This is a genomic window from Oceanibaculum indicum P24 (assembly GCF_000299935.1).
GTDB classification, from domain to species: Bacteria; Pseudomonadota; Alphaproteobacteria; order Oceanibaculales; family Oceanibaculaceae; genus Oceanibaculum; species Oceanibaculum indicum.
The window spans coordinates 169809-226971 of sequence record NZ_AMRL01000003.1 but is presented as its reverse complement, the minus strand read 5'-3'; the positions used below and the strand labels follow the sequence as shown (position 1 = coordinate 226971).

The 57163-nt window shown below is 65.6% G+C and carries 55 protein-coding genes and 2 tRNA genes (2 of these 57 only partly in view); 37 read left to right on the top strand and 20 right to left on the bottom strand.

Features of this window, described 5'->3' with window-relative positions; translation table 11 throughout:
* From P24_RS04475 to P24_RS04465, 3 genes are all read right to left on the bottom strand, one after another.
* A protein-coding gene (locus P24_RS04475; protein ID WP_008943510.1) for a TonB-dependent receptor family protein crosses the window boundary here: on the bottom strand, positions 1-1410 show its 5' portion. It extends 657 nt beyond the left edge of the window; only the first 1410 of its 2067 coding nucleotides appear in the window; it begins with the start codon at positions 1408-1410; its stop codon lies beyond the left edge, outside the window.
* A gap of 4 nt (positions 1411-1414) precedes the next feature.
* Entirely contained in the window at positions 1415-1963 is a 549-nt protein-coding gene (locus P24_RS04470) for a YcnI family protein (RefSeq protein WP_008943509.1), read from the bottom strand.
* Between the two features lie 78 nt (positions 1964-2041).
* Positions 2042-2458, bottom strand: coding sequence for a DUF2946 domain-containing protein (locus P24_RS04465; protein ID WP_156816170.1), 417 nt, complete (start codon positions 2456-2458; stop codon positions 2042-2044).
* A 226-nt stretch (positions 2459-2684) separates the two neighbouring features.
* Between P24_RS04465 and P24_RS04460 the strand changes: the two genes are divergently transcribed.
* The 7 genes from P24_RS04460 to P24_RS04430 all read left to right on the top strand — a co-directional run bounded on the left by P24_RS04460 (position 2685) and on the right by P24_RS04430 (position 10368).
* Positions 2685-4613, top strand: coding sequence for a PAS domain-containing hybrid sensor histidine kinase/response regulator (locus tag P24_RS04460; protein ID WP_008943507.1), 1929 nt, complete (start codon positions 2685-2687; stop codon positions 4611-4613).
* Positions 4613-5671, top strand: a complete 1059-nt coding sequence (locus P24_RS04455; protein WP_008943506.1) for an HD domain-containing phosphohydrolase — start codon at positions 4613-4615, stop codon at positions 5669-5671. The genes P24_RS04460 and P24_RS04455 overlap by 1 nt, the downstream gene beginning before the upstream one ends.
* Positions 5672-5744: 73 nt before the next feature.
* On the top strand, positions 5745-6527 hold the full coding sequence (fabI, locus tag P24_RS04450) for an enoyl-ACP reductase FabI (protein ID WP_008943505.1): 783 nt from the start codon (positions 5745-5747) through the stop codon (positions 6525-6527).
* Positions 6528-6599: 72 nt separating this feature from the next.
* Positions 6600-7514 carry a pirin family protein gene (locus P24_RS04445; RefSeq protein ID WP_008943504.1) on the top strand — a complete coding sequence of 305 codons (915 nt, stop codon included), beginning with the start codon at positions 6600-6602 and terminating at the stop codon, positions 7512-7514.
* A 40-nt stretch (positions 7515-7554) separates the two neighbouring features.
* Entirely contained in the window at positions 7555-8448 is an 894-nt protein-coding gene (locus P24_RS04440; RefSeq protein WP_008943503.1) for a helix-turn-helix transcriptional regulator, read from the top strand.
* 301 nt (positions 8449-8749) lie between these two features.
* Positions 8750-9670: an aldo/keto reductase gene (locus P24_RS04435; RefSeq protein ID WP_008943502.1), complete on the top strand. Its 921-nt coding sequence runs from the start codon at positions 8750-8752 to the stop codon at positions 9668-9670.
* On the top strand, positions 9670-10368 hold the full coding sequence (locus tag P24_RS04430; protein WP_008943501.1) for a DUF6064 family protein: 699 nt from the start codon (positions 9670-9672) through the stop codon (positions 10366-10368). The genes P24_RS04435 and P24_RS04430 overlap by 1 nt, the downstream gene beginning before the upstream one ends.
* Here P24_RS04430 and P24_RS20690 read toward each other — a convergent pair.
* Positions 10358-10702 (bottom strand): TonB-dependent receptor, encoded by a 345-nt coding sequence (locus P24_RS20690; RefSeq protein ID WP_008943500.1) that lies wholly within the window; start codon positions 10700-10702, stop codon positions 10358-10360. The two genes, P24_RS04430 and P24_RS20690, sit on opposite strands and share 11 nt — an antisense overlap.
* Before the next feature lie 54 nt (positions 10703-10756).
* Entirely contained in the window at positions 10757-12403 is a 1647-nt protein-coding gene (locus tag P24_RS04425; protein WP_008943499.1) for a TonB-dependent receptor, read from the bottom strand.
* A gap of 180 nt (positions 12404-12583) precedes the next feature.
* Between P24_RS04425 and P24_RS04420 the strand changes: the two genes are divergently transcribed.
* Positions 12584-13519, top strand: coding sequence for a fumarylacetoacetate hydrolase family protein (locus P24_RS04420; RefSeq protein ID WP_008943498.1), 936 nt, complete (start codon positions 12584-12586; stop codon positions 13517-13519).
* A gap of 253 nt (positions 13520-13772) precedes the next feature.
* On the opposite strand, the gene P24_RS04415 is transcribed toward P24_RS04420, so the two are convergent.
* Both P24_RS04415 and P24_RS20610 read right to left on the bottom strand, forming a co-directional pair.
* Positions 13773-13847: transfer RNA gene (locus tag P24_RS04415), tRNA-Thr, on the bottom strand.
* A 179-nt stretch (positions 13848-14026) separates the two neighbouring features.
* Positions 14027-14158 (bottom strand): hypothetical protein, encoded by a 132-nt coding sequence (locus P24_RS20610; RefSeq protein ID WP_272943346.1) that lies wholly within the window; start codon positions 14156-14158, stop codon positions 14027-14029.
* A gap of 130 nt (positions 14159-14288) precedes the next feature.
* On the opposite strand from P24_RS20610, the gene P24_RS04410 reads away from it, so the two are divergent.
* The 4 genes from P24_RS04410 to P24_RS04395 all read left to right on the top strand — a co-directional run bounded on the left by P24_RS04410 (position 14289) and on the right by P24_RS04395 (position 17541).
* Complete coding sequence (locus P24_RS04410) at positions 14289-14468, top strand: hypothetical protein (protein ID WP_040706506.1); 180 nt, start codon at positions 14289-14291, stop codon at positions 14466-14468.
* A gap of 73 nt (positions 14469-14541) precedes the next feature.
* Complete coding sequence (murA, locus tag P24_RS04405) at positions 14542-15816, top strand: UDP-N-acetylglucosamine 1-carboxyvinyltransferase (RefSeq protein ID WP_008943497.1); 1275 nt, start codon at positions 14542-14544, stop codon at positions 15814-15816.
* Between the two features lie 41 nt (positions 15817-15857).
* Positions 15858-16331 carry a DUF2948 family protein gene (locus P24_RS04400; protein ID WP_008943496.1) on the top strand — a complete coding sequence of 158 codons (474 nt, stop codon included), beginning with the start codon at positions 15858-15860 and terminating at the stop codon, positions 16329-16331.
* Positions 16332-16347: 16 nt separating this feature from the next.
* Positions 16348-17541, top strand: a complete 1194-nt coding sequence (locus P24_RS04395) for an MFS transporter (RefSeq protein ID WP_008943495.1) — start codon at positions 16348-16350, stop codon at positions 17539-17541.
* A gap of 2 nt (positions 17542-17543) precedes the next feature.
* Here P24_RS04395 and P24_RS04390 read toward each other — a convergent pair whose 3' ends face one another.
* Positions 17544-18752, bottom strand: coding sequence for a PAS domain-containing sensor histidine kinase (locus tag P24_RS04390; RefSeq protein ID WP_202802354.1), 1209 nt, complete (start codon positions 18750-18752; stop codon positions 17544-17546).
* Positions 18753-18859: 107 nt separating this feature from the next.
* Entirely contained in the window at positions 18860-20476 is a 1617-nt protein-coding gene (locus tag P24_RS04385) for a gamma-glutamyltransferase family protein (protein WP_008943493.1), read from the bottom strand.
* Positions 20477-20681: 205 nt separating this feature from the next.
* Between P24_RS04385 and hisG the strand changes: the two genes are divergently transcribed.
* From hisG to P24_RS04310, 15 genes are all read left to right on the top strand, one after another.
* Positions 20682-21362, top strand: a complete 681-nt coding sequence (gene hisG, locus P24_RS04380) for an ATP phosphoribosyltransferase (RefSeq protein WP_008943492.1) — start codon at positions 20682-20684, stop codon at positions 21360-21362.
* A complete protein-coding gene (gene hisD / locus P24_RS04375; RefSeq protein WP_008943491.1) occupies positions 21352-22650 on the top strand; it encodes a histidinol dehydrogenase in 1299 nt (432 codons plus the stop codon). The genes hisG and hisD overlap by 11 nt, the downstream gene beginning before the upstream one ends.
* A gap of 5 nt (positions 22651-22655) precedes the next feature.
* A complete protein-coding gene (locus tag P24_RS04370; RefSeq protein WP_008943490.1) occupies positions 22656-23141 on the top strand; it encodes a UPF0262 family protein in 486 nt (161 codons plus the stop codon).
* A gap of 5 nt (positions 23142-23146) precedes the next feature.
* A complete protein-coding gene (locus P24_RS04365; protein WP_040706562.1) occupies positions 23147-23590 on the top strand; it encodes an arsenate reductase ArsC in 444 nt (147 codons plus the stop codon).
* A 125-nt stretch (positions 23591-23715) separates the two neighbouring features.
* Positions 23716-23934, top strand: coding sequence for a translation initiation factor IF-1 (gene infA / locus P24_RS04360; RefSeq protein ID WP_008943488.1), 219 nt, complete (start codon positions 23716-23718; stop codon positions 23932-23934).
* Positions 23935-23981: 47 nt separating this feature from the next.
* A complete protein-coding gene (locus tag P24_RS04355) occupies positions 23982-24602 on the top strand; it encodes a Maf family protein (protein ID WP_008943487.1) in 621 nt (206 codons plus the stop codon).
* Complete coding sequence (locus P24_RS04350) at positions 24584-25792, top strand: ribonuclease E/G (protein WP_008943486.1); 1209 nt, start codon at positions 24584-24586, stop codon at positions 25790-25792. The genes P24_RS04355 and P24_RS04350 overlap by 19 nt, the downstream gene beginning before the upstream one ends.
* Before the next feature lie 66 nt (positions 25793-25858).
* The gene (locus tag P24_RS04345) at positions 25859-26080 is read left to right on the top strand and encodes a DNA gyrase inhibitor YacG (RefSeq protein WP_008943485.1); all 222 of its coding nucleotides are present in this window, start codon (positions 25859-25861) and stop codon (positions 26078-26080) included.
* Between the two features lie 112 nt (positions 26081-26192).
* Positions 26193-26268: transfer RNA gene (locus P24_RS04340), tRNA-Phe, on the top strand.
* Between the two features lie 192 nt (positions 26269-26460).
* Positions 26461-29835, top strand: coding sequence for a type ISP restriction/modification enzyme (locus tag P24_RS04335; RefSeq protein ID WP_008943484.1), 3375 nt, complete (start codon positions 26461-26463; stop codon positions 29833-29835).
* A gap of 55 nt (positions 29836-29890) precedes the next feature.
* Positions 29891-30523 (top strand): trimeric intracellular cation channel family protein, encoded by a 633-nt coding sequence (locus P24_RS04330; RefSeq protein ID WP_008943483.1) that lies wholly within the window; start codon positions 29891-29893, stop codon positions 30521-30523.
* Positions 30524-30595: 72 nt separating this feature from the next.
* Complete coding sequence (locus P24_RS04325; RefSeq protein ID WP_008943482.1) at positions 30596-31339, top strand: SDR family NAD(P)-dependent oxidoreductase; 744 nt, start codon at positions 30596-30598, stop codon at positions 31337-31339.
* A gap of 182 nt (positions 31340-31521) precedes the next feature.
* A complete protein-coding gene (locus P24_RS04320; RefSeq protein WP_008943481.1) occupies positions 31522-33027 on the top strand; it encodes a SulP family inorganic anion transporter in 1506 nt (501 codons plus the stop codon).
* Positions 33028-33040: 13 nt separating this feature from the next.
* A complete protein-coding gene (locus P24_RS04315; protein ID WP_008943480.1) occupies positions 33041-33895 on the top strand; it encodes a universal stress protein in 855 nt (284 codons plus the stop codon).
* Positions 33896-34051: 156 nt separating this feature from the next.
* The gene (locus P24_RS04310; RefSeq protein WP_008943479.1) at positions 34052-35008 is read left to right on the top strand and encodes an MBL fold metallo-hydrolase; all 957 of its coding nucleotides are present in this window, start codon (positions 34052-34054) and stop codon (positions 35006-35008) included.
* 72 nt (positions 35009-35080) lie between these two features.
* On the opposite strand, the gene P24_RS04305 is transcribed toward P24_RS04310, so the two are convergent.
* Positions 35081-37132, bottom strand: a complete 2052-nt coding sequence (locus P24_RS04305) for a PhoX family protein (RefSeq protein WP_008943478.1) — start codon at positions 37130-37132, stop codon at positions 35081-35083.
* 214 nt (positions 37133-37346) lie between these two features.
* On the opposite strand from P24_RS04305, the gene P24_RS04300 reads away from it, so the two are divergent.
* Positions 37347-37940 carry a PAS domain-containing protein gene (locus P24_RS04300; RefSeq protein WP_008943477.1) on the top strand — a complete coding sequence of 198 codons (594 nt, stop codon included), beginning with the start codon at positions 37347-37349 and terminating at the stop codon, positions 37938-37940.
* Between the two features lie 11 nt (positions 37941-37951).
* Positions 37952-38926: an NAD(P)H-dependent flavin oxidoreductase gene (locus P24_RS04295; protein WP_008943476.1), complete on the top strand. Its 975-nt coding sequence runs from the start codon at positions 37952-37954 to the stop codon at positions 38924-38926.
* A gap of 2 nt (positions 38927-38928) precedes the next feature.
* On the opposite strand, the gene P24_RS04290 is transcribed toward P24_RS04295, so the two are convergent.
* From P24_RS04290 to P24_RS04255, 8 genes are all read right to left on the bottom strand, one after another.
* Positions 38929-39099: a Thivi_2564 family membrane protein gene (locus tag P24_RS04290; RefSeq protein WP_237740159.1), complete on the bottom strand. Its 171-nt coding sequence runs from the start codon at positions 39097-39099 to the stop codon at positions 38929-38931.
* A 182-nt stretch (positions 39100-39281) separates the two neighbouring features.
* Positions 39282-39758, bottom strand: a complete 477-nt coding sequence (locus P24_RS04285; protein WP_008943474.1) for a molybdenum cofactor biosynthesis protein MoaE — start codon at positions 39756-39758, stop codon at positions 39282-39284.
* A gap of 4 nt (positions 39759-39762) precedes the next feature.
* On the bottom strand, positions 39763-40014 hold the full coding sequence (gene moaD, locus P24_RS04280; protein ID WP_008943473.1) for a molybdopterin converting factor subunit 1: 252 nt from the start codon (positions 40012-40014) through the stop codon (positions 39763-39765).
* Entirely contained in the window at positions 40011-41282 is a 1272-nt protein-coding gene (locus P24_RS04275) for a molybdopterin molybdotransferase MoeA (RefSeq protein WP_008943472.1), read from the bottom strand. The genes moaD and P24_RS04275 overlap by 4 nt, the downstream gene beginning before the upstream one ends.
* Before the next feature lie 13 nt (positions 41283-41295).
* Positions 41296-41799, bottom strand: coding sequence for a molybdopterin-guanine dinucleotide biosynthesis protein B (mobB, locus tag P24_RS04270; RefSeq protein ID WP_008943471.1), 504 nt, complete (start codon positions 41797-41799; stop codon positions 41296-41298).
* A gap of 25 nt (positions 41800-41824) precedes the next feature.
* A complete protein-coding gene (pgsA, locus tag P24_RS04265; protein ID WP_008943470.1) occupies positions 41825-42469 on the bottom strand; it encodes a CDP-diacylglycerol--glycerol-3-phosphate 3-phosphatidyltransferase in 645 nt (214 codons plus the stop codon).
* Between the two features lie 42 nt (positions 42470-42511).
* Positions 42512-44443: an excinuclease ABC subunit UvrC gene (gene uvrC / locus P24_RS04260; RefSeq protein WP_008943469.1), complete on the bottom strand. Its 1932-nt coding sequence runs from the start codon at positions 44441-44443 to the stop codon at positions 42512-42514.
* Positions 44444-44914: 471 nt separating this feature from the next.
* Positions 44915-45682, bottom strand: coding sequence for an SDR family oxidoreductase (locus P24_RS04255; protein WP_040706500.1), 768 nt, complete (start codon positions 45680-45682; stop codon positions 44915-44917).
* A gap of 139 nt (positions 45683-45821) precedes the next feature.
* Here P24_RS04255 and P24_RS04250 point away from each other — a divergent pair, with 139 nt between their 5' ends.
* Genes P24_RS04250 through P24_RS04235 form a run of 4 tightly spaced genes read left to right on the top strand, consistent with a single transcriptional unit; the run spans position 45822 to position 49849 of the window.
* Positions 45822-47699, top strand: coding sequence for a monovalent cation:proton antiporter-2 (CPA2) family protein (locus P24_RS04250; protein ID WP_008943467.1), 1878 nt, complete (start codon positions 45822-45824; stop codon positions 47697-47699).
* Between the two features lie 13 nt (positions 47700-47712).
* Entirely contained in the window at positions 47713-48600 is an 888-nt protein-coding gene (locus P24_RS04245) for a DMT family transporter (protein WP_008943466.1), read from the top strand.
* A 42-nt stretch (positions 48601-48642) separates the two neighbouring features.
* Positions 48643-49515 carry a S49 family peptidase gene (locus tag P24_RS04240; protein ID WP_008943465.1) on the top strand — a complete coding sequence of 291 codons (873 nt, stop codon included), beginning with the start codon at positions 48643-48645 and terminating at the stop codon, positions 49513-49515.
* A 25-nt stretch (positions 49516-49540) separates the two neighbouring features.
* Positions 49541-49849 (top strand): hypothetical protein, encoded by a 309-nt coding sequence (locus P24_RS04235; RefSeq protein WP_147430960.1) that lies wholly within the window; start codon positions 49541-49543, stop codon positions 49847-49849.
* 9 nt (positions 49850-49858) lie between these two features.
* Here the strand turns inward: P24_RS04235 and P24_RS04230 are convergent, their stop codons facing one another.
* Positions 49859-50260 carry a type II toxin-antitoxin system VapC family toxin gene (locus P24_RS04230; RefSeq protein WP_008943463.1) on the bottom strand — a complete coding sequence of 134 codons (402 nt, stop codon included), beginning with the start codon at positions 50258-50260 and terminating at the stop codon, positions 49859-49861.
* Positions 50260-50523 (bottom strand): type II toxin-antitoxin system Phd/YefM family antitoxin, encoded by a 264-nt coding sequence (locus P24_RS04225; RefSeq protein ID WP_008943462.1) that lies wholly within the window; start codon positions 50521-50523, stop codon positions 50260-50262. Before P24_RS04225 ends, P24_RS04230 begins: the two co-directional genes overlap by 1 nt.
* A gap of 156 nt (positions 50524-50679) precedes the next feature.
* On the opposite strand from P24_RS04225, the gene P24_RS04220 reads away from it, so the two are divergent.
* From P24_RS04220 to P24_RS04205, 4 genes are all read left to right on the top strand, one after another.
* Positions 50680-51600, top strand: a complete 921-nt coding sequence (locus P24_RS04220; protein WP_008943461.1) for a glycine--tRNA ligase subunit alpha — start codon at positions 50680-50682, stop codon at positions 51598-51600.
* 3 nt (positions 51601-51603) lie between these two features.
* A complete protein-coding gene (gene glyS, locus P24_RS04215; protein WP_008943460.1) occupies positions 51604-53673 on the top strand; it encodes a glycine--tRNA ligase subunit beta in 2070 nt (689 codons plus the stop codon).
* Between the two features lie 261 nt (positions 53674-53934).
* Positions 53935-56628, top strand: coding sequence for a pyruvate, phosphate dikinase (ppdK, locus tag P24_RS04210; protein ID WP_008943459.1), 2694 nt, complete (start codon positions 53935-53937; stop codon positions 56626-56628).
* A 221-nt stretch (positions 56629-56849) separates the two neighbouring features.
* On the top strand, positions 56850-57163 hold the 5' portion of the coding sequence (locus P24_RS04205) for a PAS domain-containing protein (protein WP_008943458.1). The gene runs 241 nt beyond the window's last position; 314 of the gene's 555 nt are visible here — the first part of the coding sequence; it begins with the start codon at positions 56850-56852; its stop codon lies beyond the right edge, outside the window.

The following is a 57163-nucleotide window of genomic DNA, read 5'->3' as shown; positions in this document are numbered from 1 at the left end:
GGTCGGGCTGAGGTCGCTCAGCGTCGGGAGTTCCGTGCTGCGCGACAGATTGCCGAAGAGCTGCCAGTTCGGCGCCGCCTGCCACAGCAGGCCGAGGCGCGGGTTGAAGCTGGTGAAGCTCTTGTCGAAGCTGGCATCGCCGTCGGAGAGGAACTTGTCCTCCACCTCGCGGGTGCCGTAGCCGGCCTGTGCCGCCAGGATGACGGCAAGGTCGGAGCGTACCCAGGTGCGGGCCTCGCCATACAGGTCGGCATTCTGCGAGGTGTCCTCGGACTGGTAGCGCAGCGCGCCCTTCTGTCCGGAGACGTTCGTATAACGCAGATTGTCGGTGGTGCCCCGGCCCAGCTGCAGGCCCAGCACATAATCCTGCTTCAGGCCGAAGGCCTGACCCTCGGTCTCGTACTCGCCGAACACGCCGTAATCCAGCACGGTGTTATCGAGTACCTGGAAGATCGGGTGGATCAGCTCGCGGCTGACGAAATAGCCGCCGAAGCTGGCCGTGCCGTCGGCCAGCGCGATGGAGGTGCGGTTGCCAAGGCGGATCGATTCGATGTCCCGCTTGTAGTCCAGCGCCAGATTGCCGGCGGCAGCACGCCGGGGATCGTTCAGCGCCTGGTCTCGCGAGACCGAACCGGCGATCTGCTGGTCGATATCGTTATAGGCGATGAAGAAGCGGGTCTCGGCCCGGTCCGACAGGCGCAGGCCGATATTGCTGTTGAAGCGCAGGTTGTTCTGTTCCGTATGGTCGCGGTAGCCGTCCTGCTGGATGGTGGTGACAGTGGCATAGGCATCCCAGTCCGCGCCATGCTGGCCGCCGGCGATCTGGCCGCGGCGATAGCCGTCGCTGCCGATCTCGGCACGGGTCAGCACACCGTCAAGGTCGCGGCCGGTGGGGGTGTGGACATTGATTGCCCCGCCCAGCGCCGTCGAACCATAGCGCAGCGCGTTGGCCCCCTTGAACACCTCGATATAGTCGATGTTCAGCGGGTCGATCTCCTGGAAGTCGCCGCTGCCATCGGCCAGGCTGACCGGCACGCCGTCCTGCAGCAGCTTCACACCGCGCAGGTGGAAGTTGCGGGCCAGGCCGGAGCCCCGGATCGACAGGCGGGAATCCTCGCCGAACTTGGGCTGGATGAACACACCCGGCACATAGTCCAGCGCGTCCTTCAGCGTGGCGGCGCGGCCGTCCCGGAACTCCTCGGCGGGTACCAGATCGACGCCGCCGGGCACCTGCTCGATCTTCTGCTTCGCCTGTTCCGCCGTCGGCTGCGTCAGGCTCTGGGCCGGTGCGGGAACCTCGATGCGGATCGGCGAGAGGGTCTGGGTCTGGCCCTGGGTCTGGGCGAAGGTTTCCGTCCCAGCGAGCGTCATCACGCCGGCCAGGAGGAGGCTGTGGTAAGTGCGGTTCATGGTCTTACTTTCCTTCCGTCAGGCGCAGCACGGGGGCGGGGCCCATATCCATGCCCGGGCCATGCGAATGGGTGTGGGTGCCCGGTTCGGCGCTCCAGTGCCAGGACTTGCCGCCATCGCATTCCTGCACGGTCACGAAGGGCAGGACGGTGCCGGCTGCACCCGCCGGCAGCTTCAGCGACAGGGCGAATTCGTCGAACTGCCAGTCCGGCAGGCTGTTGCCGCTCCAGATCACCTGGACGATCCGCTCGGACAGCATCTTGCCGTGGCCGGCAGGCACCGGCTCGGCCAGCTTCTCCTTCAGGAACTCGACCTGCCAGCCCGGCTTGGCCTGCGGGCGGGCGGTCAGGATGCCCTCGGGCAGCACGACGATGACCTTGTTGGTCGCCGCACCGTCACAGCCATGGGTGATGCGGACGGTGACCTTCTGGTAGCTGCCGGCGGGGGCCTGCTTCGGCTCCACCACGGCATGAGCGCCGGCGGGGGCGGAAGCCGCCGAAATGCCGGCAGCGGTCGCGGCACACAGGGCCGCGACGCGGAATGCGTTACGCATGAGGATTAACTCCATCGTATGGGATCGACAGCGCGCGGCTTTATCGAAGCCGGCGCCTTGTTGTGGTTTTCAGGTCGATCAGACGATGGCGGGTGGGGCGCGGGCTTCCGGCCAGCGCAGCACAATTCCGGCAGGGCGGCCGGCATCCGGGGCCGGGCGCAGCCGCAGCGCGGTTTCGCTGAGGGCGGGAAGGGTGTTCGGGGCTGGCGGGGGCAGGATCGCGAGCTGCTGCGCGCCGAGGCAGAGCGGGCAATGCAGAACCTGCCCACTGTCGCCGGGGTCAGTCGCATCGCCGGCCCGGATGAGCTTGTAGCCCTCGGCGGTACAGACCATGAAGGTCTGCGCCTTGCCCTCGATCTGGCTGGCTCTGGCCTCAGCGGCATAGAAGAACGGCAGCAGCGACTGGGCGAACAGCGTCACGACCAGCAACGCGGCGGTCAGTAACCGCCACGACTGCTCGGCCCGTGCCGTTCTGTTCTGCAAGCCCTTGGTCAAGACCGTTTTTCCCCGCAAACGCCAGCGCACCTTAGTGAGGGCGGTGTGCTTTGCCAAACGAATTTCCGGCAGGTCAGCGGTAATCGGCTGTGGGCTTAATCGATTTTTAATGCCTGACTTTTAATTTGCATTTTATCAAAGATAGGCAGGCACAACCCCGATGTCATTTCCAGGCGACCATGTTCACCCGCAGGCGCAGCGGCATCCCTCACATCCCTCAGGGGCATTGCAGCAAGGGGGCCAAGGCACGGGCTTTGAGCACACGCTCCGCTTCTACAAGAACATCGTCGATTCGGTGGTCTCTGGGGTCGTGGTCATCGACAGGCAGGGGGAAATTGTCGAGCTGAACCCGGCGATGCAGCGGATTTTCGGCTATGCACAGGAGGAACTGCTCGGCGCGAATATCAGCATCCTGATGCCGGAAACCCATGGCCGGAACCATGACAATTACCTGCGTCGCTATGCCGAAACCGGGAAGAACAGAATCATCGGCCGGTCGCTGGAATTATCCGGAAAGCGCAAGGATGGCACCGTGCTGCCGCTGGAAATCACGGTGACCGAGATCAGGATTGGCGATGATCCGCATTTCGTCGGTGTGCTGCGCGATATAACCGAACGGAAAGAGGTCGAAAGGACGCTGCAGAAAGAGCGCGGCCTGTTACGTCAGGCGCAGGAGATCGCCCGTCTCGGCAATTGGGAGATCGCCGGCACGGACGGCTCGATCCACTGGTCCCCGGTCGTATACGAGATTTTCGGCCAGGACCCTGCTGTCTTCCGGCCCACCATCGCGAATTTCTACGACATGGTGCATCCCGACGATCTGGAGGGGCTGAAGCGTCACATCGCCAAGGCCAGGGAAACCGGCATCTATGACATGGTGCATCGCATCGTGCGGCCCGATGGCGCGGTTCGCCATGTGCACGAACGGGCGCGCTTCGAGCCGGGGCCGGACGGAACCTCAAGGTTTGCGGTCGGTATCGTCCAGGATGTCACGGACATGGTCCAGGCGAAGGAGCAGGCCGAGGCCGCCAGCCGTGCGAAGTCTGACTTCCTGTCCAGCATGAGCCACGAGTTGCGCACCCCCCTTAACGCGATTATGGGGTTCGCCCAGGTTCTGGAGATCGACGAGGGGCTGAGCGAAGACCAGCTGGACAGCGTGCGGACGATCCGGCGTTCCGGCCAGCATCTCTTGCAGCTCATCAATGAAATTCTCGATCTGGCACGGATCGAATCCGGGCGAATCGAGCTCTCCATTGAGGATGTCGGCCTTGCCGAGCTGTTCGCGGAGAGCGGAGGGCTGGTGACGCCGCTGGCGGCAAATCGCGACATCGCCGTGCAGTTCGCACGCAAGCCGTCCGCCATCGCCGTGCGCGGCGACCGCACCCGCCTTAACCAGGTGCTGGTCAATCTGTTGAGCAACGCCGTGAAATATAACCGTCAGTCAGGCAGCATCGTGGTGACGGCGCTGCCGCGCGGCGATGGCATGGTCCGGATTTCCGTGGCGGATACCGGCAACGGCATTCCGTCGGAAAAGCTGGATCAGCTGTTTACCCCCTTCAACCGGCTGGGGGCGGAGAACAGCGAGATCGAAGGCACCGGCATCGGCCTGGTGATTGCCAAGCGACTGATCGAGGGCATGGGCGGGCACATCGGCGTCGATAGCCGGATCGGGGCCGGCACGACCTTCTGGGTCGAATTGCCGATGGCGGAGAAGCCGTTGCAGAAGCCTGTGCCGGTGGCCGGGGAAAAGCAGCGCCATAACAGGGCTTTGTCTGCCGGCACGGTGCTCTATATCGAGGATAACCCCGCCAATCTGAAGCTGGTACGGCAGGCGCTGGCGAAACATCCTCAGGTAACGCTGCTGGAGGCTTATCATGGCGCGCTCGGGCTCGATCTGGCGCAGGTGCATCTGCCCGATGTGATCCTGCTCGACATCAACATGCCCGGCATGAACGGGCTGGAAGTACTGGCGCGGCTGAAGGCCGACCCGGCAACCAGGGAAATTCCCGTCCTCGCCCTGTCTGCGGCGGCGATGGAAAAGGATGTTGAGCGGGGCAAGGGGGCCGGCTTTGAAGAGTATCTGACGAAACCCATCGATATCCGGCTGTTGCTGGAAGCGTTGAATGACCGGCTTGGCCGGAACAGGAGCGTGTGATGATGATACCGGATCTGATGTCGATGCCGATCCTGGCGGTCGATGACGAGCCGACCAACCTGAAGCTTCTGCAGAAGATGCTCGGCATGGAGGGTTACACCAATCTGGTGCTGCTGGATAAACCGTCTGAGGTGGTGGAGGCCTATCGGCAGCACCGTCCCGGCCTGATCCTGCTGGACATCAATATGCCGCAGATGGACGGCTATAAGGTCATGGCGGCGCTGAACGCGCTTGAAGACCCGATGCTGCCGCCGATCATCGTGCTGACGGCGCAATCTTCGCAGGAATTCATGCTGCGTGCCTTCAAGGCTGGTGCCAGGGACTATGTCACCAAGCCGTTCGAGCGGGCGGAACTGATGGCGCGCGTGCGCAACCTGCTGGAAGCGTGCATGGCGCAGCGGATGGCCTTCGAGCATCGCAAGATGCTGCAGGAGATGGTGCGCGAACGCACCGCCAAGCTGCACCGCACCCGCCTGCAGGTGGTCCGCCGGCTGGGCCGTGCTGCGGAATACCGCGACAACGAGACCGGCAACCATATCCTGCGGATGAGCAAGATATCGGCCCTGCTGGCCCAACGCGTCGGCTGGTCGGAGGAGGATTGCGAGCTGATGCTGCATGCCAGCCCGATGCACGATATCGGCAAGATCGGCGTTCCCGATCATATCCTGCTGAAGCCCGGCAAGCTGACGCCCGAGGAATGGGAAGTCATGAAGACCCATGTCGATATCGGCGCCGAGATCCTGGCGGACAGCGATGCCGACCTGCTGGTGCTGGGCCGTTCCATCGCGCTCAGCCATCACGAGAAATGGGATGGCACCGGCTATCCGAACGGCCTTGCCGGCGAGGCTATTCCGATGGAAGGCCGGATCGCGGCGATGGCGGATGTGTTCGACGCGCTGACTTCTGTGCGGCCCTACAAGAAGGCCTGGCCGGTCGAGGACGCGGTGGCCTATGTGAAGGACCAGTCCGGCAGGCAGTTCGATCCGTCGCTGGTACCGGTCTTCGTGGATGCCCTGCCGGAAATCATGCGGATACGCGCTGAACACCCGGAATCCTGATTCTCCGCCTTGCGTCATCATTCGGTCGGATGAGTCTGCTACCCTCCCCTGACGAAACAGGAGGGGCGATCCGATGACGGAACCGAATGGCAAGGGAAGTCTGGCCGGCAAGCGCGGCCTGGTGCTGGGCGTGGCGAATGATAGTTCGATCGCCTATGGCTGTGCTGCCGCCTTCCGGGCGGCCGGCGCCGATCTTGCCCTGACCTATCTCAACGACCGCACGCGCGACTTCACCACCCCGCTGGCCGAGGCGCTGGGGGCGGATATCTACCTGCCCTGTGACGTGCGCGAGGACGGCCAGCTGGACGCGGTGTTCGCGGAGATCGGCCAGCGCTGGGGTAGCCTTGATTTCGTGCTGCATTCCATCGCCTATGCGCCGCGCGAGGATCTGCATGGCCGCGTCACCGACAGCTCACGCGACGGTTTCGCCATGGCGATGGATGTCTCCTGCCATTCCTTCATCCGCTGCGCCCGCCTCGCCGAACCGCTGATGCGTGACGGCGGCACGCTGCTGACCGTCAGCTTCTTCGGGGCCGAGAAGGTGGTCGAGCATTACAACATGATGGGGCCGGTGAAGGCGGCGCTGGAATCCTCCGCGCGCTACATGGCGGCGGAGCTGGGCCGGTCGGGCATCCGCGTGCATGCGCTGTCGCCCGGCCCGCTGCGCACGCGCGCGGCCTCCGGCCTTGACCGTTTCGACGAGCTGCTGGACCGTGCGGCCGCAAAGGCACCGCAGCATGCACTGGTGACCATCGGGGATGTCGGCGCGCTGGCTGCCTTCCTGGTCGGCGACGGTGCGAAGGCGATGACCGGCGGTATTCACTATGTCGATGGCGGCTTCAATATCGTGGGGTGAGGTCTTCTCGCTTGCCGATCCGCCGGTCAGCGAAGATCATCGATACCGGACCGGATAAGGAAGGATAAGCGGATGAGCTGGCAGAACGCACAGGACCCGGTGCTGGGCGACAAGAAATCCTGCGACGCGCTGGAGCTGGTGATCGTGCCGCGCGCCCGCGATCTGGGCGGCTTCGAGGTGCGGCGCGCGCTGCCGCATGGCAAGCGCCAGATGGTCGGGCCCTTCATCTTCTTCGACCAGATGGGGCCGGCACTGTTCAAGGCGGGTACCGGCATCGATGTCCGCCCGCATCCGCATATTGGCCTCGCCACCGTCACCTACCTGTTCGATGGCGCAATCATGCATCGCGACAGCGAGGGCAATACGCTGGAAATCCGCCCCGGTGCCATGAACCTGATGACGGCAGGCAGTGGCATCGCCCATTCCGAGCGCACATCCGATGCGGTGCGCGCCAGCGGCAGCGGCCTGTTCGGCATCCAGAGCTGGATCGCCCTGCCGAAGGGCAGCGAGGAGGTCGCGCCCTCCTTCCAGCATTTTGCCGCTGACAGCCTGCCCCTCGTCAGCGATGGCGGTATTGAGGCGCGGGTGATCGCGGGCAAGGCCTTCGGCGCGGAATCGCCGGTCGGCATGCTGTCCGACTGGTTCTATGCCGAGGTGCAGCTGGCCGCCGGCGCCACCGTGCCGCTGGATGCCGATTATGAGGACCGTGCGATCTATCTGGCCGAGGGCGAGGTGGAGATCGCCGGGGACCGGTTCGCCGCGCCCGCGCTGCTGCTGTTCCGGCCGGGCGACCAGATCGCGGTGCGCGCCGTGCAGGCCAGCCGGCTGATGTTCCTGGGCGGCGCCACCATGGAGGGGCCGCGCCATATCTGGTGGAACTTCGTTTCCTCCAGCAAGGAGCGTATCGAGCAGGCCAAGGAGGACTGGAAGTCCGGCCGCTTCAAGCCGGTGCCGGGCGAGACGGAGTTTATCCCGCTGCCCGGATAGCGCATAAATAGACTTCCTTGCCCGCAACCGCCGGAGCCGCATGAAGATCGTCGAACCGCTCGATTTCCTGACCACCAAGGAGCTGGCCGATATCCTGCGCGTGAAGGAGCGCAAGATTTACGAGATGGCGGCCGCCAACGAGGTGCCCTTCACGCGGGTCACCGGCAAGCTGCTGTTTCCCAAGGCGCTGGTGATTGCCTGGCTGTCCCGCCGGACGGAGTTGGGCGATGATGGGCTGGCGCTGCCGGACCCGCCGGTGGTGGCGCTGGGCAGCCACGACCCGCTGCTGGACTGGGCCTTGCGCGAATCGGGCTCCGGCATGGCCTCCTTCTTCGATGGCAGCCTGGACGGGTTCGATCGCTTTGCCCGGCGCGAGGGCGTGCTGTGCGGCATGCATGTGCCGACACCGGAAGCGGAGGGCTGGAACCGCCACCTGATCGAGGCGCGGATGCCGGCCATGCCGGTGGTTCTGATGGAATGGGCCTGGCGTGAACGCGGGCTGATCGTGCCCGCCGGCAATCCAGGGAAAATCGCCGGCATCGCGGACCTGGCAGGCTGCCGCACCGTGCCACGCCAGCCGGAAGCAGGCACGCAGCTGCTGTTCGAGCGGCTGGCGGCGGAGGCGGGGCTGGCACCCGATGCCTATGAACGGCTGCGCCCGGCGCGCAGCGAACAGGATGTGGCGCTGGCGGTGCTGGAAGGGCAGGCCGATGCCGGCCTCGGCCTGGCATCGGTGGCGGCACAGTACCGGCTGGGCTTCGTGCCGCTGGTGCGCGAGCGTTTCGATCTCGCAGTCTGGCGACGCAGCTGGTTTTCGGAGCCGGTGCAGGCCTTCTTCAGCTTCTGCCGTACGCCGGACTTCGCGGACCGGGCAGCACAGCTTGGCGGCTATGACGTCAGCGGCTTCGGGCGCGTGCACTACAACGGCCCGTAAGGCTCTATCTTCTTGAAAATGCACATAAAAAAACTCGACCGGATGGGTGCATCGCGGTCGAGTCGAGTTGGAATTGGTTCAGCAAAACGACACCAAGCAATATATCGGCACAAAATGGATGTGTGTTTTGTGTCGAAAAACTGCATTGCTTAATGACAAGCGGACATTATGGGATTTTTTGACGCCTATCAACCGTAAATCGATGAGCGACTGTGATGTCTCTCCGGATAGGCCCTTTGCCTGCCCTCTCCTTGCCCCATCTAGGGAATAGGAGGGAGAAGCGATGATGAAAGGAGTGTCCATGACATCCTCCAGACGCAGCATTCTGAAGGGCGCCGCCGCCACGGCTGCGCTGGCCGGGCTTCCCGTGCACGGCCTCATGGCGCAGCAGTCGGGCCCCTTGATGCGGCCGGTGCCATCGAGCGGGGAGCTGATCCCCGCTGTCGGGCTTGGCACCTGGATCACCTTCAATGTCGGCGAGGACCCTGTGCTGCGCGACGAATGTGCGGCAGTGATGGAGGCCTTCTTCAAGGCCGGCGGGCGGGTCATCGATTCCTCGCCGATGTATGGCTCCGCCCAGTCGGTGGTCGGCTATGGTCTGGAAAAGCTGGGAAGGCCGAAGACGCTGTTCTCTGCCGACAAGGTCTGGATATCCGACGGCGCGGAAGGCCGGGCGCAGGTGAACCGCTCCCGCCGGCTTTGGAACGTGCCGCGCTTCGAGCTGATGCAGGTGCATAATCTGCTCAGCTGGGAGGCGCATCTGGAGACGTTGCAGGCGATGAAGGCGGCGAAGGAGATCCGCTATGTCGGCATCACCACCTCGGAGGGCCGCCGGCACGATCTGTTCGAGCGGGTGATGGCGACCCAGCCGCTGGATTTCGTGCAGATCAGCTACAACCCGCTGGACCGTGAGGTCGAGCAGCGCATCCTGCCGCTGGCACGGGAACGCGGCATCGGCGTTATCGTGAACCGGCCGTTCCGGCAGGGCGCGCTGACCCGGCGGCTGGAGCGCGAGAAGCTGCCGGGCTGGGCCGCCGAGGTAGGGGCGGAAACATGGGCGCAGCTGATCCTGAAATTCATCCTGGCGCATCCCGCCGTTACCGTGGCGATCCCGGCGACCACCAAGCCGCACCATGCGCGCGAGAATATGCAGGCGGCCTCCGCCCCCCTGCCGGATGAGAAGTTCCGCGAACGCATCGCCGCCCATATCCGGGATATCTGATGGCCGACTGGTCGAGCTATCGGCTGGAGGATTTCATCCTGTTCGCGCCGCGCGCCTATTGGCGGCTGTTCGAACTGCACAATGCGGCGCTGTGGCCGGCACAGCCGCTGATCCTTCTGCTGGGGTTTGGTATTACGCTGCTGGCCCTGCGCGGATCGCCCCGGGCCGGCCGGCTTGGCCTCGCCTTGCTGGCGGCGGGCTGGGTCGCGGTGGGGCTGTTGTTCTTCTGGCAGCGCTATGCCAGCATCAACTGGGTAGCCCCCTATGTGATGCCGGTGTTTCTGGCGCAAGCAATCCTGTTGTTGCTGGCCGCACGGGCCGCAATCCTTCCAGCCCGGCCTCTACGGCGCTTTCGGGAATGGGGCGGGGTGGCACTCTTCGCCTACGGGTTTTTCCTGCATCCGCTGCTGCCGCTGGTCTTCGGGCGGCCGCTGGCACAGGCGGAGCTTGCCGGCCTCGCGCCTGACCCAACCGCCATCGCCACGCTGGGCCTGCTGTGTCTGCTGCCGCGTGGCCTGCTGTCCGGCCTTTCCTTGGCCGTTCCGGTCCTGTGGTGCCTTGTGAGTGCGGCCACCCTGCATGCGATGGATGAGGGGCAGGCGCTGGCGCCGCTGGCGGCAGCGCTGGTCGGTGCCGCGGTCTGGGCCTTGCCGCCAAGGGGTGACGGCAAGGCTGACACTGGGCCGATCAGAACCTGACGGTTCCGACCACCCGCAATTCGCGGCCGCGCAGGGGGGCTTCGTCTTTCAGCAGGGAGATATGGTTGCGCCCTTCCGAATCGGTGAGGTTGCGGCCCTGCACATGCAGCACGAAATCGTCGTTGCCGGCGATCGGCCGGAAAGCCAGCGAGGCGTTCAGGAAGGCATAGCCGTCCGTCTCGGTTTCGTTGGCGCCGGTGCGGTCCTGCTCGGCAGCGCCCGCCAGCTCCAGCCGGTAATCGACATGGTTGGTATAGGCGTTGATGCCGATGGTGTAGCCCAGCGGCGGGATCAGCGGCAGGTCCTCGCCGGTCTCCCGGTTCTCCGCCCGCACATAGTCGAGCGATCCATCCAGGCTCAGCGCGAGGCCGGGCCGGTCCAGGAAGGTCTAGGCGGCCTCCACCTCGAAGCCGTGGAAATCGGCATCGGTCTGGCGGTAGCGCAACTCCTGCAGCCCGTCGCGCTCGCCGCCGGTGAAGTCGCGGAAGATGTAATCGCGGTAGCGCGTGGCGAACAGATTGACCGCGCCGGTCACCGGGCCCCGCACCTTGCGCAGTGACAGCTCGGCGTGCAGCGCCTCCTCCTTGCCGAGTTCGGTATTGCCGATCTCGTAGGAATCGGTCGCCAGATGCGGCCCGTCGGAGAACAGCTCCTCGGCGTTCGGCGCGCGCTCGGTGCGCGACAGCGAGACGCCGACGGTATAGTCCGTGGACAGCCGGTAGCTGGCGCCAGCGGAAACGCTGACCGCGGTGAAGTCGCGCTCCAGCCCCAGCCCGTCGGCCTCCACCGTCTGGCTTTCCAGCCTTCCGCCGCCGGTAAACTGCCAGGGGCCGGTCTCGTAGCGCTCGACCAGGAACAGCGCGGCATTATCGGTGATCGTCGGCGGCACGAAGGCTTCCTCGCCGACCGCCTGGAAGTCACGGCGGCTGGCCTGCACGCCGAACACGCCCTGCAGGCCGAAGATCGGCTTGTGCGTCAGGTCGAGCCGGCCTTCCCAGCCGCGATTCTCGAAGATCGTGCCAACCTCGTCGCCCTCCAGTTCCAGATGGCGGTAATCGGCGTGACCCAGGCGCAGGCTGGCTTCCTCCAGGAAAGGCAGCGGCTCGTACAGGCCGAAACGCGCATCATAGCGGGTCTGCTGCATGTCGATGCGCACGCCGCCATGCTCGTGATCGTGATCTTCCTCCTCCTCTTCGCCTTCTTCATGTTCATGTTCATGGCCGCCCGGAATGCCATACAGGCTGGAATAGCCGCTGACCGCGAAGCCGGCATAGCCGTGCTCGCCCAGATAGCTGGCGCCGACCGAGCCGCCCGAGCGCTCGACCGCGCTGTTCTCGACCTTGCCCTTCAGCCCTTCCTCGCGTGCTTCTTCGCTGGCGAAGCCGTTCACCCGGTAGTCGCTGGCATCGCTACTGAAGCCTTCCAGATGCAGCACGACATTGTTGCCCGCTGCCAGGCTGGCCGAACCGAAGCCTTCCAGCGCGCTCGATCCGGTGGAGAAGCCGAGGCGCGCCATGCCCTCGACCAGATCCTTCGGTCGGTGCATCGGGATGCGCCCGTCGGTGACGCTGACCACGCCACCGACCGCCGAACTGCCATAGAGCAGGGCGGCCGGGCCGCGCAGCACTTCCACCCGCTCCGCCGAGTCCATCGGGGTGACGACGGCATGGTCCGGGCTGGCGGTGGAAGCGTCGAAGCTGTCCAGCCCGTTCTGCAGCACGCGCACGCGCGCTGCGCCCTGGCCACGGATTACCGGCCGCCCGGCGCCGGGGCCGAAATCGCTGTTGGCGACGCCCGGCGTGCGCGCCAGCGTCTCGCCCAGTGTCGGCGCGCGGCGGCGTTCCAGATCGTCGCCGGCCAGCACGGCGCTGCCTTCCACCAGCTCCTCCTGCGTGCTCTTCAGCGGGGCGATCTCAATCACCACCGGCTGCAGGGTGACGGGCTCTGCCTGCTGGGCGGCGAGGGGTGCGGCGGAAAACGGCACGGCCATCAGCGCCAGCAGGCTGACGCCGGCGCGCAAACTCTGGAAGTTCATTAGAAAATGCCCCTAAAATAATACGTTATAACGTAACATAAAAGAATCACGCGGCGTGATGCAACAGCCATTGCGGGCATCGGGCGGAGGCGTACTATCCCCTTCGGAAACCTTACTCCTGACGCCGCAGGCCAGTCCTGGCCGCGCGGCCTTCCGACAAAAAACCAGACGAGGCATGGGATGAAACTGCTGCATTTCGACGATTTCCGCGTGGGCGTGCTGCGCGGAGACGAGGTGGTCGATGTGACCGAGTTGCTGGCGGATATTCCGCGCACCGGCCCCAATGATGTGATGCGCGGGCTGATCGAGCGGTTCGACAGCTATCGCGGCAAGCTGGAAAAGGCTGCCGCCGAGGGCAAGGGCATTCCGCTGGCCAGCGTGCGTATCCGCCCGCCGCTGCCGCGTCCCGGCGCCATCGTCTGCATGGCGGTGAACTACATGGAGGACGGCACGCTGACCGAAAAGCCAGTCATCAACGCCTTCCAGAAGACGCCCAGCGCCGTCATCGGCCAGGGCGACACGATGGTGCTGCCGGACGTGCCGGCCCATGTGTTCGAGGGCGAGGCGGAGCTGGCGCTGGTCATCGGCAAGCGCGCCAGCAACGTGCCGGCGCAAAAGGCGAAGGACTATATCTTCGGCTACATGAACTTCATCGATGGCTCGGCGCGCGGGCTGCCGGCGCCCAACAACAGCTTCTTCCAGGTGAAGTCACGCGCCACCTTCGCGCCCATCGGCCCGTTCCTGGTGACGGCGGACGAGGTGCCCGACCCGCAGAATCTGCGCGTGCGGCTGTGGGTGAACGGCACGGTGAAGCAGGATTTCAACACCAGCGACATGGCGCATGACATTCCGACCTGCATCGAATGGATGAGCTCCGTGCAGACGCTGGAGCCGGGCGACATCCTGGCCACCGGCACCAACCATCGCGGCCTGTCCTCACTGCAGGATGGCGACAAGGTGGAGCTGGAAGTCGAAGGCATGGGCCGGCTGGCCTTCAAGGTGCAGGACGACCTGAAGCGGACCTGGGGCCGCGATACCCGCCTGGAACACAAGGAGAAGGGTCTGGACGGCCCCTACACGCCGCAGCTCACCGGCAAATATTCCAAGGCGGGGTGAGGCGTAACCACTAAACTGTCATTGCCGGGCTTGACCCGGCAATCCAGGGGCCGCGTTCTGTAACGCTAGAAGCTGAGCACCACCTCTGGACCCCCGGGTCAAGCCCGGGGGTGACGGAAATTTTGGGTGATGGCTGGGTTTTTCCCCAGCTTTCCCCCAGAACCCCCGCATAAATGCGCAGTGTTCTGCATCCATTTGCACAATCCGCCAAATTAGCAGATTTGCCACAAGCCAAGGATTTTCTAAGGAAGAATGGTGCTGCGAGACAGGATTGAACTGTCGACCTCTCCATTACCAATGGAGTGCTCTACCACTGAGCTACCGCAGCATCCGGAGGGCGGCGGCGCTGTGCCGGCTGGCCCTGAAGGGGAGGCATCCCCCCGAAAGCGGGCGGAACATGCCACAGCAGGGCGGGGCATGCAAGCAGGGATGTGAGGGAAATTTACGACGGTCCGTACAGGGCACGGATGGGGCCAGGATACGGTTGCCCAACCCTTTGCGAAGGGCCTAGAACCAGCGCAGATCGGCGTCGAAAGCCTCGTCCAGGTGGCGGTCGACGGCGCGGCAGAACAGCTTGACCGCCGGCGGGACGATCAGGGCGACGGTGACACCGATCATGATGACGGCAATGGCGGCCATGGGTCATTCTCCGGTAAGAATGCGCGGACTATACTGACGGCCTGTGACGCTGGCGTGACGGCCCCGTGACGCGGATATGACCTTTTCCTGTTTGTGTCATGTGCGGTTGGGCGACAATCGAGGGATGCGGATGGACGACAAGAAGCAGAAGCTGGCCCAGGCACTGCGCGACAATCTGATGCGCCGCAAGCAGCAGGCGCGCGCCCGGGCGAAAGGCGATGCTGATATGACAAAGGAAAACACCGATCCGCAATCCGACGGTCGCAAAAAAGCCACGCTGTCCGAAAAATCTGATACCGCGTCGGGTTGAGGCGGGTCAGCGCCTGCGCTAAACACGGCGGCACCGAGTAATCATCCTCCTTCCTCTCATATCGAGAAGCCAGATGGACAGAATCCGTATCCGGGGAGGGCGCCCGCTCCAGGGCCGAATCCAGATCAGCGGCGCGAAGAATGCCGCCCTTCCCCTCATGGCGGCGTCGCTGCTGACCGACAAGACGCTGAGCCTGTCCAACCTGCCGGCGCTGGCCGACATCGCCACCATGGGCAAGCTGCTGGAGCAGCATGGCGTCGATCTGCGGATCGAGGGCGAGAATGCTGCCCGCAAGGGCCATCTGACGGCGGCGCGGATCACCAATACCACCGCGCCTTACGATCTGGTGCGCAAGATGCGCGCCTCCGTGCTGGTGCTGGGGCCGATCCTGGCGCGCTGCGGCGAGGCGCGGGTGTCGCTGCCGGGCGGCTGCGCCATCGGCAACCGGCCGGTCGATCTGCATGTGAAGGGACTGACCGCGCTGGGGGCGGAAATCTCGCTGGAAGAAGGCTATATCCACGCCACCGCGCCGAAGGGGCTGAAGGGCAACCGCTTCGTGTTCCCGCAGGTCTCCGTCGGCGCCACCGAGAATATATTGATGGCGGCCTGCCTCGCCGAGGGCGAGACGACGCTGGTGAACGCCGCGCGCGAGCCGGAGGTGAACGACCTCGCCCATTGCCTGAACGCGATGGGGGCGAAGATCGAGGGTATCGGCACCGATACGCTGAAGATCCAGGGCGTGGCGGCGCTGCATGGCGCCGAGCATCGCGTGGTCGCTGATCGCATCGAGGCCGGCACCTTCGCCATCGGCGCGGTGATGACCGATGGCGAGCTGGAACTGACCGGCATCTGCCCGACCCTGCTGGAATCGCTGCTGAAGCTGCTGGGAGAGGGCGGGGCGAAGATCGAGCCGATGCAGGACGGGTTCCGCATCCGCCGCGCCAATGGATCGATGGACGGCGTCGATGTGATGACCGAACCGTATCCCGGTTTCCCGACCGATCTGCAGGCGCAGATCATGGCGCTGATGACGGTCTCCAAGGGGGCGGCGATGATCACCGAGACGATCTTCGAGAACCGCTTCATGCATGTGCCGGAACTCTGCCGCATGGGGGCGAACATCAATGTCCACCATTCCTCGGCGATGATCCGCGGCGTGGAGAAGCTGCGCGGTGCGCCGGTGATGGCGACCGATCTGCGCGCCTCGGTCTCGATGGTACTGGCCGGGCTGGTGGCGGACGGGGAGACCATCGTGAACCGCGTCTATCATCTGGATCGCGGTTATGAGCGGCTGGAGGAGAAGCTGGCCGCCTGCGGTGCCGATATCGCGCGCATCGCCGGGGAATAGGCGTTAGTCTGTCGGGGGGAAGATCGAGAGGGGGGCAGGCCGTGACGGATTTCCGGCCGCTGAAATTGCGGGGCGAGGATGCGGAGGACATGGTGGTGATTGCCGCCTGTCTGCAGGATGCTGTGGTGCCGGTTGAGGACATCGTCTTCCGGCCTGGCTCCGAGCATGCGCCGGGCGAGTTCGTCATGGTGGCGCAGCGCTTCCGCTGGGAGATGCTGGGCCCGGACGAGAAGCCGGTCGAGGGCGACCGCTATGAGCGCGTGCTGTGCGGCGTCACCTTCCCCGGCGTGCACCGGGTCCGCCTGTCCGACATCGACCGCCGGTGGGACCGCGACGAGCTGCTGAACCTGCTGACTTTGGTGGCGACGGAGGAGCAGGGGGCGGCCCGCATCGATCTGGTGTTTGCCGGCAACAAGGCGATCCGGCTGGAGGTGGCGCGCCCGGCCTGTGCGCTGGAGGATTACGGTCAGCCCTGGCCCACCATCTTCCGCCCGCGCCATCCGGTCGCCGGCTGACGCGGCGGTCCCGGCGGTGCAGGACAGTACAAAAGCCATCGTCGCGCTGACCTTCGCCTACATTCTCAGCCAGTTCTTCCGCAGCTTCCTGGCCGTCATCGCGCCGGAGCTGATGGCCGACCTCGATCTGACGCCGGCCCTCTTCGGCTGGCTGTCCTCGGTCTTCTTCCTGGCGTTCGGCGCGGCACAGATTCCCGTCGGCATCGCCTTCGACCGTTATGGCGTCGGGCGGCCGACGACGATCCTGCTGGGCGTCGGCGTGGTAGGTGCCGCGCTGTTCGCGGTGACACCGAATGCGGCACTCGCCGTGGTGGCGCAGGTGGCGCTGGGCCTTGCCTGCGCGCCGATCTTCATGGGGCTGATGTACTACTGCTCCCACCATCTGCCGGAACCGCGCTTCGTGCAGGCGGTGACGCTGACCAGCGCCATCGGCACGGCGGGCGCCTTCATGGCGGCGGCGCCGCTCGGCTGGGCGACCTACCTGTTCGGCTGGCGTCCGGCGCTGGCGATGGCGGCGGCGATGACACTGCTGGCAATGCTGGGCGTATGGCACTTCGTGCGCGACCGGCGGATCGGCGAAGGCCCGCAGGAGACCGCTGGGGAAACCGCGCGGGCCTGCCTTGCCGTGCTGCGTTTGCCGGTGCTGTGGACGCTGATCCCGGCCTGCCTGGTGCTGGCCGCCGGCATCACCTTCCGCAATGCCTGGGGCGGGCCATATCTGTCCGACGTGTTCGGTCTGGATGCGGTGTCGCGCGGCGAGGCGATGACGGTCGCCAGCCTGTTCGGGCTGCTGTCGGCCTTCGCCGTGCCGCTGCTGGTAAGACGCTGGAACACCAAGCCCATCGCCACGGTCTGGCTGGCGGTGACCTTCCTGGGGGCGGTGGCGCTGGCGCTGCTGCCGGCGGCCGATGTGCTGCTCAGTGTCGGGCTGATCTCGCTGCTGTTCACCATCGGCAACATCCACCCGCTGCTGATGACGCAGGGCAAAGGCGTGCTGCCGGCGTCAGCGCGAGGGCGCGGCTTCGGCGTGCTGAACAGCTTCGTGTTTCTGGGATACGCAATCGCCTCGGCGGGTTTCGGCTGGATCGCCGAGACCGCGACTGGCGCCGGTCTGGCCCCTGCAGGCGTGTTCGCCTGGATATTCGCGGCGGCCGCTGTCGCGCTGCTGGCGGCGCTGGTGCCCTACCTGCGGAGCCCGCGGCCCTCTTAATCCTACTCTACGATCCGGGTGCGCGGCAGCCAGACCAGCACGCGCGTACCCTTGCCCTTTTCGCTGTCGATGGTCAGCCGGCCGCCATGCAGCTCGACCAGGTCTTTGCTGATCGGCAGGCCCAGGCCGGTGCCGCCGCGGCTGCGGGTCATGTTGTCCTCGATCTGCACAAAGGGCTCCAGCACCCTGACGGCTTCTTCCTTGGTCATGCCGCAGCCGGTATCGGAGACCCAGAAGCACAACCCGTCCTCGGTCTCCTGGCCGCCGATGGCCACGTCGCCGCCGGCCGGCGTGAACTTGATCGCGTTGGCAACCAGATTGGTCATCACCTGCTTCAGCCGCACGGCATCGGCGTTCAGTGCGGGATAGCCCTCGGGGAAGCTGGCTGAAAGATGCAGCCCGGCCTTCTGGGCGCTGGCCGCGAACAGCCGGACGGTGCCGATGGCGATGCTGGGAGTATCGACGATGGCTTCACGCAGATGCATGTGGCCGGCGCCGATCTTCGACAGGTCGAGAATATCTTCGATCAGCGCCAGCAGCTGCGAGCCGCTGACGCGGATATCCTCGGCATAGTCGAAATAGCGCGGGTCGCTGTCGCCATAGAGCCGCCGGGAGATGATCTCGGAAAACCCGATGATCGCGTTCAGCGGCGAGCGCAGCTCGTGGCTCATGACGGCCAGGAAGGTGCTCTTGGCCTCGGAGGCCGCCTCGGCGGCGACGCGCGCCTTGGCCAGTTCCGCCTGCGCCTTTACGCGGCTGGTGATGTCCTCGACCACGCCCTCATAGAACAGCGCGGTGCCGTTCTCGTCACGGATGGTCCAGGCATTCTCGGACACCCAGATCCGCTCGCGCGTGTGCATGCGATAGACTTCGGAGACGAACTCCTTCACCGAATCGTTCGCCGCCATCGCCTCCTGGAATTCGCGGCGTCGGGTCGGCGAGACGTACCAGGCATTTCCGTTGATTCGCAGATCTTCGATCATCTGCGCCTCGCTCTCATAGCCGTTCATGGCGACGAGGGCGGGATTGGCGCGCAGCACGGTGCCATCGGGCGAGGAGCGGTAGAGGCCAACCGTCGCATGCTCGAAGATCGACTGATAATCGGCATTGCGTTGCCGCCGTTGCGCCAGCGATTCCGGAGCCACCGGAGAAGCGCCGGTCATCATGCTGCTGATGGGCAATCGCTCGCTGGCCATACGGCTGTCACTCATTCTGGCTAGTCCACACAGACAATATTCCAGAGTAACCGTTAACAAAGTGTTTTTTTATTAAAATTACAGCTGATTTTTGTGTCCTTGCAACTGTGTTGAAAAGTGTTTCAGCGCTTTGGCACCGGTATCGCCGCACCGTCCCGCCGGCTGTCGGCTGCCCCTTCCAGCGCGCCTGTGACGGCATCGCGGGCAATGGCGTGCATGCCGCCGCAGGACCAGGAATAGGCGCCCAGCGGCGTGACGTCGTGCCCGCGTGCGCGCAACTCTTCCATCACCTCCGGGCTGACCCGGCTCTCCAGATTGACCTTTCGGCCATCGAACAGCCGGCCGCGTGGCGCGTCGATGGCGGCTTGCAGTTCCAGCCCGTAATCCAGCCAGTGCACCATGGCCTGGCTTTGCGTCTGCAGGATGCCGTAACTGCCCGGCGTGCCCAGCGTCAGCGCCAGCTTGCCGTCGCGCGTGCCGATGGTGGGGGCGAGGCACATGGCGTAGCGCGCGCCAGGCTTCAGCCGGTTCGGCGAGGCCGGGTCCAGATCGGTCCAGTTCAGGAAATTGTTCAGGCACACGCCAGTGCCGGGGATGACGACGCCGGACCCCCAGGGCGAGCCCAGGCTTTGCGTCAGGCACACCGCATTGCCCTCGGCATCCATCGCGGAGAAGGAGGTGGTTTGCTCGTTCAGCTTCGGCCCCTCGGCCAGCGGCCCGGTGGCGAACTGCTCGGTGCGGCCCCAGACGGCATCCTTGCCCTCGACCAGCGCGCGTAAGGGGGCGACGCTTTTCTCCGACAGCAGGTCGAGGATTTGTTCTGGCGTGCGCTTGTTGTTGCGGATGCGCAGCTCGGCGGCGACGCGCACCGCGCGGAACACCCGGTCCAGATGATCAGCGCCCAGATGCGGCAGGCTGGAGAAGTCGGTTCCCGCCAGCAGCCGCAGGGTCAGCGGGAACTGGAAGGATTCGGCGGGCGGCGGCGGCACGTTCAGGATCAGGCCGCGATACTCCGCCTGGATCGTCTCTTCCCAGATCGGTCGCACAGCCTCCAGGTCGGCCAGACTGATGCAGCCATCATTGCCCGCCATGTAATCGGCCAGCTTCTTGCCCAGCGGCCCGCCATAGAGATGACCGATGCCATTGGCGGCAATCGCCTCCAGCGTGTCGGCCAGCTCGGGCTGCTTCAGGATCATGCCGCGCTTCGCGGCACCGCCGAAGGCATAGACCCGCGCCCACTCCGCGCTCATCGGGCGGGCGCTGACCGCGTTCAGCATGTCGAGATAGAAGCCGGTGATGGGGTAGCCGTTGCGCGCCAGCGCGATCGCCGGGGCCAGTGCCTCGGCCAGGCTCAGCCGGCCATGCGTCTTCTGCAGCGTCGCCCAGCCGGCAAGGTTGCCCGGCGTGCCGCTGGCCAGCGGGCCGTTCACCATGCGCGCCTTGTCGGCGCTGTCGATGGGGAAATTGGCCGGGCAGGGGGTGTGGAAATCCAGCGAGCGGGCGCGCCCTTCCGAGGCCACCCAGCAATTCGCCATGCCCAGGCCGGCGAAGCCGGACATGTAGGGTTCCACCACATTCAGCGCCGCCGCCGTGGCGGCGATGGCATCGAAGGCGTTGCCGCCCTTGCGCAGCATCTCGGCGCCGGCATCGGCGGCCAGCGGATGCGCCGCCGTCACCATGCCGCCCAGCGTGCGCACCGATGGCCGTTGCGTGTGTTCGCTCCTGCCGGTTTCGGCCATTGGTTCCTCCCGATGTCTGGCTGATCTGCGCGGAATCGCGCGAAGCTGTTGTTATCGCATCACGATAGTCTTTTTTTCCTGCGACGCCAGTGGCTTCGCGCCCGCCTGCGGCGAAGCGCCGGTTGACACCGGGCCTGTCTGGTCCTAGGTCAAGCGATCCTGTATCGTCGGCGCGCGGAAAGGCGCCTTACCGGAAGACAAGATCATGCCCGCGAACGCGAACGAAGCGCTGGTCCTGGCACTGCCCAAGGGCCGTATCCTGAAGGAGGTCATGCCCCTGGTGCGCAAGGCCGGCATCGAGCCGGAGGCCGCGTTCGAGGATGAGCATAGCCGGCAGCTCACCTTCGCGACCAACCATCCGGAGATCAGCATCATCCGCGTGCGCTCTTTCGATGTGGCGACCTTCGTTGCCTTCGGCGCCGCGCATCTGGGCGTGGCCGGCAGCGATGTGCTGATGGAGTTCAACTATTCGGAAATCTATGCGCCGCTTGACCTTGGCATCGGCAAGTGCCGGCTGTCGGTGGCGGAGCCGGTGGACCTTGCCGGGCGTGACGATCCGCGCCGCTGGAGCCATGTCCGCGTGGCGACGAAATATCCCGACATCACCCGCCGGCATTTCGCGGCGCGCGGCGTGCAGGCCGAATGCATCAAACTGAATGGCGCAATGGAGCTGGCCCCCAGCCTGGGCCTGTGCCGGCGCATCGTCGATCTGGTCTCGACCGGGGCGACGCTGAAGGCGAACGGCCTGGTCGAGGTGGAGCAGATCGCCGAGATCAGCTCCCGCCTGGCGGTGAACCGTGCGGCGCTGAAGACAAGGCCCGAGCAGATGATGCACTGGATCGACCGGTTCCGCGAGGCGTCGGAGGGGATGGCCAATGCCGCGTAGGATGGATGCAGGCGCTACCGGCTTCGCAGCCGATTTCGCGGCGTTCCTGGCGGAGGATCGCGACAATGGCGTGGATGTCATGGGCGTGGTGCGCGATGTGCTGTCGCGCGTCCGCGACGAGGGCGACGCCGCCGTGCTGGACTATACGCGCAAGTTCGACCGGGTCAGCCTGACCGCCGAGACCATGCGGGTGACGGCGGCCGAGGTGGATGCCGCCTTTGCCGCCTGCGGTGCTGACGAAATCGCGGCGCTGGAAGTGGCGGCCGCCCGCATCGAATCCTTTCATCGCCGGCAATTGCCGGACGGTTTTTCCTATACCGACCCTGAGGGGGTGGAACTGGGTCTGCGCTGGAGCGCGGTGGAGGCTGTCGGCCTCTATGTGCCCGGCGGGCTGGCCGCCTATCCCAGCTCAGTCCTGATGAACGCCATGCCGGCCAAAGTGGCGGGCGTGCCGCGCATTGTGATGACCGTGCCGACGCCGGATGGCGTGCTGAACCCGCTGGTGCTGGCCGCTGCGAAGCTGGCCGGCGTCACGGAAATCTACCGCCTCGGCGGCGCGCAGGCGGTCGGTGCGCTGGCCTATGGCACGCAGACCATCCGGCCGGTGGACAAGATCGTCGGCCCCGGCAACGCCTATGTGGCGGAGGCCAAGCGCCAGGTGTTCGGCACCGTCGGCATCGATTCCATCGCCGGCCCGTCGGAAATCCTGGTGGTCGCCGACCGCGACAATGATCCCGACTGGATCGCCGCCGACCTGTTGAGCCAGGCCGAGCATTCCGACGATGCGCAATCGGTGCTGATTACCGACGATGCCGACTTCGCCGATGCCGCCGCCGCCGCCGTGGAGCGCCAGCTGGCCGTGCTGCCGCGCGGCGCCATCGCCCGCCAGAGCTGGGAGAAGTACGGCGCCATCATCACCGTGCCGGCATTGGATGATGCCGTGCCGCTGGTGGACCAGATCGCGCCGGAGCATCTGGAACTGGCGGTCGCCGATCCCGAGGCGCTGTCCGCGAAGATCCGCAATGCCGGTGCCATCTTCCTTGGCCGGCACACGCCGGAGGCGGTGGGCGATTATGTCGCCGGGCCGAACCATGTGCTGCCGACCTCGCGCACGGCGCGCTTCTCTTCCGGCCTTGGCGTGCTCGACTTCATGAAGCGCAGCACGCTGATCCGCTGCGATGCCGCCAGCCTGGGGCGCATCGGCCCCGCCGCCGTCACCCTGGCGGTGGCCGAGGGGCTGGACGCCCATGCCCGGTCCGTGGCCATCCGGCTGGGTAACGGAGGCTGACCGGTGTGAGCGACGCGGGGCAGGATCGGCGCCGGCTCGTCAGGATCACGCTTGACGAGCGTACGGTTGTCCGGCGCAGCCCCGAGGTCGAGCATGAGCGCGCGGTCGCGATCTATGACCTGCTGGAGGACAACAGCTTCGCGCCGGCCGGGCACGAGGGCGGCCCCTATCATCTGAGCCTGTCCATCGAGGATAACCGGCTGGTGATGGATATCCGCACCACCGACGAGGTGCGGGTGGCGGAGGTACAGCTGGCCATCGGCTCCTTCCGGCGTATCGTGAAGGATTATTTCACGATCTGCGAAAGCTATTACCAGGCGATCCGGCGCGCTTCGCCCTCGCAGATCGAGGCCATCGACATGGGGCGGCGCGGCCTGCACAACGAAGGCTCCGAACTGCTGCGCGAGCGGCTGTCCGGCAAGGTGGAGATCGACTTCAAGACGGCGCGCCGCCTGTTCACCCTCGTCTGCGTCCTGCATATCCGGGGGTGATGAAGATGCGTGACCTGCCGGGTTCCGTCCTGTTCGCCTGTTCGCAGAATGCGGTGCGCTCCGCCATGGCCGAGGCGATCCTGAAATCGCTGCATGGCAAGCACATCTACGTCGACTCAGCCGGCGTCAGAGCGTCCGAGGTGAACCCCTTCGCGGTCGAGGTGATGCGCGAGATCGGCCTCGATATCGCACGCCACCGCGCCAAGACCTTCGACGAGCTGCTGGACGGGTCCTTCGACCTGGTGATCTCGCTGTCGCCGGAGGCGCAGCACCGCGCGGTGGAGATGACCCGCACCATGGCCTGCGACGTCGAATACTGGCCGACGCTGGACGCCACCGCCATCGAGGGCAGCCGCGAGGCAGTGCTGAACGCCTACCGCGATGTGCGGGATTCGCTGCTGAAACGCATCAGGGAACGCTTTCCGGCCGCACCGAAATCGGCGGTTTGACTGGAACCACACAAGAAATGCGCGGGCCTCATGGCGGTCCTGTGCGCAATCCGCTTGAAAAAGGTTGACCTCGCGGCAGTTTCGGCACCACAACAGGGCGATTTTTTCCACAAGAAGGGATGCCTATGGCAAAGGAAGACGTCATCGAATTTTCCGGTACGGTCGTCGAATTGCTTCCGAACGCGATGTTCCGCGTGAAGCTGGACAATGATCACGAAGTGCTCGCGCACACTTCCGGCAAGATGCGCAAGAACCGGATCCGCGTGCTGGCTGGTGACCGGGTGAATGTCGAAATGACGCCCTATGACCTGACCAAGGGCCGCATCACCTTCCGCTTCAAGTAACCGGCATCCTTGCCGGATAACCCCGTGCCGGAACTGGGAGAAGGGGCATGACCGCGCCCGAACCGCCGGCCCGTCTGGTACTCGCCTCCGCCTCGCCGCGCCGCCTCGACTTGCTGGCGCAGATCGGCATCGTCCCCGCCGCGGTGGACCCTGCCGATATCGACGAGACGCCGCTGCCCCGCGAACTGCCTGTCGATCACGCGAAACGCCTGGCCGAGGCGAAGGCCGCGGCCGTCGCGGCGCGTCATCCGGGCTGTTTCGTGCTGGCCGCCGATACGGTGGTGGCCTGCGGGCGGCGCATCCTGCCGAAGGCGGAGACAGAGGCCGAGGCGAAGGCCTGCCTTGCGCTGCTGTCCGGCCGGCGGCATCGGGTGATCGGCGGCGTCTGTCTCGTCACGCCCAAAGGCAAATCCATCGTGCGCGCCATCACCACTGCTGTTGCCTTCAAGCGGCTGGCGGCGGAGGAGATTGCCTTCTACCTCGCCGGCGGCGAATGGCGCGGCAAGGCCGGCGGCTATGCCATCCAGGGTTTTGCCGCCGTGTTCGCGCGGCAGATTGTCGGCTCCTACAGCAATGTGGTGGGGCTGCCGCTGCACGAGACCTACGCGCTGCTCAGCGGCAACGGTTATCCCTGTCTTGAGGCCAGCTCATGTCGCGGGCAGGGCTAGAGGGCGTCGATACGCTGCTGCTGGAGGTCGGCCCCGGCCTGACCCGCATCGCGCTGCGCCGCGACGGTTCCCTGATCGAACTGATAATCGAGGCCGCCGGCCATGAGAGCCGCATCGGCTGGACTCTGCTGGGCCGCGTCATCGAGGTCTCGCACGGGCTGGATGCCGCCTTCGTCGATACCGGCGAGGCGGAGCCGGGCTTCCTGCCGGCCCGCGCGGCGCGGCTGCTGAAGCCGGACATGCCGGCCGGCACGCCGATTGCCCGGCTGGTGAGCGAGGGCGAGGCGATCCTCGTGCAGCAGGTGAAGGATGAGAGCGCCGGCAAGGGGCCAGCGCTGTCCGCCGATATCGCCCTGCACAGCGACCATCTGGTGCTGACGCCGCGCCTGCCCGGCGTGGCCGTCTCGCGCAGCATTCCCGGCAAGGCGGAGCGCTCCCGGCTGCGCCGCGCGGCGCTGGATGCCGCCCTGGCGCTGGACCTGCCGAGGCAGGAAGGGATCGTCGTGCGCACTTCCGCCGCCGGTCTCGATGCCGCGACGATCCAGTCGGAGCTGGAGGTGCTGGCCGGGCGCTGGCGCGCGATCCAAGCGAAGGCCGCGCAGGCGAAGCCGCCGGCCCTGATCGACCGGCCACCGGGTGCGCTGGAGCTGCTGCTGCCGCATCTGCCGGCGGGGGCGGACATTCTCTGCGCTGATCTGGCCGGCCACACGAGCGTGACGCGCTGGTGCGAGAAACATCGGCCCGGCCTGCTGCCGAACATCGTGCGCTATCGCGGTCACGATCCGCTGTTCGCCCGCGAGGGGGTGGAGGAGGAGATTGCCGCCGCTCTGGAGCGCATCGTGCCACTGCCGGGCGGCGGGGCGCTGGCCATCGACCCCACCGAGGCGCTGGTCGCCATCGATGTGAACGGGGCGGAGCGGGACCCGCGCGAGGCCGTCTTCGCCGCCGTTCCGGAAGTCGCGCGGCAACTGCGCCTGCGCCAGCTTTCCGGCCTCATTCTGGTGGATTTCCCCCGGCTCGACCGCCGCGACGACCGCGACAAGCTGCTGGAGGCGCTGCGCACGGCGCTGGCCGGCGACCGGGTGGCGACGCAGCTGCTGGGCTTCACGCGCGGCGGGCTGGTCGAGATCATCCGCCCGCGCGACCGCGACACGCTGGCCCACCAGCTGGCGGCATTGCGCGCCAGTTGACGGATCGGGCTGGCTGTCCTATCTGCGGACGGACGCATGATACCGGACCAGCCCACGGGAACAGACATGGCCGAAATCCATCATTTGCCGCGCCGCCGCAAGCAGGCCGCCTGCCCGGTCTGTAAAAAGCCGGCGGTCGAGACCTTCCGGCCGTTCTGCTCGAAGCGCTGCCAGCAGGTCGATCTCGGGCGCTGGCTCGGCGGCACCTACACACTGCCGACCGAGGAGGAGCCGGACGAGGCGGATATCGAGGCGCTGGCCCGCCGGCTGGAGGACAGCGAAAACTGATATGACATTTTCGTGGGCGCGGGCCGGAAAATGTTGGACAGCCCCCCGGGAATTTCCTATAAGCCAATCCCGCTCGGCGAGCGTCATCGCCACGGTGCAGACGATGCGCCAAGCCCAGGTAGCTCAGTTGGTAGAGCATGCGACTGAAAATCGCAGTGTCGGCGGTTCGACTCCGTCCCTGGGCACCATTTTCTTCCTCCTGTTTTCCCCGAATGGATGACTGACGCGCGCCCGATGAGTTGCGCGTGGCCTGGCCGTGCAATCAACCGTTGCCAAGCCGCGCCGGACTGGGTTCCATGAGAAATGAAGAAAACAAAGAACCGGGGGGCGGTGGTGAACGGGATTCTGATCAATCATAGGCTCGACCGGGGCGCCGCGTGATGCTGGCGGCGGCGCGCGCCTTCGCGGACAAGTTGCGGGCAGTTTACGGGCTGAGCGATTCTTCTTCGCCTGAGGATCAGTTGAAGGCTCCCGTTTCGTCGTTTCTGGCCGATGTCGGCGCTGCCCTGAATATCAAGCAGGCCATTCAAGCCAAGACCGAAGCGCACCTGGCGGAACACAAGGTCCGTCCGGATATCGCCGTCTATGCCGGTAAGTTGATCGCCGGCTATATCGAGCTTAAGGCGCCAGGGGAGGGGGCAGATCCGGCACGGCTGAAGGGCGCGCACAACAAGGCGCAATGGGAGAAGCTGAAAAACCTGCCGAACCTGATCTACACGGACGGCAGGGAATGGGCACTTTACCGTTCCGGTGAGCGGACTGGTGGTATCGTCCGCTTCGACGGTGATCCGGGCGAGGATGGCGGCAAGGCTATCAGCGAGGAGGACGTCCGGCGTCTGGAGCCGCTGCTACGGGGGTTTCTCACCTGGAACCCGACCGTTCCCCACCAGCCGGGTGCGCTTGCGGCCTATCTGGCACCACTGGCACGGTTCCTGCGCTCGGAGGTGGAGGCCGCACTTGAGATTGAGGGCTCTGCCGTCAATGGCCTCGCCAATGAGTGGCGGCAGTTCTTTTTCCCCGATGCCGACAATGCCAGATTCGCGGACGCCTACGCCCAGACTGTGACCTACGCAATGCTGCTGGCCCGTCTGTCGGGTGCGTCGAAACTTGATCCGGCCGAAGCGGCAAAGACGCTCGATAAGAATAACGGTCTCTTGGCCCGGACGCTGGAACTGCTTGGCCACAAAGAGGCGCGAGAAGAACTGGCGGTCGGCTTTGAGATGCTGCAACGCTCGCTGGAGGCGCTTGAACCGGCTGAGTTCCTGAAAGCTAAGCCCGACCTATGGCTGTATTTCTACGAGGATTTCCTCGCCGCCTACGATCCGAAGCTGCGCAAGGATTACGGTGTCTATTACACACCGATTGAAGTGGTGGAACTACAGGTCCGCCTTGCCAGCGAGCTGCTGGAAAAGCGGTTCGGCAAGAAGCTCGGTTTTGCCGATGACGGCGTGGTGTTTCTCGACCCCGCCGTCGGCACCGGCACCTATCCGGTCGCGGCGGTGAAGCATGGGCTGGAAAAGGTTCTGGAACGCTCCGGCCCCGGCGCGGTGCCTGCCCGCGCGCGCCAGATGGCCGAGAATATGCACGGGTTCGAGGTGCTGGTCGGGCCTTATGCCGTCGCGCATCTGCGGCTGACGCAGGCGCTGGAAGGCGCGATGAACGACGCAAAAGCTACGGCGGGTGAACCCTTAGAGAAACTCGCCAAGCGGCTGAATATCTATCTGGCCGACACGCTGGAAAGTCCAAACCATGCCCCACCGGGTGGGCTGGATTTGACGCATAAGGCACTGACGCAGGAACATGAGGCGGCGCGTAAGGTGAAGCAGGGCGGGGATATTCTCGTCTGCCTCGGCAATCCGCCTTATGACCGACAGACCATTGAGGAGGATGATACAACCACCAAACGCAAGGGCGGATGGGTGCGCTTCGGGGATCAGGTCGAAGGGGCGGCAAAACAGGAACAGCAGGGCGAACGTGCGATCTTGAAGGACTTCACCGAACCGGCGACGAGGGCTGGGGCGGGCGTCCACCTGAAGAATCTCTACAACGATTATGTCTATTTCTGGCGCTGGGCGCTGTGGCGTCTGTTCGAGCAGCAGACATGCGGTGGCATCGTCACCTTTATCACGGCTTCGAGTTATCTGGCCGGGCCGGGGTTCGTGGGTGTGCGCGAGGTGATGCGGCGCACCTTTGACGAACTCTGGATTATCGACCTTGGCGGCGACAACCTCGGTACCCGCAAGACGCCCAATGTTTTTAACATCCAGACGCCGGTGGCTATCGCCATCGGGGTCCGGACGGCGAGGCCCTCACCCGATACGCCCGCCAAGGTGCACTATGCGAAGATCGTGGGCGCGACCCGAGAGGAAAAACTAACACATCTGCAAGCCGTCACGGATTTCGGTGATATTGACTGGCACGATTGCTCTGATGATTGGCACAAGCCGTTCCTGCCGATTGGGCAGGGGGATTATTCAGCATGGGCACAAATAGAAGGGCTTTTCCCACTTATCCTCAACGGCGCCCAGTTCAAGCGGCATTGGCCGATTGGCGAGACAGCGGGTGTTTTGAGTGTGCGGTGGCATCGCCTAGCAAACTCAAAACCCGAGGAACGAAAAACGCTCTTCCGTGAAACAGATGGCTGGAAAATCACGAAAACCGTTCATGAGGATTTGCCGGGGCAACATCAGCCGCCGATTATCTCTTTGACTGCCACCTCAGCAACTCCGAACGTGGTTCCGTGCTCCTATCGGTCTTTCGATAGGCATGTGATGCTGTACGATTTCAGGCTAGGGGATCGTTTGCGACCATCACTCTGGCGAATGCATGGTCCAAAGCAAATATACCTGACAACGCTTCTTTCTACTTCCTTGGGTGCTGGCCAGGGATTGGTTGCATGTAGCGACCTACCCGATCTGCACCATTTCCGTGGTTCCTTCGGCGGCAAGGACGTAATTCCCCTCTATCGCGACGCGGCGGCGACGCAACCGAACGTCACCGGCGGTCTGCTGGAGTTGCTGTCGGGTAGCTACGGTTTCGCGGTCACGGCGGAGGCGCTGGCAGCCTATGTCTATGCGCTGCTCGGCGGGCAATCCTACACCAAGCGGTTCTGGAACGAGCTGGAGACACCCGGTCCGCGCGTGCCTCTGACCAAGGACGGCGCCTTGTTCCAACGCGCCGTTTCCCTCGGCCAACGCATGATCTGGCTGCATACCTATGCCGAACGGTTCCGGGGCGAAGGGCGCGGCGACGAGCTGCCTGCCGGCAGCGCCAAATCCCTGAAAGGCGTTTCCGACGATCCGGCGCGCTATCCCGAGGATTTCGCTTATGACGAAACGGAGCGCGAAATTCGCGTCAGCGATGGCCGTTTCGGTCCGGTGGCGAAGGATGTCTGGGAGTTCGAGGTCTCCGGCCTGAAGGTGGTGCAGTCCTGGCTCGGCTACCGAATGAAAAAGCGGGCGGGCAAGAAATCCTCGCCGCTGGACGATATCCGCCCGGAACGTTGGACCGCGCGTATGAGCGAGGAACTGCTCGAACTGCTCTGGGTTCTGGAGGCCACGCTGGCGATGGAACCGGACCTGTCCGCAACTCTTGATGCCGTCGTCGCCGGCTCCTGCTTCAAGGCGGATGACTTGCCGTCACCGACCGAGGCTGAACGGGCCGCGCCGAAATCTGCGAGAGCGACCGCCGCGCAGCATGATCTGTTCGGCGGGCAAGACGATGAGGTCGACAGCACCGAAGAGGATGAGGAATAGCCGCTCCTCCGCTTTTCTCCTGCCGTGGCCTGCCGTCCTGCGCTAAAACCTCCCCATGAACAGCGCGATCCTTCTGGACCTTCTGGGCATTGCCCTTTTCGCCGCGACGGGCGCCCTGTCGGCCTCGCGCAAGGAGCTGGACATCATCGGCTTCCTGTTCTTGGCGACGGTGACCGGTATTGGCGGCGGCACGGCGCGCGACCTGATCCTGGGGGTGCCGGTGTTCTGGGTCGAACAGCCGCTCTACATCCTGATCTGCGCGGTGACGGCGGCCGGCGTGTTCTTCACCGCGCATCTGCTGGAATCGCGCTATCGCCTGCTGCTGTGGCTGGATGCGGTGGCGCTGGCCGCCTATGGCGTGTTCGGCGCCTATAAGGGGCTGCTGGTCACCGGCTCGCCGATTATCGCGGTGGTCATGGGCATGCTGACCGGCACGCTGGGCGGCATATTGCGCGACGTGCTGGCGGGCGAACCCTCCGTCCTCATGCGCAAGGAAATCTACATCACCGCCGTGCTGGCCGGCGGGCTCATCTATGTCGCCACCAGCCTTGCCGGGCTGGCGCTGCCGCTGGCCGCCGGGGCCGGCTTCGCCGTGGCGCTGTTCATCCGCAGCGGCGCGCTGGCCTTCGGCTGGTCGCTGCCCTCCTACAAGGCGCGGCCGGGCCGCAATCCGGAAGATATTCTCTAAACCCCTATCTCCGGCCCCCCTCCTGCCCCTAGACTGACTTCCAAGTAAGGGCAAAAACGGGAGGAGGCGGAGATGAGGCGCATTCTGGTGACAGGGTCGGGCAGCGGCATCGGCGCGGCGACGGCGCGGCAACTGGCCGGGCCTAATACATCGATCGTGCTGCACGCGCTGAAGAACCGGGAGGGCTGCGAACGCGTCGCGGCGGAGCTGCGGGCGAAGGGGGCCGAGACCCATATCGTGCTGGCGGACCTCACGCAGGCGGCGGAGGCCGACCGGCTGATCGACGAGGCGGTCTCGGCGCTGGGCGGGCTGGACGTGCTGGTCGCCAATGCAGGCTTTCCGGAGCTGAAGCGCTTCGGCGCGCTGGAACGGGCCGATCTCGACCGCTGCTACAACATCATTCTGGGCGGGCTGTTCCAGATGGCGAATCGGGCGCTGCCGGCGCTGAAACTGTCGCAGGACGGGCGGATCGTCGCCATCAGCACGCTGAACGCGCATGTGTTCCGCCCGAACTATCCGCTGTGCCCGGCCTCGGCCTCGGCCAAGGCGGGGTCGGAGGCGCTGATCCGCGCGCTGGCGGTGGAGCTGGCGCCCTACAAGGTGACGGCCAATTGCGTGGCGCCGGGGCTGATCCTTAAGGATGCCGATACCGAGCAGTTCTACGATGATGCGGAGATGAAGCCGCTGATCGAGCATATCCCGCTCGGCCGTCCGGGGGAGCCGGCGGAGGTGGCGGCGATGATCGGCTTCCTGTGCAGCCCGGCGGCGTCCTACGTCACCGGGCAGGTTATCCATGTGAATGGCGGCATCGTTTAGCGCCGCCGGGTGCGCCATTCTGGGCGGAAAAGCGCAAGAATCCGTTCCGCAGCCTGCCGGTGCGGAAACATCGCTGCGTCCTTGCGGGGCGACGGCCTTAAGGCTTGTCCTGTCAGGTCTGGGCCGGTAGGCATAGCCATGCTGCGCCGCAGCATCACCCGTGCCTGCTTCCGGAGAGACCATTGACGCGACTTTCCCTTCCGCATGATTTTTTCGGACGGCTGCGCCATGAATGGTTCGGCAATATCCGCGGCGACGTGCTCGCCGGTCTGGTGGTGGCGCTGGCGCTGATCCCCGAAGCCATCGCCTTTTCCATCATCGCCGGTGTCGATCCGAAGATCGGGCTCTACGCCTCCTTCTCGATCGCCGTCATCATCGCCATCGTTGGCGGTCGGCCGGGCATGATCTCGGCGGCCACCGCCGCGACCGCCGTGCTGATGGTCACGCTGGTGAAGGAACACGGGCTGCAATATCTGCTGGCCGCCACGGTGCTGGCCGGGCTGATCCAGATACTGGCCGGCATATTGAAGCTGAACTATGTCATGCGCTTCGTTTCGCGCTCGGTGATGACCGGATTCGTGAACGCGCTGGCGATCCTGATCTTCCTGGCGCAGCTGCCGGAGCTGATCGGCGTGCCGTGGCTGACCTATGTGATGGTCGCCGGCGGGCTAGCCATCATCTACCTGTTTCCGCGCCTGACCCGCATCGTGCCGTCGCCGCTGGTCTGCATCCTGGTGCTGACCGGCCTGTCCATCGGGCTGGGACTGGAGGTGCGCACGGTCGGCGACATGGGCGAGCTGCCCTCGACGCTGCCCTTCTTCCTGATCCCCGACATCCCGCTGACGCTGGAGACGCTGTGGATCATCCTGCCCTATTCGGCGGGCATCGCCGGTGTCGGCCTGCTGGAATCGCTGATGACCGCCTCCATCGTGGATGAGCTGACGGATACGCCCAGCGACAAGCGCCGCGAATGTATCGGCCAGGGCCTCGCCAATACCGCCACCGGCTTCATCGGCGGCATGGCGGGCTGCGCGATGATCGGCCAGTCGATCATCAATGTGAAATCCGGCGGGCGCGGGCGGCTGTCCTGCTTCTGCGCCGGCATCTTCCTGCTGTTCCTGATCGTGGTGCTGGGCGACTGGGTGAAGCAGATCCCGATGGCCGCCTTGGTCGCCATCATGATCATGGTGTCCATCGGCACCTTCTCCTGGGTCTCGATCCGCAATCTGAAGGATCATCCGCGCAGCTCCAGCATCGTCATGCTGGCGACTGTGGTGACCGTGGTGGCGACGCACAACCTCGCCATCGGGGTGCTGGTCGGCGTGCTGCTGTCGGGCATCTTCTTCGCCTGGAAGATCGCGCAGATCTTCCGCGTCAGCTCGACCCTGTCCGGAGATGGCGCGGCGCGCACCTATATCGTGGAGGGCCAGCTGTTCTTCGCCTCGGTCGAGGATTTCGCCGCCGCCTTCGACTTCAAGGAGGCGCTGGAGAAGGTCACCATCGACCTCAGCCGCGCGCATATCTGGGACATCTCCAGCGTCGCCGCGGTGGATACCGTCGTGCTTAAATTCCGCCGCGAAGGGGCCGAGGTCGAGCTGATCGGCCTCAACAAGGCCAGCGAGACCATCGTCGACAGGCTCGGCATCCACGACAAGCCCGGCGCGCTCGAACGCCTGATGGGGCACTGAGGAAGGAACCGCCATGACCAAGCTGCTCGTGCTGATAGACGGCTCGATCTATACGCAAAGCGTGTGCGACCACGCCGCCTGGGTGGCGGCGCGTACGAAAGCCTCGGTCGATCTGCTGCATGTGCTGGGCCGGCGCACAGTGTCCAGTGTGCCGGCGGATTTCAGCGGCAATCTGAATGCCGATGCGCGCGACACGCTGCTCGCCGAGCTCGCCGGCCTCGACGAACAGCAGGCGAAGCTGGCACAGAAGCGCGGCCGGCTGATCCTGGAGGAGGCGAAAGCCCGCCTGACGCAGGCCGGCATCGCCGACGTGACGACCAAACTGCGCAATGGCGACCTGCTGGAGACGGTGCAGGAGTTCGAGCCGGAGGCCGACCTGATCCTGATCGGCAAGCGCGGCGAGGCGGCGGATTTCGCCAGCCTGCATCTGGGCTCCAACCTGGAGCGCGTGGTGCGCGCCTCGCACAAGCCGGTGCTGGTCGCCTCGCGCGCCTTCAGGCCAGTCGGCAGCTTCCTGATCGCATATGATGGCGGGGCGAGCGCCGACAAGGCGGTGGACCATATCGCGCAGGGCCATCTCTTCCCCAGCCTCGCCTGCCGGTTGCTGATGGCCGGCCAGCCGGATAGTGCGATGACGGCGAAGCTGGAGGCAGCGGCGGCGAAGCTGCGCGCCGCCGGCTATGGCGTGACCGCCGGTGTCGAGGCCGGCCAGCCGGATGCGGTGATCGCCCGCACCATCGAGCAGGAGGGTATCGGCCTGCTGGTGATGGGCGCCTACGGCCATTCCCGCATCCGCACCCTGATCATCGGCAGCACCACGACGGAGATGATCCGCTCCTGTCTCGTTCCGGTCATGCTGTTTCGCTAATATGGCCATTATCCACCCGCCCGCACCGTGGTAGCTTGAGATTGAAGGGGCGGCTGGACGCGTTTCCGTAGCGCCCTAGATCAATAGCGACGATGGCCGTCAGGCCATGAGTACGCCTGTCAGGGAGAGACCGAGATGAAAATGAGGGGCTTTTGCGTGCCCGCCGCGGCGGCCGCCGCGGTGCTGGGCGTCATGGTTGCGGGCGCGGCACATGCCGCGACGGTGAAGATCACGCCGCTGGGCAGCCATGACGGTGAGTTCTGCAGCTTCGACCGGGCGATGGTGTTCGAGGACCCGGATGGCACGCGCATTCTCTATGACGCCGGGCGCACGGTCGCCGGTGCGGAGGATCCCCGCCTCGGCAAGATCGACGCCGTGCTGGTCAGCCACATGCATGGCGACCATGTCGGCGACCGGCACATTCCGGCAGCCGGGGCAGGGGCCTGCGGCCGGCCGGACATCGCCACCGTGGCGCTGCCCGACACGCTGTCGGTGAAGATCGCCGCCGCCAAGAACGCCAAGATCGTGACCGGCAGCGAGATGCCGTCCTTCTTTGCCGCCAAGCTGAAGGAGGTGGGCGCCGACCCGCAGAATTCGCAGCTGGTGCGCTTCGGCGCCTCGCGCAAGGTCGGCGGTGTCACCATCACCACCGTGCCGGCGGCGCATTCCAATGGCATCGCGCCGGGCATGATCGGCGGCCCGTTCGCCGAGATGCTCTCCAAGGCCGGGCTGACCGCCTATGCCGGCCCGCCGACCGGCTATGTGCTGACCTTCAGCAACGGCCTTGTCGCCTACCTGTCCGGCGATACCGGCGTCACCGCCGAGCAGCAGGTGGTGGTCGGCGACCAGTACAAGGCGAAGCTGGTGGTGATGAATATCGGCGACACCTTCACCACCGGCCCGACCGAGGCGGCCTATGTGGTGAACGAGCTGATCAAGCCGGCGGCGGTCATTCCGTCGCACGCCAACCAGCCCTCCACCGAGGGCGGCAAGCTGATCGCCGGCAGCCGCACCGACATCTTCGCCAAGGCGGTGTCGGCGCCGGTGCACCTGCCGCTGTCGGGCCGGACGATGGTGTTCGACGGCGCGGGAAAGTGCGTCTCGGGCTGCTGATCGCAACCTGATACGAAATGGAAACGGGCGCTCCCGCAAGGAGCGCCCGTTTTTCTTTGTGATGGTGGATGGTCAGGAGCCGACCACGCCGCCATCCTCGCGGGAAATCACCAGCGTTGCCGAGCGCGGGAGGGCGCTGCCGCCCTCCGGCCAGTGGCTGGCGAGCTTGCCGGCGGCCCAGTCCTTGGGCGAGGTGGTGGCGCCGGGGTGCTGCACATTCACGAAGATGGTGCGACCGTCCGGCGTGCCGGTGATGCCGGTGATCTCCTGCCCAATGGGGCCGGTCAGGAAGCGGCGCATCTCGCCGGTCGCGGGATCGGCGCACAGCATCTGGTTGTTGCCCATGACCGCCATGTCGCCCTTGTTCTGCGCGCTCTCGCCGATATCGGTCTGAATCCACAGCCGGGCCTCGGCGTCGAACCACAGCCCGTCGGGGCAGGCGAGGATATTGTCGGCGGTCAGCTTCTGGCCGTTCGGGCCGCGCCCGGCCTGCTCATCGCCGCCCAGCACGAAGATGTCCCATTGGAAGCTGGTGGCGGCATGGTCGCCCTTCGCCTCGGTCCAGCGCACGATATGGCCATAATTGTTCTTGGCGCGCGGGTTGGCGGGATGCACCTGCTCCTCCGTCCGCCGGCTGTTGTTGGTCAGCGTGAAATAGACCGCCCCGGTGCGCGGATCGACGGCGCCCCATTCCGGCCGGTCCATCTTGGTGGCCCCGGCCCTGTCGGCGGCGAGGCGGGTATTCACCAGGATGTCGGCCAGGCCAGTGAAACCATTCTGCGGCGTCAGCCCGTTCTGGCCCGGCGCCAGCGCCAGCCAGTCGCCGCTGCCATCTTCATTGAAGCGCGCGACATACAGCGTGCCCTCGTCCAGCAGCGCGCCGCTGGCCGTGGCCGGGTCATAGGGCCGGGCGGAGACGAACTTGTAGATATATTCAAAGCGGGCATCGTCGCCGGAATAGGCGACTACCGGCTTGCCGGCGACCGCCGGGGCGAACACCACGCCCTCATGCGCGAAGCGGCCGAGATGGGTGCGCTTCACCGGCGCCTTGCCGGGGTCGAACGGGTCAATCTCGACAACCCAGCCGAAGCAATTCGGCTCGTTGCGGTAATCTTCCGCCGCGCTGTTGCCGGTCTGGCTGGCATCGAAGCGCCGGTATTCTTCGGCGCCGCCGGCTGCCAGCTCCCAGCCATAGCGCGACATGCCGCCGGCCTTCACGCCATAGCGGGCCTGTTCGCGTGGCAGGTTCGGCTTCTGGTCCTGCTGGTCGCCATTGCGGAAATAGCCGGCCCAGTTCTCCTCGGCCGCCAGATAGGTGTTCCAGGGCGTGTAGCCATTGGCGCAATTGTTCAGCGTGCCGCGCGTGCGTGTGCCGTCCGGGCTGTATTTGGTGACGACATGGGCCGTGCCGCGCACCGGGCCGGTGACCTCCATCGGCGTCAGGCCGGTGATGCGGCGGTTGTGCGGATCGGCCACCACCGACCAGGTGCCATCGGCACCGCGCTTCACGCGCACCACGGACACGCCATGCGCATTCATTTCCTTCAGCACATCATCGTCCGGCCGCTTGCCGTCCGTGACCATGACCTCGTCGGACTTCAGCTCCTGCCCGGCATAGCGCGCGGCATGCAGGAAGCGCGGCTCGACATATTCATGGTTCATCACCAGCAGCCCGTCGGTCGAGCTGCCGTCGATCGGGAAGAAATGCATGCCGTCATGATGCATGCCGATCTGATGCGCCTGGTCGGCGCCGCTTCTGGACGGGCCGAAGGTCGGCATGGTGCCGGAGATCGGTGTGCCCCACGGGGCCAGCACCTGCACTTTGTAGCCCTTCGGCACCACCACCGTATCGGCGGTGCTGACCGGCACCGGCTGGAAACCCACCAGACCACCGGTGGCGGCCTGCGCGCCGGCCACGCGGGCAACACTATTCAGCGCGGTACCGACGAACAGCGCGCCAACGGCGGTGGCAAGGCCGCCGACCAGCACGCTGCGGCGCTTCAGCCGGGTTTCCAGCACATCATGGAAGGTCTCGTTGGCTGACAGGTTGCAGCGCGGCTCGTCGCCAGGCTGATGGTCGGGGGACTGGGTGTGATCCGGGTAATCCAGTTCGTAGGCGCTCATCGGCTTGCTCCGCAGCTCAAGAGGGGAAAAAAGCTGCATGGCGCACCGGTTCGCCGGCACGCTCTGCTTGCAACCTTCCTTCTATCGCCGGCGCATGACAGTTGCCCGTCGGCAATGGTTACAGAATGGTGTCGGCCATGGCCACTTTCGTGGCCGGGCGAAAGTCTCTAGGCTGGCCACAGGGGATGCTGCCTAACAGAACGCGGCCAGATATATGGTCCATGACAAGCGCAATCGGCGGGTGACGGTTCAGGGTGCCAGCGGCGGCGTCTACCGGATGGCTGACCGGCTGCCGGAGAATATCGACCCCTTGCTGCGGCAGATACTGGATTACTTTCTGGGTCATTACCGGGAAAACGGACGGGTCATCCGCAAGGCGGAGATCGATCCGCTCGCCTTTCACCGTGCCCTGCCCAAGGTCTGGATCTATGAGCGGATGGCGAAGGACGAGTTCATCTGCCGCCTGGCAGGCGACGATGTGCGCAGCATGTATGACCGGCCGATTGTCGGCTGCTCCCTCGCGAAGCTGATCCGGACGCCGAACGCGCCGGATGTCATGGCGCATCACGAGGCCATCCTGTCGATACCGGGCATTGGCTATATGACCGGCCGGGTCTATCTGCAGAGCCTGGAGCGCTTCGGCGTCGGCGAGCGGCTGCTGCTGCCGGCGCTAGGCGCGGACGGTACTCCCCGCTTCGTCTGGGGGGCGACCAGCTACCATTTCGATACGGTGGGCCAGGATGCGATCCTGGAGCAGCCGAACCGTCTGCTGATCCCGCTTGCCAGCCTTTCTGACGATCCTTCCTGACGGGAGTTCCCATGCCGATCCGCACCCGCCTGACTGAGCGCCTCGATCTGCGCCATCCCGTATTGCTGGCGCCGATGGCACTGGTTTCCGGCGGGGCACTGGCATCCGCCGTCACCGGCGCCGGCGGGTTGGGCATGATCGGCGGCGGCTATGGCGATGCGGACTGGCTGCGACGTGAGCTGGCGGCGGCCGGCAACCAGCGCGTGGGCTGCGGTTTCATCACCTGGTCGCTGGCGCAGCAGCCACAGCTGCTGGATCTGGCGTTGGAGCACCGGCCGGCGGCGGTCATGCTGTCCTTCGGCGATCCGGCTCCCTTCGCGCCGAAGGTGAAGGCGGCCGGCATCCCGCTGGTCTGTCAGGTGCAGACTTTGGGCCATGCGCGCGAGGCGCTGGCGGCCGGCGCCGATATTCTGGTGGCGCAAGGCACGGAGGCCGGCGGCCATGGGGCGACGCGCGGCACCATCGCGCTGGTGCCGGCGGTGGTCGATCTGGCGCGCCGGGGCGCGCCGCAAACGCTGGTGCTGGCGGCGGGCGGTATCGCCGACGGGCGCGGCCTCGCGGCGGCGCTGATGCTGGGGGCGGATGGCATTCTCGCCGGCACGCGGTTCTACGCCGCCACCGAATCGCTGGCGCCGGACGCGGTGAAGCGGCGGATTACTGAAATCGGCGGTGACGATACGCTGCGCACCAGTGTGTTCGACATCGTGCGAGAAAAGGACTGGCCGAAGCCCTTCACCATCCGTGGCGCGCGCAATGCGCTGACGGCGGAATGGCAGGGGCGGGAAGCGGCACTGGTCGCCGAGGGCAAGGCCGCAGTGGAAAGCTACAACCAGGCCATCGCGGCACAGGATCTGGAAATCATGGGGGTGTTCGCCGGAGAGGGGGCCGATCTGATTGCCGATGTGGCGCCGGCCGCCACTCTCCTGGAACGCATGGTGGGGGAGGCTGAGGCGGCGCTGGGGAGCGCCGCCGGCCTGCTTGCCTAGCCTCAGTTGATCGTCGGGACGCTGCCGCCCAGCACGCCGAACAGGCGCAGCAGCCAGATCACCACCAGAATCACCACGACGATGTTTAGGATCGACTTGATCTTGTGGTCCATCGGGATGTAGCGGTTCACCGCCCACAGCACGACGCCAATGATCACAAGAGTAAGAATCAACGAAAGAACCGACATTTCTGTCCTCCTGACCCTGCCTTGAAATTACTTCCTCAAACAGGGCTAAAATTATTCCGAACGACCAAGGAAATGGCCTTGTGATAGGGCGCGATCTCTTGGTTTGTCCTGAAATAACGCAGAAGGACGGGAATGGTTCTCTTGGGGGTAAAGAAAAGTGCGGTGGCCTATTCCGCGGCGTCGGCTTTTCCGGTCTTCGGCGCCCAGCGGGCAAGCGCGTGATCGTCGCTTTCGCGGGCATCGACCCATTGCGCGCCCTCGCCGGTTTCTTCCAGCTTCCAGAACGGCGCTTGGGTCTTCAGATAATCCATCAGGAACATGGCAGAGTCGAAGGCAGCCTGCCGGTGCGCCGAGGCGGTGACCACCAGCACGATGCGGTCGCCGGGCTCCAGACGGCCATAGCGGTGGATGATCAGGCTGGCCTGCAGCGGCCAGCGCTCCTGCGCTTCGGCCTCGATACGGGCCAGCGCCTTCTCGGTCATCCCGGGATAATGCTCCAGCGTCATCGCGCCGATTCCGGCATCGCCGGCCATGTCGCGCACCAGGCCCGTGAAGCTGGCCACACCGCCGATGGCATGGTTGCCGTCGGTCAGCGCCGCAATCTCCGCGCCGATGTCGAAATCCTCGCGCTGCACACGGATCATCGCCTCAGCCTCCCGTCACCGGCGGGAAGATCGCCACCTCGTCGCCCGGCTTCAGCGGATGGTCGGGGCGGACATATTCCTGGTTAACCGCGACCTTCACCACGCGGGCATCCTTCAGCGCCTCGGCATAGCCGGGGCCGCGCGCCTTCAGCCAGTCCAGCAGGCCGGCCACATCGGTAACCTCGGCGGGGGGCGTCACCTCTTCCTCGGCAGTGCCGATCTTCTGGCGTACCCAGGCGAAATAGAGCAGCTTCACAGTCCGACCTCGCTGAACGGCAGATAGGGAACCACGGAACCAGCCGCGATCCGCGTCGCCTCCTCGGGCAATTCAACCAGCCCGTCGGCGGCGACCATGGAGGATAGCACACCGGCCCCGTCCTGTTCGAATCGGTGGGCGACAAGCTGGCCATCGCCGCGCCGCTCCAGCCGCACGCGGACATATTCGCGCCGGTCCTGCTTCTTCTTGTAGTCGAAGCCGGCAAGGACGGGAAACAGCTTCGGGTCGCTTTCCTCCGCCCCCGACAGGCGCTCGATGATCGGCCGGGCGACGCGCAGGAAGGTGACCATCACCGCGACCGGATTGCCGGGCAGGCCGATGAAGGCGGTGCCCCGGGCCTGGCCCAGCGCCACCGGGCGTCCCGGCTTGATGGCAAGGCGCCAGAAATAGAGCGAGCCCAGCGCCTCGACGGCGGATTTCACATGATCCTCCTCGCCACCAGACACACCGCCCGAGGTGATCAGCAGGTCGTGCGACCCGGCAGCCTTCTCCAGCGCATCGGTGATCGCCTGCCGGTCGTCGGGCAAGATGCCCAGGTCGGTGACGGCGCAGCCCATGCCATCCAGCAGCGCCGCCAGGGTGAAGCGGTTGGAATCGTAGATGCCGCCGGCGGGCAGCGGGGCAGGCGGATCGCGCACCTCGTCGCCGGTGGAGAAGATCGCCACGCGCAGCGGCGCATGCACGGCCAGTTCCGTCAGCCCCTGCGCGGCGGCCAGGCCGATATCCTGCGGGCGCAGCTTCTGCCCCCGGCGCAGGATGGCATCGCCCTGCCGCACATCCTCGCCGGCCTTGCGGCGGTTGGCACCGCGTCTGATGCCAGCGGGAATGACGACATGCCCGTCCTCCTCCCGGCAATCCTCCTGCATCATCACTGTGTCGGGGCCACTATCGCCGTCGCCGTACGGCATCGGTGCGCCGGTGAAGATGCGGATGGCGGTGCCGCGCCTGGCCGGGCCGTCCAGCGTGTGGCCGGCAGCGACGCGGCCGGCGAGCGGCAGCCGGACCTCGCCCTCGGCCGGCAGATCGTCGAAATAGACGGCATAGCCATCGACGGCGGAATTATCGTGCGGCGGCACATCCAGCCGCGCCGTCAGCGGTTCGGCGAGGCAGCGCCCCAGCGCTTTGCGCAACGGCACAGTCTCGACATCCGTGAGCGGCGTCAGCCGGCGGCGCAAATCGGCAAGCGCTTCCTCGACCGGAACCAGTCGGCCGCCAAAGGCGAAGCAGTCGTCGGTAAGCTGTGCCATGGGAAGATACTGGTCAGCGCGCGGCCAGACCGCAATGGGTCAAAATGAACCGGGCGATGGCGTCCAGATCGTCGATCGGCAGCACCGGCACTGTTGCGTCCGCCAATGCCGCATCGCTGGCGACCGCCACCACCTTTGAATCCTCGCGGTAGAGCGGCGGCTTGCCGACCGAGGGGCGATAGACCTCCAGCTTTTCGTGGCCCTCATGCTTGAAGCCCTCGACCAGCAGCAGGTCCACCGGCGTCATGTTGCGGATCAGGTCGGAGAGCGTCGGCTCCGGCGCGCCGCGATGCTCGTGCATCAGGGCCCAGCGCGCGGCGGAACTGATCATCACCTCGGTGGCGCCGGCCTCGCGGTGGCGGTAGGAATCCTTGCCGGGCTTGTCCACATCGAAGGCGTGATGGGCGTGCTTCACCGTGGAAACCGTGACGCCGGCGCGCACGATCAGCGGGATCAGGCCGGTCAGCAGGGTGGTCTTGCCGCTGCCGCTCCAGCCGGCAATGCCGAAAATCCTCATCTCTTGTCCATGGGGCTGCGGAACATCACTCTGCGGGCGGGGTCGATTGCGCGGGCTTCATGGCGGTCCGCGCCACGCTGTCACGCGCATCTTCCGCCTGCATATGGCGTATGCCGGCGCGCAGATAATCATAGCCGGTGATCAGGGTCAGCAGGGCGGCCAGCCACAGCAGCACCTCGCCAATCGTCTGGATCGGCAGCACGATGGGTAGCAGTGGGTTCAGCACGCCATTTCCGGCCTCGCCGACGATCAGCACGGCGATGGCGACCATCTGGATGCCGGTCTTCCATTTGGCCAGCCAGGTGACGGGCAGGCTGGCCGCGGTGCCGGCCAGGAATTCGCGCAGGCCGGAGACCAGTATCTCGCGGCACAGGATGACCAGCACCGCCAGCACGCTCAGTTCGCTCACCCGTTCGGCATGCACCAGCATCAGCAGGGCGGCGGCGACGAACAGCTTGTCGGCGATGGGGTCGAGGAACCGGCCGAAGGCGGATATCTGCCCCATGGTCCGCGCGAAATAGCCGTCGAAATAATCGGTGACGGCGGCCAGCACGAACAGGCCGCAGGCCAGCCAGCGGTAGAGCGGCGCATCGAAGAACAGGAGCGCCACGAGACCCGGTATCGCGGCAATGCGCGACAGGGTGAGCAGATTTGGCAGGCTGGTCAGCATAGAAGCCCCGATTCTTCTCGCTTCGGGCGGCGTCAGCCGATCCTACCCTTCGTCGTGGAAATGGTCATAGATTTTTTTTGCCGTTGCCCGGCTGATTCCCTCCACAGTCTCCAGATCGGCAAGGCCGGCCCGCTCGACCGCGCGGGCGGAGCCGAAATGCAGCAGCAGCGCCTTCTTGCGCTTGCCGCCGATACCCGGCACATCGTCCAGGCTGGACCGCTGCAGCGACTTCGCCCGCTTGGCGCGGTGGGTCTCGATGGCGAAGCGGTGCGCCTCGTCGCGCAGCCGCTGCAGGAAATACAGCACCGGGTCGCGCAGCTCCATGCTGAACGGCTCACGGCCCGGCATGAAGAAGCGCTCGCGCCCGGCATTGCGCTCCGGCCCCTTGGCGATGGCGACCAGCGGCACATCCTCGATGCCCAGCTCCGCCAGCACCTCGACGGCGACGCCCAGCTGCCCCAACCCGCCATCGATCAGCACCAGGTCGGGCCAGGCGCCGGTCTCGCGGTCCGGGTCTTCCTTCAGCGCGCGGGCGAAGCGGCGGGTCAGCACCTCGCGCATCATGCCGTAATCGTCGCCCGCCACTTCGGCGGCGCGGATGTTGAACTTGCGGTAGGCGTTCTTCATCAGCCCGTCCGGCCCGGCGACGATCATCGCGCCGATGGCGTTGGTGCCCTGGACGTGGGAATTGTCATAAACCTCCACCCGGTCCAGCGGTCCGTCCAGCCCGAAGGCGGCGGCCACCCCGTCCAGCAGCTTGCGCTGCGAGCTGCTTTCCGCCAGCCGCCGGCCCAGCGCCTCGCGCGCGTTGGTCACCGCCTGGTCGATCACCTTCCGCTTGGCGCCACGCTGCGGCACCGCCAGCTCGACCCGGTGGCCGGCGCTGACCGCCAGCGCCTCGGCCAGCAATTCCTGCTCGTCGGGGACATGGCTCAGCAGGATGGCGCGCGGCGGCTCCTTATTGTCGTAGAACTGGCCGATGAAGGCCGCCAGCACCGCCGGCAGCTCCAGATTCTTCTCGTGGCTGGGGAAGTAGGAACGGTTGCCGTAGTTGCGGCCGCCCCGGAAGAAGAAGACCTGGATGCAGGTCGCCCCGCCTTCCTGATGGGCGGCGATCACGTCGGCATCCTCCAGCCCGGCGACATTCACATCCTGATGCGACTGGATGTGCGACAGGCCGCGGATGCGGTCGCGGAACAGCGCGGCAGCTTCGAAATCCATCGCGTCGCTGGCCGCCTGCATGCGCCTTGCCAGCATCTCCTGGATCTGTCGGCTCTTGCCGCTGAAGAAGTCGCGCGCCTCGCGCACCTGCTCGGCGTACTGCTCCTTCGTCACATAACCGACGCAGGGCGCGGTGCAGCGCTTGATCTGGTACTGCAGGCAGGGCCGGGTGCGGCTGGCGAACATGCTGTCGGTGCAGTTGCGCAACAGGAAGGCGCGCTGCAGGGATGTCAGCGTCTGCTTCACAGCACCTGCCGAGGCGAAGGGGCCGAAATAGTCGCCGGGGCGGCCGCGCGATCCCCGGTGCTTCAGGATCTGCGGGAAATCATGGTCGCCGCTGATCAGGATGTAGGGGAAGGACTTGTCGTCGCGCAGCAGCACATTGTAGCGCGGCATGAAGCGCTTGATGTAGTTGCTCTCCAGCAGCAGTGCCTCGACCTCGGTGTGGGTGACCACCACCTCCAGCGTCACCGTCTCGGCCACCATGCGCTGCAGCCGGTAGGGCAGGCGCTCGGGCTGGGTATAGGCGACGACGCGCTTCTTCAGGCTGCGCGCCTTGCCGACATAGAGCGCGTCGCCGCGCTTATCCAGCATGCGATAGACGCCAGGCGCGTTGGGCAGGGTGCGCAGCTTCGCCTTCAGCACCGCCACGCCGCGTTCCAGCGAGACCGCAGGCGCGTCCGCCGGCCGGGGTTCGGGAACCCGGCCGGGCGTCGGCTCAAAAGGATGGGTGTCGCGTGCTGCCTTGGCCATCTGTCTGCTCGTTAACCCGTATGGCGGACTTATTACCCTTCTGCACGGCGCCTGTGTAGGGCGTAGCACTTGGTTAACATGGGAACTCTTCCGCCTATCCACGATTCCTGTGGATAACTTTGTGGGCAAGCAGGGGGTGTCATTGCGCCAGTTACGGGCTTCCTAGGACTCCACCGTTATTGCTCAAAAAATAGGCAAAGAATTATATATTTGATTTCATTATAGTTTTTTATGTCAATCCGAGAAAATGAGGAGGCTGGAGTTTTTCCCGTTGACAGTCACGGCCGTTCCCAATCCATGGTTTTTTGCTGTGCACAACTTTCATCTAATGCGGTCTTTTGAATCCGGAATAGCGCCGCTTTTGAAGCGCTTACGGCGTCATTTTAACGCCATAATTAACCGTTCCTTCATATTATAGACATCTTTTGACAATGATATTGCCCGTTGGCCTTCGCAGTGGACGCCGGCCCGTCAGGAAAGATGCTGGCCGCCATCCAGGGCAATCATCTGGCCGGTCATCGAGCGTGCCTGCACGATGAAGCCGATGGCCCGGCAGATTTCCGCCAGCTCCGTCTGCCGGCGCAGCGGCACGCTCTCCACCTCCGCCACGAAATCCGCTTGCGACTGATGGATGCTTTGCAGCACCGGGCCGGGGCCGATGGCATTCACCCGGATGCGCGGCGCCAGCGCCAGTGCGAGCGTGCGGGTCAGAGTCCACAGACCGGATTTGCTCAGCGTGTAGGACAGGAAGTCCGGCCCCGGATGCAGCACGCGCTGGTCGATGATGTTGACCACCACCCCTTCCGCTTCCGGCGGCAAGGCCGTGGCGAAACGCTGGATCAGCAGTGCTGGCGCGCGCAGATTTGCCTCCATGTGGCGGTCCCAGCCCGCCCGGTCCATGGTTTCGATATCGTCCTGCTCGAAGATCGAGGCGTTGTTGATCAGCAGGCCGACTGGGCCCAGTGCGGCGGTGGCGTCCGGCACTAGCGCTTCCACCTCGTCCTCATTCATCAGGTCGGCGGAGAGCAGTGCAGCGCGCCGCCCGAGGGCCGTGATCTCGCGCGCAAGCGCATCGGCCTCGTCGCGGGAATTGTTGGCATGCACCGCCACATCCCAGCCCTGCCGGGCCAGGTCCAGCGCGATGGCGCGGCCGATGCGGCGGGCGGCACCGGTCACCAGCGCCACCCGGGGAAGGGCGCGGGGCAGGGTCTCGGGCAGGGAGGGATCGCTGTCAGCCATGCGCAGCAAGCTACGTGGACCGCCGGCAAGGTCAAGCGGCTTCACGGCAGGCTGCTGCAACGGATGCTGACAGCCGGTGCCGCTTGGCCTTACTGTTGGGCCTTACTGTTGGCGCACCATCTTTGCCGGGACGGGGCTGTTGGACGATATCGCGAAACTGATCTGGAATCCTGACGCGATCCATGGCGCCGGAACCGCCGATGTTCTTGTCTTTCTGATTGCCGCGGTGATGTTCGCCCCGCTGTTCCGCCGCCTGCGGTTCAGCCAGGTTTTGGGTTATCTTGCCGCCGGGGCGCTGATCGGGCCGTTCGGGCTGGGCCTCGTCGGCGATGTCGAGGGCACGCGGCATCTGGCGGAATTCGGTGTCGTCTTCCTGCTGTTCGCCATCGGGCTGGAGCTGAGCTTCGAGCGCCTGCGGATCATGCGGAAGCTGGTGTTCGGGCTGGGCACGGCGCAGGTGCTGGTGACCGGCACGGTGCTAGCCGGCATTGCCGTCGGTGTGGGGCTGGACCTGCCGGCTGCCATCGTGATCGGCGGCACGCTGGCGCTGTCCTCGACCGCCTTCGTGGTGCAGCTGCTGCAGGAACGCGGCGAGTTCGCCACCCATCATGGCCGCGCCGCCTTCGCCACGCTGCTGTTCCAGGATCTGGCGGTGGTGCCGCTGCTGGTCATCGTGCCGCTGTTGAGCGCGCCCTCGGAAGGGGCGATTGCCCTCAGCCTCGTCTTTGCCATCGTGAAGGCGGCGATTGCCCTTGTGGTCATCGTGCTGATCGGCCGGCTGCTGCTGCGCCCGCTCTACCGACTGATGGCGTCTGTCGGCTCGCGGGAGATTTTCACCGCGCTTACCCTGCTGGTGGTGCTGGGCATCGGTTCGGCGACGCAGATGGTCGGGCTGTCGATGGCGCTGGGCGCCTTCCTGGCCGGCCTGCTGATCTCCGAATCGGAATTCCGCCATCAGGTCGAGGCGGATATCGAGCCGTTCCGCGCCATCCTGCTGGGCCTGTTCTTCATGACCGTCGGCATGTCGGTCAATCTGTCGCTGGCCTTCGATCATCTGGGCACGGTGCTGTTGCTGATCGGCGGGCTGATCGCGGTGAAGATGCTGGTGCTGTTCGGCCTGGCGCTGCTGTTCCGGCAGGGGCTCCTGGCCTCGCTGCGCATCTCCGCGCTGCTGTGCCAGGGCGGGGAATTCGCCTTCGTGATCTTCGGCGTGGCGGTCGCGGCGAATGTGCTTGAGCCTCTTGCCGTGCAGATGATGTTCCTCGTGGTGTCAGTCAGCATGGCGTTGACCCCGCTGGTGATGCTGGTGGTGGACCGGCTAACCCGGCATATGGACAACAGCCATCTGGAGGAGCTGGGGCCGGACGAGTGCGGCGAGCTGGAAAACCATGTGATCATCGCCGGCTATGGGCGGTTCGGGCGGATCATCGCGCGGCTGCTGGAGGCGCAGGGCGTCACCGTGGCGATGCTCGACATGGATGCCGCCAATGTGGCAGAGAACCGCGCCAATGGCCGCCCGGTCTATTACGGCGATGCCGGACGGCCTGATATATTGCGGCTGGTCGGGGCGGAAAAGGCGCTGGGGATCGTGCTGACCCTGGACCGCCACAAGCATCTGCCGGCGCTGGTCAGCCAGCTGCGCGAGGATTTCCCCAACCTGACGATCTTCGCGCGCTCGCCCGACGCACAGACGACGCGCGAGCTGGAGGCGGCGGGCGCCTATGTCGCGGTGCCGGAGCTGCTGGAGGCCAGCCTGCAGCTGGGGGCGGAGGTGCTGGCGAAGATCGGCGTGCCGGAAACCGAAATCGAATCGCTGGTCGATGCCTTCCGCCATGTCGATAGCGGCCGGCGGCGCACGACCCAGGCCGACGGCCAGACCGATACCGCGTCAGAGATGGAGACAGAGTCCGAACGCCCGGTCGATCCGGTCGTGGCGGCCTGCGAGGCACTGGAGCGGGTGGACGAGCTGCGGCAGGCGGAACCGCCCGCCGAGGACGAAAAGCGCGCCGTCGCCTGATGGTCGCTTTTTCATGAAAGAGCAGCGGCTGGCCTACATCCTGCTGGCCATCGCCCCGGCGATGTTCGCCAGCAACATGCTGACGGCGCGGCTGGTGCATGATCTGGTGCCGCCGGTGGGGCTTGCCTTCTGGCGCTGGGCGGTGACCTTCCTGCTGTTACTGCCGCTGGTTGGACCGCAGCTCTGGCGGCAGCGCCGCGAGGCGCTGGCGGAATGGCGCGACCTGCTGGTGCTGGGTGCGCTCGGCATGGGCGTGTGCGGCGCCTTCGTCTATATCGGCGCGCAGACCACGCCGGCCAGCAATATCGGCCTGATCTACAGCGCCTCGCCGATCCTCATCGTGCTGCTCGCCGGGCTGTTCTATGGCGAGCGGGTGACGCCGCGGCAGGGCATCGGCATCGCGCTGTCGCTGGCCGGCGTGCTGGCGATCATCGCCAAGGGCGACCCGGCGATCCTGATCGGCCTGTCCTTCACCATCGGCGATCTGTGGATTGCCGCCGCGATGGCCGGCTGGGCGCTCTATGCCATCCTGCTGAAATACCGGCCGAGTAAGCTGGGGCTGATGACGCGTTTTGCTGCCATTATTCTGGGCGGGCTGGCTGTCATATTGCCGTTCTATCTGTGGGAGGGTCTGTCCGGCCAGCCGATGCCGCTGACCCGCGAAAGTGTGCTGGCGGTGCTGTTCCTGGCCTGCGTTGCCTCCTTCGGCGCCTATCAGGCCTATGCCAAGATTCAGAGCGTGCTGGGGGCGGGGCGCACCGGGCTGCTGATGTATCTGGTGCCGCTCTATACCAGCGGCCTTGGCTATGTTCTGCTGGACGAACCGGTACATGGCTACCATCTGCTGGGAGCGGCGATGATCCTGCCCGGCCTTTATCTGGCCACGGTGCGACGTCATTAAGGGGCAGGCGGTATTCACCGGACGATGAAAGCGGGTTCGATAATGGCTTATAGGTCGATCTTCTCCTGGATTGGCGACCGGATCGCCCGGCGCCGCGCGCCACTGGTGCCGGTGGTCCGGCTGGCCGGGGTGATCGGGCAGGTCGGGCCGTTCCGTGCCGGGCTGACGCTCACCGGCCTCGCCTCGGTTCTGGAGCGCGCTTTTTCCATGCGCCATGCCAAAGCGGTGGCGCTGGTGGTGAATTCGCCCGGCGGATCGCCGGTGCAGTCCGCGCTGATTCACAAGCGCATCCGCGACCTGGCGACGGAAAAGAAGCTGCCGGTGCTGGTGTTCGTCGAGGATGTGGCGGCCTCCGGCGGCTACTGGCTGGCCTGCGCCGGAGATGAAATCTTCGCCGACGAGAATTCGATCCTGGGGTCCATCGGCGTGATTACCGCCGGCTTCGGCTTTCCGGACCTGCTGGAGAAGATCGGCGTCGAGCGCCGGGTCTATACGGCGGGCAAGTCGAAATCCATGCTCGATCCGTTCAAGCCGGAAAATCCGGAGGATGTCGCCCGGCTGCGCGCCATCCAGGAGGAGATGCATGCCAGCTTCCGCGCGCTGGTGGAAAGCCGGCGCGGCGAACGGCTGCATCCCGGCGAGACGGAATTGTTCGATGGCAGCTTCTGGACCGGCCGCACGGCGGTTTCGCTTGGACTGGCTGACGGGCTGGGCGATCTTCGGGGCTTGTTGCGCGCGCGCTTCGGCGACAAGGTGAGGCTGTATCCGGTTGGCATGCGCCGCCCGCTGCTGGCCTTCCGCGCCGGTGGGGCTGCTAGGCTGGCGAAAGAGGCGGGCGGCTGGGCGGAAGCGCTGCCGGAAGCGGCCATCGGTGCGGCGGAGGAACGGGCGCTGTGGGCGCGGTACGGCTTATAAGGAAGATGGGGCAGGGATGTTCGGTTTGAGTTTCAGCAAGCTTCTGGTTCTGGCGGCGGTCATCGCCGGGGTGTTCTTCTTCTTCAAGATGGTCACCAAGCTGGAACGTGCCCGCCGGGAGGTCGCCCGGGGGGAGATGCGCGGCGAGTCCAGGAAGGCTGCGCCGCGTGGTGAGGGTGGCGGTCTTGGCGGTATCTTCCGACGCGACAAGGCGGAAAAGCAGGCTGCCGCCGAGGAAACGCAGGAGATGCGGGCCTGCCCGACCTGCGGCACCTATGTGCCGGCGCGCGGTGCCCGCGATTGCGGCCGGGAGCTGTGCCCCTACGGGGCGTAGGACTGACCGCTACTGCCGCGCATCCTGCATCTGAAGCCCGCCTTTCCAGTCGAGCAACCGTCGGTCGGCGGTCAGCAGCGTGGCATTGTGCACTAGGCAGGTGGCGGCGATCAGCCGGTCCGCCGGATCGCCATGCAGATCGGCAAGCTGGACCGACAGGATGCCGATCTCGCCTGTCATCGGCAGTTCGGCGATGTCAGCGCTAAGGACATCCTGCCGCCATTTTTCCACCGGACGGTCCAGCCGGACGCGGTTCTTGCGCAGCAGCAGGGCGACTTCCCAGAAGCAGATCGCCGGCACCGCCAGAATGCCATCGTCGCGCCCGCTATCGATCTCACTTCTCGCCTTGCGACCCAGCGACGGGCTTTCGGCCATCAGCCAGAGCAGCGTATGAGTATCCAGCGCCAGCATCAGGGCAGGTTCGGTTCCGTGCCCTCGATCACTTCCCATTCGACCTCGACCGGATCGATCAGATCGTCATTGGGGTCAGTGACGGTCACGCTGCCCTTCAGCGCGCCGAAGATGTCTTTCGCACCCTCGCGCGCCGGCACGATGCGGGCCACCGGCTTGCCGCGCTTGGTGATGGTCACGGGCTGGCCAGTGCGGGCGACTTCGTCCATCACCTGCAGACAATGTGCCTTGAAATCCGAGGCTTTCATGCTGGTCGCGGTCATCGCATCTCTCCTTCGTGACCACCTATATGGTCATATTAGAAAGGCTGTGCCAGAAGAACAAGTGCACCCTGCATGACCGTTTCTTGACCCTGCCGGGTCAGGTCGCTATGTTGCGCCGCACCGAAAAACCGGTTTCATCCTAGCGCGAGAGAAGCAATGTCCGCCGGTAGGCCAGCCGCCGCCACCAGCTTCCAGTCGATTATCCTGACGCTCCAGCAATACTGGGCCGCACAGGGCTGTGTCATCCTGCAGCCTTATGACATGGAGGTGGGTGCCGGCACCTTCCATCCGGCGACCACGCTGCGCGCGCTGGGCCCCGATCATTACTGGAACTGTGCCTATGTGCAGCCCTCGCGCCGGCCGACCGACGGGCGCTATGGCAACAACCCGAACCGGTTGCAGCATTATTACCAGTTCCAGGTGCTGATGAAGCCCTCGCCGGACAATATCCAGGAGCTGTATCTGGGCAGCCTGGCGGCCATCGGCATCCATGCCCACGAGCATGACATCCGCTTCGTCGAGGATGACTGGGAAAGCCCGACGCTGGGCGCCTGGGGGCTGGGCTGGGAAGTCTGGTGCGATGGCATGGAGGTGACGCAGTTCACCTATTTCCAGCAGGTCGGCGGCATCGAGTGCAAGCCGGTGCCGGTCGAGCTGACCTACGGGCTGGAGCGGCTGATCATGTATGTCCAGGACGTCGAGAACGTCTATGACCTGGATTATGACGGCGTGCCCAAGGACCGGGGCGGCAAGACCTATGGCGATGTCTTCCTGCAGTCTGAGCGGGAATTCAGCGCCTTCAATTTCGAGCATGCCGACACCGACATCCTGTTCCAGCATTTCAAGGATGCCGAAGCCGAGTGCCAGCATCTGCTGGGGCTGGCGCAGCCGCTGGCGCTGCCGGCCTATGACAAGTGCATGAAGGCCAGCCACCTGTTCAACCTGCTGGATGCGCGCGGCGTCATCAGCGTGCAGGAGCGCGCCTCCTATATCGGCCGGGTGCGCGCGCTGGCGAAGGGCTGCTGCGAAGCCTGGGTTGCGTCTCACGGCAGCAATTCCCTCAAGGCAGGGGCATAAGCGATGGCCGATCTGCTGCTGGAGATTTTCTCCGAGGAGATTCCCGCGCGCATGCAGGCGCGCGCGGCCGAGGATCTGAAGCGTCTGGTCTGCGACGGGCTGACCGCCGCCGGGCTGGAGTATGAAAGCGCTGCCGCCTATGTGACGCCGCGCCGGCTGGCGCTGTCCGTCGAGGGGTTGCCGCTGACCCAGCCGGACGTGACGGAGGAACGCCGTGGCCCGCGCGTGGGATCGCCGGAACAGGCGCTGGCCGGCTTCCTGAAGGCCAACAACCTGGCCTCCATCGATGCTTGCGAGCAGCGCGATACCGGCAAGGGCGTGTTCTATTTCCTGACCGTGGAGAAGCGTGGCGCGGCCACCCAGGACGTGCTGCCGGAACTGCTGGTCGAGGCGATCCGCAAGCTGCCCTGGCCGAAATCCATGATCTGGGGCGAATCCGATTTCCGCTGGGTCCGCCCGATGCACTCCATCCTCTGCCTGTTCAACGGGCAGGCGCTGCCGGGCCGGCTCGATCTCGGCGGCGGGCGGGAAATCCTGTTCGGCGACCGCACGCGCGGCCATCGCTTCCTGGCGCCGGCCGAACTGGCGGCGGACAATGCCGAGGACTACAAGGCCAAGCTGAAGGCCGCCAGGGTCATCCTCGACCCGGCGGAGCGCCGTGCCGCGATCCTGTCGCAGGCCGAGGCTCTGGCCTCCAAGGCCGGCCTCGTGCTGAAGCCGGATGAAGCGCTGCTGGACGAGGTGACCGGGCTGGTCGAATGGCCGGTGGCGCTGCTGGGCCGCATCGACGAGGCCTTCATGGACGTGCCGCCGGAGGTGCTGACCACCTCCATGCGGTCGCATCAGAAATATTTCGCGGTGGAGACCAAGAGCGGCGCGCTTGCCCCGCACTTCGTCGTCATCTCCAACATGGAGCCGTCCGACGGCGGTGCGGTCATCATCGGCGGCAATGAGCGCGTGCTGCGCGCCCGGCTGTCCGACGCCAAGTTCTTCTGGGACCAGGACCGCAAGCAGAGCCTTGAGTCGCGCCTGCCGGCGCTGGCCAACATCACCTTCCATGCCAAGCTGGGCACGCTGGCCGACAAGGTCAGGCGCGTTCGGGCGCTGGCCGCGCATCTGGCGTCGCTGATCCCCGGCGCCGATGCGAAGGTGGCGGACCGTGCCGCGCAGCTGGCCAAGGCCGACCTCGTCACCGGCATGGTCGGCGAGTTTCCGGAGCTTCAGGGCATCATGGGCCGCTATTACGCCCGCCATGATGGCGAGGGGGAGGCGGTTGCCGAGGCCATCGCCGATCATTACTCGCCGCTGGGCCCGTCCGACCGCTGCCCGACCGCGCCGAACTCGGTCGCGCTGGCGCTGGCCGACAAGCTGGACACGCTGGTGGGCTTCTTCGCCATCGACGAGAAGCCGACCGGCTCCAAGGACCCCTATGCGCTGCGCCGTGCGGCCCTCGGCATCATCCGGCTGATCGTGGAGAATGGGCTGCGGCTGTCGCTGCAGGAAGTGTTCGCCAAGGCCGGCGCCAAGCCGGAAGTGGTTGCCGAGCTGATGGCTTTCTTCGCCGACAGGTTGAAGGTGGCGATGCGCGAGCAGGGCGTGCGGCACGATCTGGTGTCCGCCGTGTTCGCGCTCGGTAACGAGGATGATCTGGTGCGCCTGCTGAAGCGGGTGGACGCACTGGCTGCCTTCCTGTCGAGCGAGGATGGCGCCAACCTGCTGATCGCCTATCGCCGGGCCGCCAACATCGTCGCCATCGAGGAGAAGAAGGACAGCCGCACCTATGAGGGCCGTGCCGACCTGAAGCTCATCAAGGCGCGCGGCGAGGTGGCGGAGGCGGAACTGCACGGCACGCTGGGCGTTATCGAGGTGAAGATCGCGGACGCGCTAAAGGCGGAGGATTTTGCCGCCGCCATGGCCTCGCTGGCCAGCTTGCGCGCACCGGTGGACCGCTTCTTCGAGAGCGTCACGGTGAATGCCGAGGATGCCGAACTGCGCGAGAACCGGCTGAAGCTGCTGGCGAAGATTCGCGATACGATGAACCAGCTGGCCGACTTCTCGAAGGTCGAGGGTTAGGGTTACCCCCTCACCCAGCTGCGCCTAGGCTCGGCGAGTGCCTCGCCAAGGCTGCGCAACCCTCTCCCCCAAGGGGGCGAGGGTAGTTAACAGATTTTTCCCTATCCCTCGCCCCGGAAGGGGAGAGGGATGCGAAAGCTTACGAACGAAAGTGAGTTAGCTGGAGCTGGGTGAGGGGAGATGCCGCCTTCGGGGCGGCGCTAAAGGAAGCCGGCCACCATGCGGGTGGCGGCAGATGTCCAACGCCAAGGCGGAACGACGATGACGAAATGGGTGTACAGCTTCGGAGACGGCAAGGCCGAGGGCAGTGCCGCGATGCGCAATCTTCTGGGCGGCAAGGGCGCCAACCTGGCCGAGATGAGCAGCCTCGGCCTGCCGGTGCCTCCCGGATTTACCATCTCGACCGAGGTCTGCACCTATTTCTACGATAACGGCAAGCAGTATCCGGACGAGCTGAAGGCGCAGGCCGATGCCGCGCTGGCCGGGCTGGAGAAGGCGCTGGGCATGAAGTTCGGCGATCCGTCGGACCCGCTGCTGGTGTCCGTGCGCTCCGGCGCGCGCGCCTCGATGCCGGGCATGATGGATACTGTCCTCAATCTCGGCCTGAACGATGTGACGGTGGAGGGGCTGGCGGCAAAGTCGGGCGATCCGCGCTTCGCCTATGACAGCTATCGCCGCTTCATCCAGATGTACTCCAATGTGGTGCTGGAGGTCGATCACGGGCTGTTCGAGGAAATCCTGGAGCATGCCAAGGACGAGAAGGGCTATCGCCTGGACACCGAGCTTACCGCCGAGGACTGGAAGGCCGTCGTCGCCCAGTACAAGGCGACGGTGGAGGAGGAGCTGGGCCGCCCCTTCCCGCAGGACCCGCAGGAACAGCTCTGGGGCGCCATTGGTGCTGTGTTCGGTTCCTGGATGAACCAGCGCGCTATCGTCTATCGCCGCCTGCATGAGATTCCGGCCAGCTGGGGCACGGCGGTCAATGTGCAGGCCATGGTGTTCGGCAATATGGGCAATGACTGCGCCACCGGCGTGGCCTTCACCCGTGATCCGTCCACCGGCGCCAACCTGTTCTATGGCGAGTTCCTGGTGAATGCGCAGGGCGAGGATGTGGTGGCGGGTATTCGCACGCCGCAGCCGCTGACCGTTGCCGGCAAGGCCAATTCCGACGACGGGCTGCCGGCGATGGAAGAGGTGATGCCAGATGTGTTCGCCCAGCTGATGGATGTCCGCGACAAGCTGGAAAAGCACTATCGCGACATGCAGGACATCGAGTTCACGGTGCAGCAGAACAAGCTGTGGATGCTGCAGACCCGTACCGGCAAGCGCACTGCCGCCGCCGCGCTGAAGATCGCCGTCGATATGGTGCGCGAGGACCTGATCACCGAGCAGGAGGCCGTGCAGCGCGTCGACCCATCGGCGCTGGACCAGCTGCTACATCCGACGCTCGATCCGAAAGCCGAGCGCACCGTCATCGGCCGCGGCCTGCCGGCTTCGCCCGGTGCGGCTTCCGGCAAGGTGGTGTTCACCGCCGATGCCGCCGAGGCCCAGGCCGGCAAGGGTGAGGCTGTCATCCTGGTGCGCATCGAGACCAGCCCGGAAGATATTCACGGCATGCACGCGGCGCGCGGCATCCTGACGACGCGCGGCGGCATGACCAGCCACGCCGCCGTGGTGGCGCGCGGCATGGGCCGGCCCTGCGTCTCCGGTGCCGGCGAGCTGCGCATCGACTACGCCAAGAAGCAGATGTTCGCCGGCGACAAGGTGGTGAAGGAAGGCGATATCCTGACCATCGATGGCGGCACCGGCGAGGTGATGCTGGGCGAGGTGCCGACGATCCAGCCGCAGCTGTCCGGCGATTTCGCCGAGCTGATGGGGTGGGCTGACCGATTTCGCACCATGAAGGTGCGCACCAATGCCGAAACCCCGATGGACGCCCGCGCGGCGCGCAAGTTCGGGGCGGAAGGCATCGGCCTGTGCCGGACCGAGCATATGTTCTTCGATGCCGACCGCATCGTCGCCGTGCGCGAGATGATCATGGCCTCGACCGAGAAGGGCCGCCGCCAGGCGCTGGCCAAGATCCTGCCGATGCAGCGCCAGGACTTCGTGGAGCTGTTCCAGATCATGCAGGGCCTGCCGGTCACCATCCGGCTGCTCGACCCGCCGCTGCATGAGTTCCTGCCGCACACCGACGAGGAGATCGCCACGGTCGCCAAGGCCGCCGGCGTGGATGCGGAGGCGCTGCGTCAGCGCGCGGTGCAGCTGAAGGAATCCAACCCGATGCTGGGGCATCGCGGCTGCCGTCTCGGCATTTCCTATCCGGAAATCTACGAGATGCAGGCGCGCGCCATCTTCGAGGCCGCCGTCGAGGTGATGAAGAAGGATGGCGAGACGGTGACGCCGGAAGTGATGGTTCCGCTGGTTGCCACCCGCAAGGAGCTGGACATCCTGAAGGCCATCATCGACCGCACGGCCAAGGCGGTAATTGAGGAGAGCGGCCGCAAGATCGACTATCTGGTCGGCACCATGATCGAGCTGCCGCGCGCCGCGCTGAAAGCGGCCGAGATCGCCGAGAGTGCCGAATTCTTCAGCTTCGGCACCAACGACCTGACGCAGACCACCTTCGGCCTGTCGCGTGACGATTCCGGCTCCTTCCTGAAGGATTATCAGGACCAGGGCATCCTGGACCAGGACCCGTTCCAGTCGCTGGATACCGACGGTGTTGGCGAACTGATCGCCATCGCCGCCGAGCGTGGCCGGTCCAGCCGGCCGGACATCAAGCTGGGCATCTGCGGCGAACATGGCGGCGATCCGGCCTCCATCCAGTTCTGCCAGCAGGTCGGGCTGGATTATGTGTCCTGCTCGCCCTTCCGGGTGCCGATTGCCCGGCTGGCCGCCGCCCAGGCGGCGATTGCCGGCGGCGAGGCGGCACTGCGCAAGACGGAAAACGCCTAAAGCACAAAAGGAAAGGGGGCCACTGGCCCCCTTTCCGTATCGGGCTGCCGTTCGCCGGCAGGCCCTGGCATGTCAGACACATATCAGGAATATGAAATAAAAAAGGCAGGACGAAAACTGTCTTTTCTTTCAATGTCGTTCAAATAATTAATTATAACGACATTGCGCCTCCCAGAGGCACAGCGCCGGCAGAATGCCAGCGCCGCAGAAGAAGGATCAGCATGATCGACGTTATTGCCGCCGCCCAGATTCAGGATGCCCGGCTGCTCGCCCTCGCCACGCACTGGCAGGACGCGCTGGAAGATAGCGGCACGCCGCCTTCCTTCGAGCAGCTGCAGCCCAGGCTGGGGCCGGATCTGCTGAACATTCACTGGCTGGTGGAGGAGCAGGGGCATCCCCGCCGGTTCCGCTACCTCAGCATCGGCGAGCATGTGAAGGTGGCCTATGGTGGCAGCATCGTCGGGCGCTATCTCGACGAGCTGGTAAAACGCTCCGCCCAACCCCGCGTCATGGGCTATTTCGATACCGCGATTTC

Bases quoted from the DNA above. Each gene is read 5' to 3' on its own strand.
- P24_RS04470 (WP_008943509.1), bottom strand. From the start codon at position 1,963: ATGCGTAACGCATTCCGCGTCGCGGCCCTGTGTGCCGCGACCGCTGCC.
- P24_RS04455 (WP_008943506.1), top strand. From the start codon at position 4,613: ATGATGATACCGGATCTGATGTCGATGCCGATCCTGGCGGTCGATGAC.
- fabI (WP_008943505.1), top strand. From the start codon at position 5,745: ATGACGGAACCGAATGGCAAGGGAAGTCTGGCCGGCAAGCGCGGCCTG.
- P24_RS04445 (WP_008943504.1), top strand. From the start codon at position 6,600: ATGAGCTGGCAGAACGCACAGGACCCGGTGCTGGGCGACAAGAAATCC.
- P24_RS04440 (WP_008943503.1), top strand. From the start codon at position 7,555: ATGAAGATCGTCGAACCGCTCGATTTCCTGACCACCAAGGAGCTGGCC.
- P24_RS04435 (WP_008943502.1), top strand. From the start codon at position 8,750: ATGACATCCTCCAGACGCAGCATTCTGAAGGGCGCCGCCGCCACGGCT.
- P24_RS04430 (WP_008943501.1), top strand. From the start codon at position 9,670: ATGGCCGACTGGTCGAGCTATCGGCTGGAGGATTTCATCCTGTTCGCG.
- P24_RS04425 (WP_008943499.1), bottom strand. From the start codon at position 12,403: ATGAACTTCCAGAGTTTGCGCGCCGGCGTCAGCCTGCTGGCGCTGATG.
- P24_RS04420 (WP_008943498.1), top strand. From the start codon at position 12,584: ATGAAACTGCTGCATTTCGACGATTTCCGCGTGGGCGTGCTGCGCGGA.
- P24_RS20610 (WP_272943346.1), bottom strand. From the start codon at position 14,158: ATGGCCGCCATTGCCGTCATCATGATCGGTGTCACCGTCGCCCTGATC.
- P24_RS04410 (WP_040706506.1), top strand. From the start codon at position 14,289: ATGGACGACAAGAAGCAGAAGCTGGCCCAGGCACTGCGCGACAATCTG.
- murA (WP_008943497.1), top strand. From the start codon at position 14,542: ATGGACAGAATCCGTATCCGGGGAGGGCGCCCGCTCCAGGGCCGAATC.
- P24_RS04390 (WP_202802354.1), bottom strand. From the start codon at position 18,752: ATGAGTGACAGCCGTATGGCCAGCGAGCGATTGCCCATCAGCAGCATG.
- P24_RS04385 (WP_008943493.1), bottom strand. From the start codon at position 20,476: ATGGCCGAAACCGGCAGGAGCGAACACACGCAACGGCCATCGGTGCGC.
- hisG (WP_008943492.1), top strand. From the start codon at position 20,682: ATGCCCGCGAACGCGAACGAAGCGCTGGTCCTGGCACTGCCCAAGGGC.
- hisD (WP_008943491.1), top strand. From the start codon at position 21,352: ATGCCGCGTAGGATGGATGCAGGCGCTACCGGCTTCGCAGCCGATTTC.
- P24_RS04365 (WP_040706562.1), top strand. From the start codon at position 23,147: ATGCGTGACCTGCCGGGTTCCGTCCTGTTCGCCTGTTCGCAGAATGCG.
- infA (WP_008943488.1), top strand. From the start codon at position 23,716: ATGGCAAAGGAAGACGTCATCGAATTTTCCGGTACGGTCGTCGAATTG.
- P24_RS04355 (WP_008943487.1), top strand. From the start codon at position 23,982: ATGACCGCGCCCGAACCGCCGGCCCGTCTGGTACTCGCCTCCGCCTCG.
- P24_RS04350 (WP_008943486.1), top strand. From the start codon at position 24,584: ATGTCGCGGGCAGGGCTAGAGGGCGTCGATACGCTGCTGCTGGAGGTC.
- P24_RS04345 (WP_008943485.1), top strand. From the start codon at position 25,859: ATGGCCGAAATCCATCATTTGCCGCGCCGCCGCAAGCAGGCCGCCTGC.
- P24_RS04335 (WP_008943484.1), top strand. From the start codon at position 26,461: ATGCTGGCGGCGGCGCGCGCCTTCGCGGACAAGTTGCGGGCAGTTTAC.
- P24_RS04330 (WP_008943483.1), top strand. From the start codon at position 29,891: ATGAACAGCGCGATCCTTCTGGACCTTCTGGGCATTGCCCTTTTCGCC.
- P24_RS04325 (WP_008943482.1), top strand. From the start codon at position 30,596: ATGAGGCGCATTCTGGTGACAGGGTCGGGCAGCGGCATCGGCGCGGCG.
- P24_RS04315 (WP_008943480.1), top strand. From the start codon at position 33,041: ATGACCAAGCTGCTCGTGCTGATAGACGGCTCGATCTATACGCAAAGC.
- P24_RS04305 (WP_008943478.1), bottom strand. From the start codon at position 37,132: ATGAGCGCCTACGAACTGGATTACCCGGATCACACCCAGTCCCCCGAC.
- P24_RS04300 (WP_008943477.1), top strand. From the start codon at position 37,347: ATGGTCCATGACAAGCGCAATCGGCGGGTGACGGTTCAGGGTGCCAGC.
- P24_RS04295 (WP_008943476.1), top strand. From the start codon at position 37,952: ATGCCGATCCGCACCCGCCTGACTGAGCGCCTCGATCTGCGCCATCCC.
- P24_RS04285 (WP_008943474.1), bottom strand. From the start codon at position 39,758: ATGATCCGTGTGCAGCGCGAGGATTTCGACATCGGCGCGGAGATTGCG.
- P24_RS04275 (WP_008943472.1), bottom strand. From the start codon at position 41,282: ATGGCACAGCTTACCGACGACTGCTTCGCCTTTGGCGGCCGACTGGTT.
- mobB (WP_008943471.1), bottom strand. From the start codon at position 41,799: ATGAGGATTTTCGGCATTGCCGGCTGGAGCGGCAGCGGCAAGACCACC.
- pgsA (WP_008943470.1), bottom strand. From the start codon at position 42,469: ATGCTGACCAGCCTGCCAAATCTGCTCACCCTGTCGCGCATTGCCGCG.
- uvrC (WP_008943469.1), bottom strand. From the start codon at position 44,443: ATGGCCAAGGCAGCACGCGACACCCATCCTTTTGAGCCGACGCCCGGC.
- P24_RS04255 (WP_040706500.1), bottom strand. From the start codon at position 45,682: ATGGCTGACAGCGATCCCTCCCTGCCCGAGACCCTGCCCCGCGCCCTT.
- P24_RS04245 (WP_008943466.1), top strand. From the start codon at position 47,713: ATGAAAGAGCAGCGGCTGGCCTACATCCTGCTGGCCATCGCCCCGGCG.
- P24_RS04240 (WP_008943465.1), top strand. From the start codon at position 48,643: ATGGCTTATAGGTCGATCTTCTCCTGGATTGGCGACCGGATCGCCCGG.
- P24_RS04230 (WP_008943463.1), bottom strand. From the start codon at position 50,260: ATGCTGGCGCTGGATACTCATACGCTGCTCTGGCTGATGGCCGAAAGC.
- P24_RS04225 (WP_008943462.1), bottom strand. From the start codon at position 50,523: ATGACCGCGACCAGCATGAAAGCCTCGGATTTCAAGGCACATTGTCTG.
- P24_RS04220 (WP_008943461.1), top strand. From the start codon at position 50,680: ATGTCCGCCGGTAGGCCAGCCGCCGCCACCAGCTTCCAGTCGATTATC.
- glyS (WP_008943460.1), top strand. From the start codon at position 51,604: ATGGCCGATCTGCTGCTGGAGATTTTCTCCGAGGAGATTCCCGCGCGC.
- ppdK (WP_008943459.1), top strand. From the start codon at position 53,935: ATGACGAAATGGGTGTACAGCTTCGGAGACGGCAAGGCCGAGGGCAGT.